Below are 52772 nucleotides of genomic sequence, written 5' to 3' on the forward strand. Positions count from 1 at the left end.
GGCACCCGCACCGACCCGTAGTCGGCGTTCGCCGGCCGGTTGAACTCATCGATGACCTGCTCAACCACGACACCCGTCAACCGGCGGATGTCGCCCTGATACCGCACCAGAAGGAAGTCAAAGAAATGCGCCAACGACCACGCCTTGTGCTGCACCGTCAACCGAGCCAGACCCGACCGGCGCGCCGCCGCCAGAAACCGATCCGCGTCACTCGGCTGCGCCGTCCACACCGGACGCCCCAGGAACCTCACGAACTCGAACAGCACCGACCGGTCCGAAGCCACCGTGGCGTCCGCGCAACCCGCGCCCACCGCCGCCAACAGGTACTGGTCGACCAACTCCTGCTCGAAGTCGTCCACCTCGGTCTGGGTCGCCAGGCGGCGCGGCGTATCCAACGACCGCACCACCGCCAGACCCATGGCTACCCCACATCGCCGATACCGACCATTGACCGTGAATACCGACGACGCTTCGGGATTCCTGACCAACAGTCAATCCCTGCTCACTCCAACGAGGGACCGGACTGGCCAGCCACAACAACATCGGACCGCATCAGCACAACTCAGGAACTTCGTGCAGTTCAGGTAGGTGACATCGACCTCGCCGACGAGGACTGAACGACCCGCAGCACATCACCCCTGAACACCAATCCCTCGAACACAAATCCTCTGAACACCCATCTCTGAAAAGCATTCGCTGACGGTTCGCACCACCAGCGCAGCCATACATCGAGGGCCGTGGCTCGCCGACACCGGCGGGCGCGGCCCTTTCGCTGCTATCGAGAGGCCACCTCGTGTCCACGCCTGCCGTGTCCGCGCCGTTCGAGTTCGAAACACCGTCTCCCCCGCCGTCTCCCCCGTCGACGCCCCCGCCGACGCCGGACCTGCATGGCCCGGCCGGGTGGCTGTCCGACACCGTCACCGCGGTCACGGCGTGGGCCGTGCAGCATCCCTGGTCCGCGCTCGCCGTCGCTGCCCTGGCCGGTGTCCTTTCCGCCGGCGGGTATGCCGGCTGGATGGCGCTGACCCGGCGCCGGCAGCAGTTGCTGGTCCGGCACGCGCAGGTCGTCCTCATCAGTCCCCCACCGGAGGTCGACCCGGCCGGCGCGGCCGTGTTCTGGACCACGATCGCCGGCGTCCTGCACACGGGGTGGCGGCACCGATGGCGGGAACACTGGCGGCACGGCCGCGACCACATCGCCGTGGAGTACCGGTGGGGCGGCCGGGCCCTGAGCATCGTGGTGTGGCTGCCGAGCACGGTGCGGATCGGTCCGGTCCGGGCCGCGGTCCACGGCGCGTGGCCGGGCGCTGGTGTCACGGTCCTCGACGCGGACCCACCGCTGCCTGCCGGCGACGCCGCGGTCGGCGGCGCCTTCGTCCCGGTCCTGCCGGCGTGGTTGCCGCTGCGCACCGAGCATGACAACGACCCGCTGCGCACGCTCATCGCTGCGGCGTCGGCGCTGCACAGCACGGAGTCGGCCTGTGTGCAGATCCTCGCCCGGCCGGCCACCGGCCGGCAGCTGCGACGGCTGCGGTCCGGGGTGCAGGCGCTGCGGTCCGGGACACCGCCGCACGGCGGGCTGCTGGACCCGGCGCGGTGGGTCCGTGCCGGGCTGGATCTGCTCCTGGAGGTTCTCGGCCCCGGCCGTGGCCGGGCCAGCCGGGCCGGCCGGACGCCGTCGCGGTCCGGGCCGGTGCCGGGCGGTGACCCGCAGCGGGACCGGGACGTGCGGGCCGCGGTCGACAAGCTGACCGGCACGCAGTGGGAGGTCGCGATCCGCTACGGCGTCGCCCGCACCAGCCGCACCGGCGGTGCCAGCAGTACTGGCAGTGCCGGCGGGTCTGGCAGTGACCTGGGCGGGATGCGGGCGCGGCTGCTCACCGTCACCGACGGGGTCGTGGCCGCGTTCGGCGTCTACACCGGCCGGAACCGGCTGCGCAGGGTGCCGATGCGGCAGCCGGCCGCGGTCCTGGCCGCGCGGGTGCTGCGACGCGGGTTCCTACTGTGCACCGCCGAGCTCGCGGCGATCGCCGCGCTGCCGCACGACATTGCCGTGCCCGGCCTGGACCGGGCCCGCGCCACACCCCGGCCCGCGCCGGTGAGCGTGCCGCCCGGTGGCCGCGGCACGAAGGTCCTCGGCAAGGCCGACGTCGGTGGGCACGCGGTCGCGGTCAACGTCGCAGACAGCCGGCAACACCTGCACGTGCTCGGTTCGACCGGGTCCGGGAAGAGCACCCTGCTGCTCAACATGATCCTGGACGACATCCACGCCCGCCGCGGCACGATCGTCATCGACCCCAAAGGTGACCTCGTCATCGACCTGCTCGACCGGATCCCGGCCAGGTTCGCTGACCGGCTCGTCATCATCGACCCGGATCAGCCGGCCGGCACGATCCTGAACCCCCTCGCCGGCGACGACCACGACCTGGTCGTGGACAACATCGTGAGCATCTTCGGTCGGATCTTCGCCAAGCACTGGGGTCCGCGGATCGATGACACGCTGCGGGTCGCGTGCCTGACCCTGCTGCGCAAGGCGAACGCCACGTTGACGTTGATCCCGCCGCTGCTCAACGACCGGCAGTTCCGGCACGCGTTCACCCAGGACCTGGATGACCCCGAAGGGTTGCGCGGCTACTGGGAATGGTTCGAGTCCACACCGCCGCCGCTGCGGGCCCAGGTGATCGGTCCGGTCCTGTCGCGGCTGCGGGCGTTTCTGCTGCGTGACTTCGTGCGTCGCACGCTCGGATCGCCGCGCTCGACGTTCGACATGCGTCGGATCTTGGACGGTGGGATTCTGTTGGCCCGGCTGCCGAAAGGGCAGATCGGTGAGGAGACGGCCCGGCTGATGGGGTCGTTCATCGTCGCCTCGGCGTGGCAGGCAGCGACCGGCCGGGTCCGGCTGCCCGAGGCGCAGCGACGTGACGCCGCCGCGTACATCGACGAGGCGCACAACTTCCTGAACCTGCCCGGCAGCGTCGGCGACATGCTCGCCGAGGCCCGCGGTTACCACTTCGGGCTCGTCCTGGCGCACCAGAACCTGGCGCAGATGCCTCGCGACACCCAACTGGCGATCTCCGCGAACGCCCGCAACAAGATCTTCTTCAGTTGCGCGCCGGAGGACGCGCACCAGCTGGCCCGGCACACCATGCCGGAACTCAACGAGCATGACCTGTCACACATGGACGCCTACCGGGCCGCGTGCCGGCTCGTCGTCGACGGCCGGGAAACCGCCGCGTTCACGCTGCGGACCAACCCGGCCCGTCCGGTCGTCGGTGAGACCACCGCGGTCCGTCAAGCCGCCGCAGCGACCGTCGGCGCACACCAGCGCACCGCACCCGCTGGCGCACACCGTCGGCGACGCGGCCAACCAGTGACCGACCTGGGCGCCGACGACGGCACCGGCCGCAGTGTCAATCGGGCCGCCGAGCGGCCTGCCGGGCGGGGCGCTGACCGCGCCGGGATCGCGCAGCTCGCCGGGATCGGCGGGCACGACAAACCAGCGCAGGCAGATCACGACCTCCCAGCCACCTGACGCCGAATCCACGGCAGCTCGACGCAGCACCGGCCGCTCCGATCACTGCTGGATCAACGCGTTCGGGGCCGGTCCGTGGCCCGGTCCGCGGCCCGGTCCGCGGGCCGGTCCGCGGGCCGGTCCGCGGGCCGGTCCGCGGGCCGGTCGCAGTCCCAGCCTGGACCCGGCCTCGTACTGCCGGGCCACGGCCGCCCCCGACCACCCAACATCGCAGGTAGGAGCCGTCATGTCCGCACGCCCCAAAACCCGACACCCCTCTCAAGGGGATACCTCCAAGCGGGGAAACGCCGATCCTGTCCCGCCGGCTGCCAGCAGCACCCGCAGCGCCCGGCCCGCGCCGAGCACGCTGATCGACATCTCCCACCGGCTGCAGCCACGCGACTACACGATCGCCACGCTGCTGGACGAACACACCACCCTCACCACCGACCAGATCACCGCCGCGCTGTTCGCCACGATCACCACCTGCCAGCACCGCCTCCATCAACTACGCGGTATGCGGTTCGTCGACCGGTTCCTGCGCAACCGGCCCGGCCAACCGAACCCCGCCTGCTGGGTCTCCGGCACACTGTCCGCGCGGTACGCCGCCCTCGCCCGCAACGAGCACCCACCCAACACCCGGCAACTGCAGGACCGGCAGGACCGCATCTACGCCAGCCCCACCCTGCTGCACCTGCTGGCCGTCAACGACTTCTTCGTCGCCCTGCTCAGCCACGCCCGCCAGCACCCGAACACGCGGCTGCGCCGCTGGTGGTCCGAGCGCGGCACCGCCGCAGCGTTCGGGCAACGCATCCACCCGGACGGGCACGGCGTGTGGGCCGACGGCGACACGGAGACGGGCTTCTTCCTCGAGATGGACCGCGGCACCGAGCCGGTCGGCCGGCTCGTCGAGAAGCTCGCCGCACAGGCCCGGCTACGGGCCGCCGGTGGGCCTACCTATCCAGTGCTGTTCGTCCTGCCAACCAGGGCCAGGGAACAGCACCTGCACCGCCGCCTCGCCGACCAGCCGGAACCGACGCTGCTCGTCGCGACCACCTCCCCGGAGGCGGCCCGTGATCCGGGACGGCTGCGCAGCCCACACGGCCCCGCCGGGCCGGTGTGGCGGGTCGCCGGCAACGGCCGGCACCGGCTGCGACTGGCCGACCTGCCCGGCGAGCACGGCGAACCCGGCCCGCTCAACCCGGCAGCCCCACAACCGCACGACGATCCGCTGCGGCTCCTCGACCTGACCTGACCTCATTTCGGCCCAGATGGCAGCGCCCGCGCCGCCCGGGATGAAGAGCCAGGTCGGTCCGTCGACGGAACCCGGACGCCGTTGGGTAGCCGGCAGCCACTCGACGAACCCCGTGAACCCAACCGGCCCCAACCAGACCCAATCAGACACAACCAGACCCAGGGGGACCCCAACGGGACCCAACAGCGGCGCCGGGCGCCACCGGCTCACCGCCGTCCCGGGCACCCAACAGCCCAGGTCATCAGGTATCAGCGACCCGGTCAGCGATGGGGGTCGGCTGTTGGGTGGCCTGGATACGGTCGGAGCTCACTTTTGTGAACGCTTGGCTGCTCCACCCTCGGGCCTGTCGCCCACGACCCGCGGTTGCACCGCCCACCCGCCTTCCGGCCGGTCGGCCTGCCCCGCCCGTCGGCGCCGAGCCCCTCACCGCGGCAGTACCGCACACCGCGCCAGCACCGTGCCAGCACCGTGCCAGCCCTAAGCCAGCACCCGTGCACCCACTGCCCGCCGTGGCCCACCCATCCCGCGCTCTGCGCTGGACGTCACTGCTTGCCGTCGCCGTCCGCGACCAGCCACTGCACGCCGCCTCCCGCCACGGAGGTTCCCTGCCGCGTCGACGACGCCGAGCCGATCACCCTCTGGAGGTATCCACCCATGGATCACAGCACGTACGTACTGACCGTCGTCTGCCTACCCCGCGACACCCCGACCCGGGAGTCCCGAGACCTCACCGAACACGCCATCGCCCGCCTCGCCGACGCCACCTGGGAACGGTGGACCGCCGCTCCTGCACCGCACTTCACGATCACCACCCGGCTGCGGCGCGGGAAGCTCCTCCAGCCCTGGCAGAACTCCGCTGCGGGCGGCCCCGTCAAGCTCCTCGCTCTGGACGCGATGCGCGTCGAGGCCCGCAACCGGTTCTGGCACCGGTGGAACGTCTGGAGCCAGGTCGTGGCCGGCACCCCGACAGCCCAACCGTTCTGGATGTTCCACAACCGTCATCTGCTCAACCCCCACAAGTACCCACTCGCCACCGCGCAGGAGCAATACCTTGCCCAGCCGCGGATCACCGCCATGCGGACCTACAACGCACTCCCGAACAAGATCATGGAGCTGCAGACCGGACACCTGGAGGCGTTCCAGGCCGGCGGCAACACCTACGCCCACCTCGGGTGGCTGACCGCCCTGCCCGGTACGGCGTTCGTCGATGTCGACGGCGCGTTCCAGTCCTCATCCGGCGACCGGCTCACCGAGCGGCTGCAATACCTGCAGGACACCAACCGTCACATCGACGCACTGCGTGCCGGCGACTACCTGGTGGCGCTGCTCGCCCGCTAACCCCACACCCTCACCAACAAACCCAACCGCAGGCGGACCGGATTTCCGGTCCGCCTGTTTCGTGGCTGCTGCACCCCGGACCCCGGACGCCGGACGCGTCGATCCGCGGACCGCGTCACCGCAACCAGCCATCCGCGCCGGTTGCCGCATCCGCCCTTGCTATCCCGCGATCCGGCCGCGCGGCCGGACACGAAAGGAGCTCCCATGCCCGACCTGCAACTGCTCGGCCGCACGTTGCGCCGGACACGGCCATGCGTAGCGCTGCTCATCCACGCCCTGGTACTGATCGCCCTGAGCACCGGCCCGGTGACACTACCGGCCGTTGTCTGCTGCGCCGGCAGCGCGCTCCTCGTCACCGCGCTCATCGTCGCGGAATCCCGGCTGGTCGAGGCTCTTGTCGAGCTGGATGAACTGTGTGAGGTGATCGGTGAGCTCCGCGCCGAACTCACCGAGTCCTCCACCGACCCGGTCACCGGCCTGCCGTTGCGCAGGATCGCCGAACAGCGACTCGCCGAAGCGCACACCGCCGGGGAGACGGTCACCATCGCGTTGATCGACGTCGACGACATGCACGGCGTCAACGAACACTATGGCCACGAGGGCGGCGACCTGTACCTCGCCGGTATCGCCTGGCTCCTCACCGACATCGCCGACCGCCACGGCATGACCGACCTGGTCTCCCGGATCGGTGGAGACGAGTTCGTCCTGATCAGCAGCCGGTCACCACACGCCGTCGCCGCAGCGCTCAGCACCGCACTGGCGAGCACCATCCGGCTCGGCGACGGCACGCTCCAGGCCAAATTCAGCGCCGGCATCCACCACACCAACCTGACGGGCGTCGAGCCGGGTACCGCACTCGGCTGCGCGGACCTCGCCATGTACTTCGCCAAACGGCACGGCGGTGGCGTCGCCGTGTACGACGCCAGCCGCGACGGCACCCCGTCGGCGAACACTGCCCAACCGCGGCGGCGGTCGCGAGACCGGTCACCGACACCTGCCACCCAACCGCCGACATCGACACCGCCCGTTCCCACGGTGTCGCCCACGCCGCCACTACCTGACGGATCCGGCCGGCACGCTCTCGCAGCCGCGACCGGCGAGCGCGGCCGCGTGACCATGGCCGCCCAGATGTCGGCTGCGCCGTCGTCGCCGTCCTGCTGGAGCTGCGGGACTCAGAGCCCGCTGGTGCCTGACGGCGTGCGCCGCTGTGCGCACTGCGGCGCCGGACTCGTCTTCGACGGCGTCGGCGGTTGGATCAGCCCGGCCGAGCAGCTCCACCGGCGTGCTGCCGAGGCCACCGCACGGCGGGTCGCGGTATCTGTACGGCTGGTCGCCGAGGCCGGGCCGACGCTCGCACTGTCGGCTCCAGCGGGCTGGTCGGTCACGGCAGCAGTCCCCGTCATCGACGGTGCGCTCCACAGCATCGCGGTGCACCCGCCGGTGGGCAGCGTCGACGCCACCGCCTACCTCATCCCGGACATCGAGCTCCACCATCACAGCAACGATCGGGCCGGCGACGCCGAGCACACCCGGCACCCCCTGCACCCTGACAGCACAGCCCGGACGGAGTGGACGGTCAGGGTCCACAACCGCGCCGAGGGCGTCGACTTTCCGCTCTACACCGACGGTGGCGCCCGCGCAGCACTGTTCCGCACCGCCGCCGACGCGTGCACCGCCGCGGTGCACGCGCTGCGGATCGAAATCGCGGCGGCACAACGCCGCTGACCGACCCGCAGCAGACCGCTTGTGCCGACATCTCGCCGGCCACGGCGGCCCACCTCAGCCCTGATCAGGCCGACAAAGCACAGCGATCACTTCCAGTGGCGATCCGCCCCGCCGACGCCCACGGCGTCCCGCACCGATCTGGCGCTGCCGCGCTCACGGCAAAGCCGGTGGGCTGATCCAGCCACACATCACGCCCCACGGCGTACCGGTTCAGCACCACACCCGGGACGCCGTCAGGGCGCCCGGGCCTCGCATACCCGGAAGGAGCACCACCGATGTCCACCACCGCACAGCCCGTCGACGTGAACGCGGCGTTCGCCGCCGAACGCGCCGAGCAGATCCAGGCCGCCGGCGCCAGGCAGGCCGACTTCGACGCCCGTGTCGCCGCCGGCAAGCTCATCCCCCTCGGCAACGGCCGGTTCCGGGTCAACGACCCCGGCAGCTGGGACAACGGGGAGACCCTGATCCAGCAGGGCGGGCAGATCCTGCCGCAGCACGGTCTGGACACCAGCCGTGGCCAGGTTGCCCTCTACAGCAGCGTCCCCGCCTGGCACCAGCTCGGCAACGTCGTGCCCGGCGGCACCAGCAACGTCGACCTGGTCCTCGAGCTCGGCGGCATCGACTTCGACGTGGCGCGCCGCCCGGTCGAGTACCGCAACACGTTCGACGGCCCGAACCGGGTCCTGGCGGAACAGTTCGTCACCGTCCGCGACGACACCGGCGCCGGGCTCGGCGTCGTGGGCAGCAAGTACGAGATCCTGCAGAACCGGGACGCGTTCGCGTTCCTGCAGGACCTCGTCGACCGGCACGACGTCGTGTGGGAGTCCGCCGGCGCGGTCCGCGACGGCCGCAAGACGTTCGTGTGCATGCGGCTGCCGAACACCGTCACCATCGACGCGGCCGGCGTCGCCGACGAGATCGTCCCGTTCATCGTGGCGCTCAACAGTCACGACGGGTCCAGCCTCTTCCAGGTCGTCGTCACCCCGTGGCGGCCGGTGTGCCGCAACACCGAACGGTTCGCCGTGCGGGACGCGCACACCCGGTGGGGTGTGCGGCACACCCGCAATGCGCTCGACCGCATCGAGGAGGCCCGCCGCACGCTCGGCCTGTCGGTCACGTACTTCGACGAGTTCGCCGCCGACGAGGAGGCCCTGGCCCGCACGGCGGTGACGTTGACGGAGTTCCGGCGCGTCATCGACGACCTGTGGCAGCCACCGGCCGACGACGCGTCGACCCGCACCCGCAACAGCCATCAGCGGCGGGTCGACGAACTCGTCGACCTGTACACCACGAACAGCGAACAGCTGGGCCGCACCGCCTACGCCGCTGAACGCGCCGTCACCGAGTACACCGACTGGCGGCAGGCGATCCGCCCGACCGGGTCGCTGCGCGGCAACAACCTCGCTGCCCGCGCCACGGCCGTGCTGGAAGGCGGCAACGACGAGCTCAAGAGCCGCGCCCACCGGCGGCTGCTGACCCTCGTCCGACGCTGACCCGCACGACGCCGTCGCAGTTCCGCGGGCCTGCCTGCCAGCCGCGGCTGCACCCGCATGACGGGCGTTGACCACCGTTCGACGACCGCTGCCGCTGGTATCTCGGGCACAGGCCTGCGCCTCCGCCTGTGCCCGGGTTACCGGTCCCGTCGTGCGCACGTCCGTCGGTCGTCGGGCGTTCACGGGTCTGCCCGGAGCACGGGGTCCACCGCTGGTGGTCGTCCGCGGGTCAGGGCGGCGACGGCACCTGCGCGGGTGCTGCACCGTGACGGCGCTGCGGTGACCGGACGCCGATGGCCGCACGAGGCGTCACCTCCGATCCGCCCACGCGGGCACCGACTCGGTTCCGGTCGCTGCCGGTCGCTGCCGGTCGGTGCCCGCGTGGAGCACTCCGGGTCATGTCGACGTGGCATGACCCGTCCTTGCATTTCCTCCAGGTGAAGGGAACCACCAGACATGTCCGACGAGACACGAGTGTCCGGCACGATCAGGATCACACCGCCGGTCCCGGCACACCGACTGGCCGGCAGCGAGTTCGTGCCCGGCCCGGCATACGACGACGAGTTGGCGGTGCGGCTGTGCATCAGCACCACGGACCGCCCCAGTAACGCTGACCGGGCGTTTCCCACTGAGGGGTACGGCGCGGTCCAGGCGGCGGCCGACGAGGACGGCCGGATGAAGGACGCGCACCAACTGGTGCCGCACCTCAACCGGTTGCTGACGCTCATCGGCCCGGGCCATGACTACGACGGGGTGATCTCCTGCGCCGGGCCGGACGGCGACGAGGACCTGTGGCGGGTCCGGATCGTCGACGGGGCCGCCATCGACGAGGACGCCGACGTCGTGTACCCGGCCGACTGGACAGCGCCAGCCGGTCCCGCCGTCACCTGCAACGCCGACGCTGCCCGTGCGTGGTTTCACGAACGGATGCTGGCCGGGGCGCGTGACGCCGACCCGGAACCGGCCGGCGACGGTCCACCGTTCGGTGCGGCGCACCAACCGTCGCACCTGCTCTGCCGGCTGCTGGCCGTCCTCGGCTCCGGCGCGGCGCCGCAAGTGTGGCGGTGTCAGCCGAACGTCGGCGTCGAGGTCGTGGAGACCATGAACCCGCTCGGTGTCCCGGACGGTGGCGCCGTCCTGGTCGTCACGGTCGCCGGGGTGCGGCTCGCCTCGAAGCGGCTCACCGCGCACGACCTCATCGGCTCCCACCGCTCCAGCGGCGACCTGACCGCTGACGGGCACGGCACAGGCGTCCACGACCTGGGCAGCGTGGCCGTCGCTGTCCTCGGCCGCGCGGCGGAGATCGCCGCTGCGGTCGTGCAACGGTACCGAACCGCGCAACTGGCGGTCCCGCCGTTCGCGCTCGAACAGGCGGCAGTCCTGCTCGACGCGCTCGGCGAGTTGCACAGGTCCACCGCCCAGCCGTGGACCGTCCACCGTGACCCACGGCACGGGCAGTCCCCGGGCAGTGCGCTGCGGTACCGCGGCGGATACGAACGCACGATGCGTCAGGCGGACCGGGTGCTGCGGCGGCTCATCGACCGTGAGGCAGCCCATCGGGGCGGGTTGTGCTGGCACAGCATCGCAGACTTCGACCGGCACGGGATGCCCGGCATCACCCAGGTCGCGGTCAGCAGCCGGTCCGACGACGACAGTGACGTCATCTGCTGGGTCGTTGACCGCGCCGGCGTCAGCCGGTGGCGGCTCACGCGGGTCGGCGTCGACGACGGGCGGTTCAATGCGGACGACGGCGTCGCATTCGGTGACACCTACTCGGACGCAGAAACCGCCCGGCAGGCCGCGGAACTGTTCGAGGCGACCAGCCCAACCGGACCAACCGACCTGGGCGACACCCCCGTCGACGGTGACCCGGCGAGGGGTGCGGACAGCATCGTGGATGACGCGTGACGAATCGCGTCCTGTCCGTCCTGCTCGCTGTCGTCCTCGGGTTCGCGTTGCTGTGTCTGGGTGGCCTCGCCGCCCTGGTCGGCGGCGTCAGTGGCGCGGCCGGCTGCGGCGGCGACCCCGGCGCCGGTCCACCCGTTGCGCCCGGCCGGTACAGCAGCGAACAGCTGCACCACGCCACCGTGATCGTGACCGTCGGGATACAGCGGGGCGTTCCCTTTCGGGGGCAGGTCATCGCGGTCGCCACCGCGATGCAGGAGTCCGGGCTGCGCAACCTCGTTGACCTCGGCGCGAACAATGATCACGATTCACTCGGTCTGTTCCAGCAACGCCCGAGTCAAGGCTGGGGCAGCCCGGCGCAGCTGCTCGACCCGGTATGGGCGGCGAGCCGCTTCTACGATGCGCTGCTGCGCGTCACCGGCTGGCAGCAGCTGCCGTTGACCGTTGCCGCGCAACGCGTGCAGCGCAGCGCCTACCCGGACGCGTACGCCAAATGGGAGCCGGCAGCAGCCGCGCTGGTCGCTGCCACGGTGCAGACGCTGACCGGGCAGCACCAGCCGGGCAGCGACAACCAGTCGTCCGCCACGGTGGCCAGCGGTACGTGGTGTGTTGCGACGGGATGGCAGCGACCCGTGACCGGCGGGATCGTGTCCGGGTTCCGCGCTGCGGGCCGACCGACACATGACGGCGTCGACATCGGCGCCGGCCGCGGCAGTCCGGTCCATGCCGCAGCAGCCGGGGTCGTCGTCACGGCACGCTGCAACGCCCACCGGGTCGACGGCGGCCCGTACTCGTGCGACATCGACGGTGACCCGGTCACCGTCCGCGGCTGCGGCTGGTACGTCGACATCGCACACCCGGACGGGCCGGTCACCCGCTACTGCCACCTGCTCCAGCGGCCGACGGTCGAGGCCGGGCAACCCGTCCTCGCCGGTCAGGTCATCGGGCTGGTCGGCAGCAGTGGGCACTCCTCAGGGCCGCATCTGCACCTCGAGGCACACACCGGCCAGCCGGCAACCTCGGGCAACGCGGTGGACCCGGTCGGGTTCTTCACCGCCCGCGGCGTCGACCTCGTTTCGCGGTAAACCCATCCTGCCCTGTCCGCAGCCGGGCTGACGACCGAGTCCTGCTCCAGCCACGCGCCATCGTCGGCTGAATCCCTGACCGCGGTGCATGACGCGCACGCGCTGCGCCGGCCCTGCTGCACGACCGCGCCACCACGCAACCACACCACAACCGTTGGAGGAAGATCATGACCACAGATCGCACCGACTGGCTCGTCCTGGCATCGCTGACGGAGCGCGGCGATCGAACGCTCGGCGACCTGGTACGCAGCATCGGCCCCGCTGAAACACTGTCCCGGATCGTCCACGACCGGCACATCAGCACGAATCTCGCGCAGAAGGCCCGCACCCGCCTCGCCGCCCTCGGCCGGCCGAGCGGGCAGCCGTTGTCCGGCATCGCCGAGGAGATGCTGGAGCACGCCGACCGGCTCGGCGCCAGGATCATCACCCCTGCCGACGAGGAATGGCCGTCTTCCCTCGACGATCTCGCGGGCATCACCGCAGACGGCAACCCCACGCTGCGGCACACCGATCCGCCGCTGTGCATGTGGCTGCGCGGACCGGCCCGTCTCGATGAAGCCCTACAGCGGTCGGTGTCGATCGTCGGGGCGCGTGCCATGACCAGCTACGGACAGTTCGTCGCGTCGGAGTTCGCGTTCGGGCTGGCGGAGCGCGGCTGGACGGTGGTGTCCGGCGGCGCGCTCGGCGTCGACGTCACCGCACACCGCAGTGCCCTCGCCGCCGGCGGCGTCACCTGCGCCGTGCTCGCCTGCGGCATCGACCAGCCACACCCGGTGTCCAACTCGGCGGTGTTCGAACGGATCGCCGAAGTGGGACTCCTGCTCACTGAGTGGCCGCCCGGCACCCGGCCGTACAAGCCCCGCTTCGAGGCCCGGAACCGGCTCATCGCGGCAGCGAACGGCACGGTCCTGGTCGAGGCCGGCGCCCGCAGCGGGGCGCGCAGCGCGCTCGGGTACGCCCGCCTACTGCACCGACCGGCGATGGTGGTTCCGGGCCCGATCACCTCGGCGCTGTCGGTCGGCTGCCACATCGAGCTGCGGCAGCCGCGCACCGTCCTGGTGACCTCGGTCGAGGAGATCGTCGAGGAGGTCGACGGCGTCAGTGAACCGGCGACGTCGACCCGGGGCACTGGACGGCCCGAGCACGCGGACAACACGCTGTAGACGCACGATCCGGTGCCGCCCGGCGGCCTCGACGGACCAGCAACCCGCCGGGCACGGGTGAACGGTCGCGCCGCCTCCGCCAACCTGGCTGCTGCTGCGGCAGCCGGGTTCGTCACCACGGGACCGGCAGGAATCGGCTGCGCAGCGGCCCGCAGCCGCCGGTCGGGCGACCAAGACCAGGTGGGCCGCGGACGCTGCAACACGCGCACCGCCGGCCTGCCACGGCCGCCTCGGACCCAACAGCCGTCCTGAACGGCGCACCGCTGCGCCCGCAACGGTGCCGCAGCGGATGCCGAGGAACCCGCACACGTCGGACTGCACGGCCGTGCGCCCTTGACAGCGCCCTCCAACGCCGCCCGACACAGGTGAGCCGCACGGCCCGAAACGGCCGACCGCCGGTCCTGGGCCAGGACCGACAGCGGCAACCACCAGCGGCCAGTCGAATGGTCGGTCGCCCAAGCACACGGTTGTCCGCGCCGCGGGCGGCCAGCTGCACAGCACATCAACCATCACATCGCGCCGGGCACTGCTGTGCCTGGCCAGGAAGGACACCGCATGACCACACCGAACAAAGCCAAGATCGTCCTCCGGTCGGAGATCGACGTCGTGGCCGCCATCCCGTTCCTGATCGGCTTCACCCCCATCAACAGCCTCGTCGTCCTGGGCCTCACCGGCAAACGCGTCGCGCTCGCCGTTCGGGTCGACCTCCCCGCGGCGGAGCAGCTGCCGCAAGCCGCGGTGGAATCCGTCGACGGGATCGCCGGCCGCATCGCCACGGATGCGGAAACGGCGTTGCTGGTCGGGTTCGGCGAACACGACCGGGTCGCGCCGATCATGGACGCCGCCCTGGCTGCCCTGCAGGTGCGGCTCGTGCCGGTGCGGCAGGCCCTGCGGCTCACCGGTGACCGGATCTTCTGCCACCTCGACGACGGTTGCATGCCGCTCACCGGCGTGCCGTTCGACCCCGACGCCAGTACCGCACCGGCCACGGCGGTCCTCGAGGGACTGGTGGCACTGGCCGACCGTGACGCGCTCGTCCAGCAGCTCGCGTCAGTGCAGGGCCAACACCGGCAGGCGATGGACGACGCGACCGGTCGGGCGATCACCCGCCTGCGGCGCAGAATCTCGGCAACGCACCGAGCCGCAGCGCCAACTGCGCACGACACCGCCGGACACGTCGAGTCGTCGATCATCCACCTCGGCGCCGCCGCAGTTCAGGAGGCACTGACCCTCGCCGCGGCAGGGCAGCAACTGCCGGACACCCACGCAGCGTGGATCACCGTACTCCTGGCGATCCTGCCCGTGCGTGACTACGCGTGGGAACACACCGACGACAGCGACAGCCACCTTCAGCTCTGGACGGACCTCACCCGCCGCGCCCGGACGGATCTCGTCGCCGGACCGGCCTGCCTGCTCGCCTACAGCGCCATGCTGCGCGGCAACGGCGCCCTGGCCGACATCGCCGTGCACCGGGCGCTGGACTCCAACCCCCGCTACTCGATGGCCCGGATCCTGCTGCAGGCGGTCCGCAGCGGCACACCGCCGCACGTCTTCCGCGACGCCGTCACGTCCGCTACGGCCGCTACGGCCGGTGACAGCGCTGGCAGCGATCCAGACCAGCGTGACGAGGCGATCAATACCCACGATGCGGACGGCGACGTCTGCACCGACTGATGCCTGCGAACTCCTGACTGAGACAAGGCGCATCGTGCCGCATCGCAGAAGCAACCAGCGGCGCGGTGCCGAGCGGCCCGACGGTGCCGGTCGTGTGTGAACCGTCGGCACGCGCTGATATCGGCGCTCTCACAGCGCCCGGACCGTCCTATGGCAGCGATCGTTCTGCACCGCCGCACGGTCATTGCTGCGACCGCAGGCCGTCGGGCGTCATTGTCGCAGCGAAATGGCACGCCGCGGGTCCGCTGTAGGCGGGCCACGCTCCGCTGTGCCAGGAGCACCATCCGGCGCCGGACACCTGCCGGCGCCGCCGCACCACACCAACCGGACGACCCTGCGGCGTGGTGCCGCCGGGTCGTGCCCCAACCCGAAGGAGCACGACATGAGCGACGCGCAACGACGGTGGGAGCTCGCATCCATTCCCGACCTGCTCGGCCGGGTGCCGCAGCTGCTCGGGTTCTACCCGAACGACAGCGGCGTCGTCGTCGGCGTCCGCGACGCGTACATCCGCATCGTCGCCTGGCTCGAACTGCCCACCACCACCGGGCCGCGGCAGGCGGCACCCCCGTCCGCGGACGAGACCGCCGCCGTGCTGCACCACATCGCGGCGCAATGCACCGCCGACGACGTCACCGACCTGGTCGTGCTCGGCTACGGCGAGCAGGCACCGGTCGTCGGCCTGTTCGACCTCGCCACCGCTGTCTTCACCGTCCGCGGACTCACGATCATGCAGCTCGTGCGGATCACCGGCGGACACTACGTCGAACACGACCCGCAGCACCCGAACGGCACCGGCGCCCCCGCACCGTTCGACCCGCACACCGGACCCGGCCCGGCGGCACCCGACGCACCCCGCCTGCCGGAACCGGACCGGGCGGCGCTGGCAGCTGCCGTGGCGCCGCAAAAGGACACCACGGCGGCGATGGAAGCGGCGCTCCTGGCGGCGATGGCGCGCTTCGCCACCGCCGACGACGACGCCGCGCCGGTCGGCCGAACCGCGGTCGAGGAGGCCGTCCGCGTCAGCGAACAAGGCTCCGTGCTCGACGACGACGACGCCGCGGAACTGCTCGTCCTGCTCCACGACGGGCAGGTCCGCGACCACGCGCTCCTGCGTACCGCCGGCGACGACCAGCGGCACCTGCAGCTGTGGCTGGACCTCACCCGCCGGGCAGCGCCCGGGTTTGTGGCGGCCCCCGCATGCCTCGCCGCCTTCGTGGCGTGGCAATCCCACCAGCCGACGCTCGCCCGGCTCGCCGTGGACCGCGCCCTGCACGAGGACCCGGGCAACCGTCTCGGCGTGCTCATCCACGCCGCGTTGAGCCTCGGCGCGCCGCCGGAGCTCGCCCGGCGGATCACCGCACGTCTGTGGGCGTCCGGAGAGCAGCAGTAACTGCGGACCGTCCACCCCCGTACCCGCCGAAGCGGCGGCCGCGATGCCACCTCGTGCTTCCGGGCAGGCTGGGACCGCAATCGTCCCAGCCTGTCCGCCGCCACGAGGCGGAGACAGGAGGACACCCTTGATGGCCACACACCACAGCACCACCGCGCCGCAACCCGACGTGCCGCCAGTGATGCGGCCTCATGCCGGCCCGAGCGGGCCCCGGCCACCGACTGCGCGGTGTCCGCTGCCCAGTCCCGCGCCGGGCAGGCGCCATCAACAACGCAGCGATCGCTGCCTGGCACCAGCGGCCGGCAGTTCCCCAAGGTGATCAACACACCGGACGCTGCGCTCGCCATCGCCTGAAGCATGCCTGCGCCGACCGTGGCACCTGGGCGGCCCGCACGCCAGCGTGCTCACAGAGCACAGCAGCGGTCTGCTCCGTGACCGCACCGCCGCTAACCTTGCTCACCAGCCTGGAGTCCCTGTGCGTCAGTCTGCCCACCCATCGACCCTCGACGTTTCACACGTCGTTCAGCGTGCCCTAGCCCCCCGGACCCTCGCAGCACCCATCCGCGAGGTCTCCACGTCCGCCGTACGCATACACACCGCCGGGAACACGACGACGGTCGCGGGGACGTCGACGTGAGCGTCGAAGCCATCACGTGGGCACTCACGTACGCCCCCGGCCTGCCGCCCGCGCTCGTCGCCGTCCTGGTCGGTCTCGCCGACCACGCCGACCCCGCCGGCCGCGGTGCCGCCGCCTCGCAACATCGGCTTGCCCACTACGCCCGAAAGTCGGAGCGCACCGTGCGCCGCGACCTCGTCGAGTTGGAGAAGATCGGCCTCATCCGCCGCGGCGATCAGCGTCGCGTCGCTTACCTGCCAGCCGACCGTCGTCCCGTCGTCTACGACCTCGCCGTCGAACTGCGCCGGGACGTTCCGGCCGACGTTGACGTCCACGCCGTACCCCGATCCGGACGCCCTGCCGGTATTCCACAGGTCAGCCACAACCCCGTGCACGACCGGCAGGACGTACACGACCGCCCGGTCGCTGACGTCCTCTCGCCGTTCACACCGCACGGACGCACACGTCCCGACGACCGGACGCCCACGTCCCCTCGGTCAGTCAACCGGGAGGACGCACACGTCCGCCGAACCCAATCGGAGGAGGAGGTACCTCCACCTCCTCCTTCCCACATCACGGCCACGCAACTCCTCGCCGAACTTCCCGATCCGTGGCGCATCGGCCGCCGCACCATCGAACAACTCACGCCTGCTGTCGCGGAGGCGCTCTCCACCGGCTGGACCGTCGACGCTCTGACCGCGCACCTCATCGCCAACGCCCACGGCGTGCGTTCCCATGCCGCTGTCCTCCGCACCCGGCTCCGCGACCTACCACCGCCGCTGACATCGGTCACGGTGGCCGCCCCGAGGGATGCTTGCCCGCAGCATCCGAACTGGTACGCCGACAACTGCGGTTCATGCCGGTCCGAGCGGCTCGGCGCAGCGTAGATGTCAGGCAACACGGTCGACACCGTCTACGCGGACGTTCGCGGCTTCGACAGCGGCGCAAAGATCAATGGACGCAAACGGCTCGTCGCCGTGGCCGCCGAAGGGGTTCTCCTCCCCGCCGTCAACATCGGCGACCGGCACAGCGCGGGAATACTTATCATCACCCTGGTCAACATCTGCAGCCAGCTCCAGCTGGATCTGGGCCGACGCCGGCTACCAGCGCAGAGCGTTCACCACTGGAATCTCGCCAACCTCGCCGCGAACCCTGCGGACACGGCTGAGGTGGTATCGGCCGGGACTGGCCCGGCGGCAGGACCGGGCGCCAGCCAGAAAGACCACCCGGTGGGCAGGAGGCGAAGGACCGTCAACCCGGCACCGCACCAGCGGATCAGGGCGGGACCGTCCCGTAGCAAGACAGTCTGCCGCATGAGCACGAAAGAACACTCAGCGGCAATGGTCACCGACATTGCCGCCCCGCCAGGTGAAGCGATGCGGTAGGCCACGACACCGGTACAAGACGGCAGCCGGCAGCGGTCGGGGTGCAGGGCTGCGCGCGGATGTCGTCACGCTGCTGCTCACGCTGATCGAAATTCCGGACGGCCCACCCGCATGCTCCCACAGAACGCGGGCGGGCCACTGTACAACCGTGACAGCACGATCATCGTACCGCCGTAACGATCGTGGCTTCACCGAAAGGCGTGGGGTGTATCGCGTGTCGGGGTCCGTCGACATCGTCCTCGCGAACGGTCGGGCGTTGCTGTGCGGGTCAGCGATCCACGACCGGTGCCCTGATCGACCAGTCAAAGGCGACGACGTGCCGTACGGCCCGAGCTACCGATCCCGCACTCGAAGATTCCGAATGCGCGAGACGCCGCCGCGGGCAGGCTTTGACCTTCCGATTCGGCGCTGGGGGCAACGCCACGCTCGGCGTCGCTGGCCAGGCTGGGCGTGAGGCCTGAGACCACGATCGGCTTGGCACGTTTCATGACGGCAGGCGTCTGGCCCGCGGGTTGTTGGCAAGACCTGAACGGACAAGGTCGCCGTTCAATGCCGCATCGAGACCCGGCTCCAGCCGGCACGAGCGAGAGCGAACGCTCCACGAACGGTCCACCGCGTGCGCAGATGCCGACCGACGCGAACCCTGGCCAGAAGCACGTGACCGTCGCCGCGCCGGACAATGACTGGAATGCGCCCGGCAGCGGCCAACACACGATTCGGAAAACGAAGCTTCCACAGCTGCTCGAGAAGTACTTCCGATTGGTCAACCCACAGCTGGGCGATCCGCCCGAGCCGCGCCCGCACATGCAGGAGTGCGGATCGCGACCCCACGCCAAGCGTGACGGTGACGTCGGCGATCACGCGATGCCGGCCTCGGCAAGCCCTAGCGACGGTCCATCGTTGAGCCAGGTTGCGACGTCCACGCGCCCGGGTCCGTGCCGTACCTGATCGGCGAACAGCGCCGCTAGGCCGGCCCGGTCGAGGACCGCAGAGGCCGGGCCGACGTCCGACGGACAACGCTGAGGGCGTCCGCGACGACCTGCGGCGCGAGACCATCGAACGTGGGACGGCTGACCGCCACCACGCTCCCGGCCGCGCCCGGCACGCAGGCCCCGACGAGGCGGACCGCCTCGTCATCGGTGAGATACTGCAGCACCGAGGACAAGATCACCCCGACCGGCCGCCGCAGATCCAGCACCGAGCCGGCGTCCGTGCCGACCTGGCAGATTCGCGACGCCGTGACCGCCGCAGGCTTCGACGGATGGCTCGACGCGGCGCTCGCCGGCACCGCCAAGGAGTACCGGCTGGCGTACCTGCGCCGACACGACCCGTCCGTCACCGCCCGCGACGCCCCCTCCCCCCGATCGGCTGCGGTCGCTGAGCGAGGTCGTCGGCGAGGGTCAGCGCATCGCGTACTGCGGTTTCGAACGGTGCGGCGTCTGATGGCGTCGTCACGATCGGCCGCCGGGGCGCATGCCTCGGATGGTGCCGGCCGGGTGGGGCCCGGGTGGCGTAATCATCGGCGTTTCTCCAGGGCGATGTCGAGTCGGGGATAACGGGGGTCGGCGTTGCGGCGGGCATCGCGGTCACCCCGCCGTTCGTGGTGGGCCGCGCTGTGGACGTCGCCGGTTTGGAGGGCGGCGGGATGCTGGCGCGGGTGTTCGAGGTGGGCGCTGGTCTGTTGGTGCAGACGTCGGGGGCACGTGCGAGTGTGGTCGGGCTGTAGGCGATGGCGGCGCTGATGCAGTACCGGCGGGCGTGGCGGTCCAGGCCGGTGAGCTGGTGGCGGGTGGCGGCGGCCTGGACGGTCGCGGCGACGACCGGCGGGGTGTCGTTCTTGGTCAGGAACAGGATGGTGGGCCGGGTGCCGCCGGTCGGGTCGGTCCAGGCGACGTCGATGGTGGTGCCGGTGTCCCGGAGGATCCGTACGTCACCGGCTGCCGGGTACGACGGCGACCACGAACTCCCGGCAGCGACCGGTACCCCGGCCGGTGGTGTGGCCTGCCGTGCGGTCGGTCGTGTGGTCGGCGGTGTGTCCGCGCCCGGGGTACGGGCAGGCAGGAACGTGGTGATGGCGAGCATCGTGGCGGCGGTCGCCGCCGCGACCGCCGGGCACACGACCGCGGCGACGAGCGCCCAGTAGGGCAGCGACCGGCGTCGTGCCCTCCGCCGGCGACGCGGAGACGGGCCGCGTAACGGCGATGCCGTGGCATGCCCAGACGGTGCGGCATCCGGTGCCCTCGCGCAGCCGCGGGGTTGGACGGTGCGGTCATCGAGGTGGCCGGCGAGTTCGACGACGAGGGGGTGGTGCTGGCCGAGGCCGGCAGCCGCTGCCGGTAGCAGCCTTGCCGCGAGCCGCGCGGCGGCGGTGTCCCCGCCGGCCTGCTTGCGCACCTGGACGAGTTGGATACCGACCCGCACGACGTCGGGGTGGCTGGTGCCGTACTCCTCGGCGAGGCGGGTGTACGCCTGGGTCAGGGCTGGTTCGGCCGTCGCCGGCCGCCCTTGGGCGGCGGTGACTGCGGCGGCGCCGGCTGTTGCCAGCAGCACCGGCCAGCGCATCCGTTCCGGCCCGCTCGTGCCGCGGTCGATGATGTCGCGGTAGCAGGCCGCTGCCTCGTCCAGCTGGTCCTGCGCGGTGAGCAGCCGCGCCTGGGTGATGGTGAGCATGGCGGACTGGTACGGGCCGAGACCCGGCCGCGCGGCGAGCTCGGCGACCACATCGGCGACGCGGTCGGGCTGGCCCAGGGCCAGCAGCGTGTCGGCGAGCATGCGGGTGGCGTCGACCGCGTCGACGTCCTGGACGGCGACGCCGTGCTCGAGCAGGGATCGGACCTCCACGAGCAGCTGATACGCGCCGGTGAAGTCGTAGGCGTCCAGCCGTGCACCGGCCTGGTCGACCAGCGCCGTCGGCGTTTCCGGCGCCGCATGCTTCGCACCGCCCGTCACGGTCCCGCCCGTTACGGTGTGCCGGGGGTGCGTCCGGGTTGGTTGTCCGGTCCTCACGGCACCTCCGGCGACCGCATGCCGACGCGCGGTCGGGCGGTGTGGGCGTGGCCTGTCTGCCGCAGCGGTTGGTTGCCGTCGGCGACGTTCGTCCGCGGCCCGCTGCTACGCCGTCGGCCGGCTGGAACGTTGGCCTCCCGTGCGTGGCCGGGCTCGATGGCACAGGCACTCGCCAGTGTCTGCGGCAGTGCGGTGGACTGGTTCGTGCCGGTCTCGCGGGTAGCGCACGCCGTCACGCCGCCCACGGTCGGGACGGCGAGGATCCTGGTGGCGATGCCGGAGCGGGCGCGCCGGCATCGGCCCAGCGAAGACGGGATCACTAAAAGGTTGCCTTTCATGTCGCCGGTACGACCAGCCGGGGATGGCGCGGCTACGGCAGCCGGGCGACGCCTGCGTAGCCGATCGCCTCGGAGGCCGTGGCGTGGGGCGAGGGATCGCTGTCGGGATGCCACTCCACGATCGGGACGAGGCCGGGGTCGAGTAGGTCGGCACCGTCGAAGAAGCGGGCGACTTCGTCGTGGGTTCGCGGACGGAACGGTCCGTGCCCGGCCGAGGGGTCGGTGAGGGCGGTCAGCCGTCGGCGGACGTCGGCGGGCAGCGGGTCGAACGTGGTGTGGGAGATGGCGAGGAAACTGCCGGCCGGCATCGCGGCAGCGAGTGCGGCGACCGCGTCGTACGGCTGGTCGTCGTCGGTGACGAAGTGCAGGACGGCGATAAGCAGCACCGCGATCGGCTGCGTGAAGTCCAGGGCCGCGCGGAGGTCCGGGCTGCCCAGGATCGCGGCAGGGTCGCGGAGGTCCGCTTCGATGTAGGCGGTGGCGCCGAGGGGGTGGCTGGTGTGCAGCGCCCGGGCATGGGTCATGACGACCGGATCGTTGTCGACGTAGACGACGCGGGCGTCCAGGGCGATGTCCTGGGCGATCTCATGGACGTTCGGAGAGGTGGGGATGCCGGTCCCGATGTCGAGGAACTGCCGGACGCCGGCCTGCGTGAGGTGCCGCACGACCCGTTCCAGGAGCCGCCGGTTCTCCACCGCGGCGGTGCGCAGGTGCGGAAACACCTCGATGAGCCGGCGCGCGGAGTCACGATCGGCCGCGAAGTTGTCCTTGCCGCCGAGCAGGAAATCGTAGCGGCGTGCCGGGTGCGCGACGCTGGTGTCGACCGGTCCCCGCCCTGCCGTGGTGTCCGACGGTCGGGGAGATGGCGACGGCCCGGGAATCGGCGGCGTCGTCGGCGGCGTCATCGTTGTGATCCTTGTGACAGGTCAGCAGGGTGGAAGAGCACGACGCCGGGCCGGACCGTGCACCCCGCCAACGGTGGCAGGTCCGTGCGGAGTGCCGCTGCCAGGAAGAGCGTGCCGGGCGGTGACGGGCATGCGCAGCGCGCCCGGCGCCGGATCAGCGTGGTGGTGCTCGACTGCAGCGCGGTCCGGCCGCCGACCTGGTAGCCGAGAATCTCGGCGGTGTCCGGGTCGATGTCGACGCTGATCGGGTCGCCGCCGCCGTCGGAGAACTCGAACTCGAAGACGCCGCTGTCGTGCCGCGGCGACTGTCCGGGGAACGTGACGCCGGGCAGCATCGCCAGGACCCGCACGACGGCGGCGCGTTGGGCGAGGTCGAGCGTGCGGACGCTGGCCAGGTCCAGCAGGACAGCGACGACGGCGGTCGGACCGCTACCGGCAGGGGCGACCGCGGCGACCACGTCGGCGAGGCGGACCGGGTCCGCCGGGATCGACTCGCCGACAGGACCGTATAGGCTCCCGGCCGCGTACTGCGTCACGGTCGGCACGGCGTCCGGGTCGGATCCGCGCTGTTGCCACAGCAGCCCCGATCCGTCCGGGTTGACCTGCCGAGACGATGTCGTCTCGATGACGCGGCGTCCTGGAGTGCGGTCCCAGCGGACCAACCGAATGCAGCTGGCAGCACCGGCCTGGTGGTCGCTGGCGGCCGGCTGGGCGTGCTGGGCGATCTCCAGCAGCCCGCCTTGGGGTGTGCCACCGGCCGGTGCCGTCAACGCGGACGGCGTCGTGCCGCGCCCGGCGGGCAGCGGCGGGGACCCTGCGCCGGTCGTCTGGTCGGCGGTGACGCCAGCCACCGCCACCAGCATCAAGCCGACGCCGGCCGCGGCGGCGAGGCGGGTCAGGGTGTTGGTCATGTGCGGGCCTCCCGGTTCCTGCGGGCCTGGATCAGTTCGACGATGTCAGCAAAGGCGACGGTGGGCTGCTCGGCAGTGAGGGTTTCGTCGCCGTGGTCGTCGTCGCAGGGGCTGTGGCAGTGCGCGGCGCGGTGTGCTTCGCGTCGCTCGCCGTAGGCGGTGAGCGCGGACTGCCATCGCTGCTCGCGAACGTCCGGATCGATCAGGTCCGGATCGATCAGGTCCGGATCGGTGGGATTCGGGCCGGCGTACCGTTCGAGGGCGTCGAACATGATCGAGACGGCGTCGTCGTGCTGGTGGCAGCCGCCGAGCAGGTACACAGCGCGGATGCCGGTGAGGAGCCGGTCGAAACGTTCCCGGTCACCGGCGGGTGGCTGCTCGTGCGGGACGGTCGACCAGGCGATGCGGGCGTGATGGACCGCGACGGCGCAGCGGCCGACGTTGAGCAGGTAGTCGGCGAGGTCGAGGCGGATCGCGGCCTGATCGAGGGGCCCGCAGTGATCCAGAGCGGCGGTGAGCAGTTGGGTGGCGAGGTCGATGGCGTCGTCGTGGCAGCCGTCCTCGTCCGCCCGGCGCGCGGCGGTCCGGCCGGTGGCGATCCACCGACCCGCCCGGTCAGGCCATCGTTGCCGATCGTTGGTGTACGCGTAGTACGCCCACGCCCGCGGCGATGGGCGCACGTCCGGCCCCGCCGCTGTGGCGACGGCATACATGGTGGCCACAGCGATCAGATCGTTGAGCGGTTCCACGGTCGCCGGGTCGAAACGGGCGAGGCAGACGCCGAGCAGCTGCGACACGTCGGCATATCGCTGCTCTGCGAACAACGCCAGCGCCGCCTCGCCCGCCTCCCGCACCCCGGCAAACACTCCCGTGCCTGCAGCGGGCACGTGGGCAGACAGGTCGGCAGATGCGCTGCCGGATGCGTCGGGTTCGCGCGATACAGCGACCAGGGTGATCAGGCATGACGGTTCGTCGCACCGTTCGCCGGTGTGGTGGGCGCGGGTGTGCGCCTGTCCCTGCTCGGCGAAGGAGCCGACCAGCCCGCGGATGTACTGCCGCTGTTGACGGTCCGGTAGCGCGTCGATGCGCAGCTGGCTGCCGTACGGTGCGGTCTCGTCGTGGCGGTGGCAGCCGCTGTGCATGAACGCCGCCTGCACCGCCAGCCCGATTCCCACGACGTCCGGCTGCGGGTGCCGCTGCTGCCAGGCGTCCACAGCGGCGCGGATCTCTTCCAGGCTCTCCTCACAGCGGCCTTCGCCGTACAGCACCTGAGCGAGTTTCGCGCGGCACACGCCGACCACGTCCAAGCCGTCACTGTCACCACGGGCGGCGGCGTGCCGGACGGCGTCACGCCACCCGGTCTCCTCCGCGTCGAGGTAGCCGTGCCGGCGCAGCACCTCGGCGTACAGGTCCGTCGCCGTCTCGATCTGCGACTCGTCGGTCAGCAGGGTCAGCCGGGCGCGGTGGGCGTACCGGGCCCACGCCAACGCCAGAGGACCTGCCTGCAGATCGGCTCCGGAGTCAGCCAAGCGATCGGCCAAGGGATCGGTGAGGGGGTTGGTCAGGCGGGCGTACCGGTCGGCGATGTCGGCGAGCGGGCCGTGGACAGGCGCGCCGGCCGGGTCGTGCCCGGCCAGCAGGCCCGCACACAACCGCAGCACGATCGCGGGATACTCGGCCTTCGCCTCCACCTCGACTGCTTCTGCGTCTGCATCGCCGTCTGCTGTGCCGTTCATTGGGGTGTGCGTGTCGGTGAGGCTGGTGGGCACCGCGCAGCCTGGGAGCGGGCATCGTTCGCCGCGGTGGAACTGCGCGGTGTGCGCGTGCTGGGCCGGGCCGACCTGTTCGGTGACGTCCAGCAACCCGGCGAACGGCAGCCCAGTGGGCAGGTCGGTGACCCGAAACCGGGCTGCGACATCGGCGGCTTCCTCATGCCGGTGGCAGACGTCCAGGATCACGAACGCGTATGCCATCGCCTCGTATGCGACCTGCGCCGGATGCGGCGGGCACAGCTGCGCCGCGGCGATCACTTCGGCCGCCGCCGCCGCGCACTGACCGGAGGTGTGCAGCGATGAGGCCAACGCACCCTGCGTCCGGACAACGGTGTCCAGGTCGCCACGCCGGCGGGCGTAGTGCACCACCTCCCGGCACGCGTCGTTGAACGCGTCCGTCGGGGCCGGAAGGGCGTTCAACGCGACGGCGAGGGTGTGCGCGGCCTCCTGCAGCATCGCCAGATCACCGTCGTGCAACTGCTGCGCCGCCCGGTGCGCGTACTCGGCCCACGCGATCGCGGACGGGACAACCGCGAGGTCGGCGTCAACGGCGTCGACGTACAGCACGGCGGCGTCGAACAACACCGCGTCTGGGCGGGTCGTCGCCGGGTCACGGTGACCGAGCACGCGCAGCAGCAACGCCCGTGCCTCATCAGCACGGCCCTCGTTGAGCAGCGCTGCGGCGCGTTTCACCGTCGTCCGGGGCGTCAACCGCGGCATCCGCATTCTCATCGCTCGGTCACCGCCTGACCCGTCGGCACGATCGTGCCGGCACACTGCACCCCTGCGGGTCGAACCGTCCGCGTGGCTGCGGTCAGGCTGACGTCGCGCCGCGTGTGGCGGTGACCGCATTCTCCATCGGTGGCGATCCGGCGTGCCCCACCGCGACCGATGGCGGGCCGTACGACATTGCGGGCGCGGGCTGGATCAGCAGCCGAACACCCGCGTGTCCGCCCAGGTTCCCGCCCATGTTGCTGCCTGGGTGCTTGGCTAGTGGGCACGGGCTGGCATCGGGTCACTGGGCGCCCCGATCATCGCCGGCAGCGGCTGTGGTGAGGGTGTGGTCGAGGCGGCGGGCGCAGACCGCCTGGTGCAGGATCTGGCTTGCGGCGAGCATGGCGAGGAACTCGCTGCGGGCGCCGCTCGCCGTGGCACTGCCGCCAGCGCTGGCGGCTTCGCCGAGATTCAAGTCGGCGGCGTCGATGACCTCGGCGGCGTCGTCGGTTCGGCCGCAGGCCAGTAGCATGCTCGCGACCTGGAACGTCAGCGGCTCCGACACCGGGTCGGTCGGGTCGTGGCGGGTGCTCCACTGCCGCCACGCGGCGGTGGCGCCGCGGATCGCTTCACCGCACCGGCCCGTGTCGTGCAGGTGCGCGGCGAGCGTGATCCGGGCTTCCGGGTGGGCGTCGACGTCACCACGGTCCAGATGCAGCTGGATCACGTCGCGCCGCAACGCGCGTGCCTTGCTGTGCTGGTTGCGGCTGGTCAGGACCAGCGCGAGGGTCTCGGTCGTCTCGATAGCGGTCGAATGGTCGATGCTGTGCAGGGTCCGGGCTGCCTGGTAGGCGTAGCGGGCCCACGCGACATCGTCCACAACCGGGCCGGACGCCCCGGAGGTTGCCACGGGTGCCGGGTCGGGTGCCGGGTCGACAGCGCGGGCGTACAGGAGGGTTGCTCTGATCAGCAGCGGATCGGGGCATACGGTGGCCGGGTCGACGCCGCTGAGCGGGCCGGCGAGCAGCGCGACGATGTAGGCGTCGTCGCCGTCGTGCTCGGGCAGGTCCTCGGCGATGCACGCCGCCGTCGCCCAGTCGATGGTGTCCACCGACGTCAGTGTCGGCGGACCGGCTACCGCAGGGTGGCCGGGCGGTGCGCCGCCCGCAGTGTCGCGGGTCGAACGTTGCTGCGTCATCGGTGACGGTCGCTTCCGGGAGGTGTGGTGGTTGGACGGTGACAGCGGCTGAGGTTGCTGAGGTGCCGCCAGACGCCGGTCGTGAGGTCGTGGAACGCTGGAACGGCGCACCGGCCGTCGCAGCCGCTGACGTCCAGCGGCAGCAGCGCAGCGGCGCCGGCAGGTGTGCCGGCAAGGGCGTGCAGCGCGCGGATGAAGGTGCCCTCGAACCCGGTGGCGTCGGGCGGCGGCGGCACGGCGGCGGCGTGGGACCGGTCGTCGGGTCCTTGCTGGTGGCGGCGTGCACGGTTCGGTCGGCCGTCGGCGTCGACGGGGACAGATGTCCGGGAGGCGCCGGGTCGGGTCATCGGCGTCATGGGGCACCGCTGCTGGTGATGGTGATGTGCTCGGCCGGGCATGGGGTGCCATGGGCGGTGCAGTGCTGGGCGAGGGCCGCCGTGGTCAGTGACGCGGTCGACGTGCAGGCTCGGATGTGGGCGCGGGGTTCACCGTCGGCGTCTGGTACGACGTGCACGGTGTGGGAGGCGACGCCGCGGTGCGCGTTGAGTGTCTGTTGCAGCGCGGCCACGCTGACCTTCGCCGTGTCCGCCGATCCGGCGCGGTAGTGCCGGGCCCGGTCCAGGCGGCGTAGCGTGAGCCGGCCGTTGCCGTCGATGGTGCCGATGTCGCCGCTGGTACGCCACTGCCCGGCCGGTGTGCACGGCTGATCGGCGCGGTGCGCGGTGGCGCCGCTGCTGCTGGACGCCTCGATCAGCCCAGCCACGCCAGGCGGCGTCGGTCGGCTGGCCGGGTCGACAGTCCGCAGCAGCACGCCGGGCAACGGGGTCAGCATGGCGGGGACCCGGCCGCCGGGGGTGCTGAGGGCGCCGTCATAGACCGGGGCGTGATACCAGGTGGAGACGGCTGCGCCGGTGTGCGCGGTGAGCGCGGCGAGGTAGCCGACGTTGATCGCTGGGACCGCCGCCGGCAGCACGATCCGGCGCACAGTGCCGGTGGCGACCTCCAGCCCGCCGGTCAGGTCGCCCTGCTGCTGGATCAGGGCCATCACCTGCCCGGCGGCGAGGATAGCCCAGTCGGCGCCGGTCCGTACGACGGTGTCCAGCCAGTCCTGCGGGCTGAACTCGGGCCGTAGCACGACCGTGCCGCCGAGCAGCAGCTGCCGCACCGCCGTGTCGAACACCGGCCCGGCGTACAGCGGCGCGCACAGCAGCGCGGTACCGCCGATGATGAGGCCGAGCGCGGCGGAGACCGGCGAACTCGTGGGTGGCAGCCCGCCGGCGACGGTAATCTGCCGGCCGCCGGGTTCGGTGTGCAGGTGCGCCCGCCACGGCTGGCACCAATGCCCGATCTCGTCGGTCTGCCGCAACAACGGTTCGAGCAGGGTCATGCGGGTGCCAGCTGGGACCGGCATCGGGATGCCGCCGGACAGCCACACCCCGAGGGCCGCGACGACCGTCGCCGCGCTCGGGTGGGCCGCGACCGGCACCACGAACCGGCCGCCGACCCGGTGCCCGGCCCTGGCTGCGTGCCCGGCCTGCCACAGCTCGGCATAGGTGATCGTGCGGTGCGCGTCGATGACCGCGGGCCGGTCGCCGTGGCCGACGGCGAGGTCACGCAGCCGGGTGAGGATGTCGGTGACGGTCGCCGAAGCGGTCGGCGCCACGAGCGCGGCGATGCTCATCATGCTCGTCACGATCGGTTCCCGGCACGGCTGGACGGCGGTGCGGCGTGCGCAGCAACAGCTGCCGATGCGGTGGACGAGTCCGGCGGGTGAACAGCTGGCCCGGCGGCGCGGCGACGGGCACCCCCGTGAGGGCGCATCGTCACGCCGGCCGAGGTGAGGTCGAGGTGGACGGTGCCGTAGCTGCAGCCGATCGCGGCAGCGACCTGACGGATCGACTGCAGGTCCTCGACGTAGCGGCGGATCATGTCGTCGCGGACGGCCGGTGCGCTCCACCGCCCTCTGCCCGGACTGTGCTGGTGCTGCTGCGACATTGGATCCCTCAGCGGACCATTCCGGCGGGCAACGGGCGGTAAGGCGTCGAGGGGCGAGCGTGGGATGGGTGCGGGGTGGGGTGGCCGCAGCCTCTGGGATGCGCAGGCCGTGGCCGCCCCGCGTGGATGGCGGCTGCCTTCGGCGGTGAAGGTCCACCGCCCCCCGTCCGATGGTCTGGGCTGCCGCTGCGGGCGTGCTCGAGCAGACCGCTTTGGCTCTGCTGCCGGCGCGCTCAGCCGTAGACCTACACGTGGCGCAGGAACGGGGGTTCCGCTGCCACGCTGCACGGCCTCGTTTGGGGCACCGCGTGCGGCGCTCATCCGCGCCTCGCCCGCACGAGCGACCGTGGCGGGCACTGCCCGGCGGTCATGACTTGGTCACCGCGGCGACCAGGTCAGCGCGCTGCGCTGCGGGCCGGTGCAATTGAAGCCGGAGGGTGAGGGCGACCGCAGCCGTGCCCTCAACGGTCGTTGCCGTCACCAGGCCCGGAAGCCCCAGCTTGACCAGCGAGGTCTGCAGGCCGACCGTATGCCGGTGAGCCCCGAGGGCGTAGCGGCGGAGGCTGTCGCGGTCGGTGAACGCGATCGGTGCCCCGCCGGATCCCGGTATCGGTCGGGTCGCGGCGGCGGCGAGCTGGTCGGCGACCGGGCCGAAGTGGGTGCTGTGCCGCCAGACGCGGCTGCGCCACGCGGCCAGGTACGCAGCGGGGTCACGGTCCGGGTCCGGGTGCCCGTCGCTGGTCAGCCGGACCGGGGCAAGCGCGGTCGCCAAGTCGACATCGTGCAGGACGAGCCGGCAATCGCGTCCGTGGCCAGAGCCCAAGGGCTGGCACATCCATCCGTTCCCGCGGTCCCGGACCAGGTTCTGGACAGGGCTCTGGACAGGGCTCTGGGCGGGGTCGACGTGGACGAGTTGCCCGGCTCGGAGGCTGTACAGCGTCGCGCCGACAGCAGCGGCGGGTGCACGGACGGCATCAACCTTGTCCAGAATCCGGGCAGGTGCGCGCAGGGTCAGCATGCGATCGCGTCCTCACGATGGTCGGCGTCAAGGGTTGGGGCAGACGAGGGCTGGTCAGGTGCGTGGTGGTCGGACTGGTGGCGACCGGTGGTGTTGCGGCGATCGGTCAGGTACTCACTGGCGAAGTGCTCGTAGACCTCGAGTCGTTTGCCGGGCATGCAGATGACATGCGTCCAGCCGTCGTCCGGCGGTGGCAGCGGCCAGCGCGCCCGCAGCTGCTCCGACGGCGCCGGCAGGACCACGGTGAACCCGAGCGGATGCCGCCAGGCAGGCACGTCCGCAGCCGTGAACAGCTCCACCAGCGCGGCCGCGTCACGCCGGCAGGCAGCGGCCCGTTCGCGCAGCCCGGTCATGCCGAAGCCGCGCAGGGCGGCGAGCATGAGCAGCGGGGTGTGTCCGGACCGTGACCCGGCGGGTGTCAGGTCCGGGGCGCCGGTGTAGGTGGGTGTCTCGTCCGCGGCCGGGCACCGGTCGGTGCGCAGCAGCACAGCGCCGCACGGCGTGGGGATGCCGAGGTATTTGTGGCCGGAGATGTTGCAGCTGTCGGCCAGGTCGAACCGTGGCCGGTCGGCTGGTTCCAGCATGGCGAGGGGGATGCCGGCCAGGGCCGCGTCGGCGTGCACCCACCGCCGGTCATCAGGGACGTCGGCGGCGTCGAGGGCGGCGTGGATGGCCGGGATGTTATCGACGGCCTCGACCATCGTGGTCCCAATAGTCGCCACCACCGCCACCGCCGCGCCGGCCGGGCGCTGCGCCACCAGTTCGGTGAGCGCGGCGACGTCCATCACCCCGTCCAGGCCCGCCGGAACCAGCTGCAGCCGCATGCACAGCTCATCGGCGACCTTCGCCACGCACATATGCGCCGCGGTCGAGGTGTAGACGACGACATGGCGGCGGAATCGGCGGCGGGCCTGCAGCAACGCGGCCCGGATCGCTGAGGTGCTGCCCGAGGTGACGAACCCGGTGACCAACTCCGGCGGACAGCCGAACAACGCCCCAAGCGCCCGGATGAGCTGCTGCTCCAGCGGTAACGAGTGCCCGGAGAACCCGGAGGTCGGTGCGAACGGGTGCCCGACGTTGTTCAAGGTGACGTCGAACAGGCGCTGCACCATCGAGACGTCGAAATCCACGGCGTTCGGGTAACCGATGTCGAACTCTGCCCCGGCCAGCCACCGCCGGTGGAGATCCCGGACGTCGGCGAGGGTCAAAGGTCCCGCAGTCATCAGCGCCACGCCGGCCACCCCCAGTAGATGGTCCGGGTCAGCTCGGCCAGGAAATGCCACACGTACGCGGTCGGGTCAGTCGGCCAGATGCTGTTCAGCGCAAGCTTGGACTCCCACGGCAGGAACGGTGGCCGGCCGTCTGGGTTGAGCGACGTGCTGGCCTGCCTGTCGATGCGGTGATACTCCTTGCCAGCGTGCCGCATGACCCTGATCCGGCCGCCGTCGGTGAGCTGGACCAGGACCTCGCTGGGGACGTCGTCGCCGGACATGATCCGGCCCCGCAGCCGCTTCCACGGACCGTAGACGCTGGTGTCCAACGTCGACAGCGCCACCCCGAGAAACTCCGGCTGTCGCCGCAGATCCTGCGGCGTCCATCCCTCATCGGCCTGGTTCGTCAACTGCGCCCGCACGTCGAACCTCGAGCCCTGCTGCCGCCAGCCGCGGTGCACAAGCATCGCCATCTCCTGCAGCACCGCTGCCGGGTCCGCGACCCGGTCGCTCAGATGCCACGTCCGGACGTCGGCGCGTAGCTCGAGCCGCAGCATGCCTTGGTATTCGAACGGCACGGCGAACAGCAGCACCACCAGCGTCGGGCTCACCGGCTTGTTGTGTCTCAGCTTCCACGCCGCCTCGGCATGGTTCGCGGTGATATCGGACAGGCGGCGGACCACCGCCCACCGCAGATCAGCCACCGCCGAACGCTCGTCGAAGTCGAGCTCCGCGTCCGGGCGGCGCGGCACCGTGTCGACCAGGTCCGGTGACGGAGGTCGCAGGTCGAACGGATGCCGCGGCCACGGCATCCCCACCAGCTGCGGCCCCGGCGGCCCTGGCGGCTCCTCCGCCTCCTGCACCGGCTCAGCCGACATCACCTGCCCGGACGCGGACTGGACGGGAGCGGTCGCTGCACCAGCTGAGGCGATCCCGCCAGGAACGGGTCCGGGGTACGCGGGCGGGGTCGCCGGGGCACCGTCGAAGTACGGCGGTCCCTCCCGGTGACCGGCCTGTGCGAGCCGCTGCCCGGTGCTGTCACGTTCGCCGCTATCGTCACCTCGGCCCATGACTGCGCCGTACTCGGTCCCGGCGTATTCAATCCCGGCGTATTCCGTCCCGGCGGGCTGCTGAGCTGGGCGCCCACCGTTGCGGGTTGCCGGGGCAAACCACGTGGTGTCGGCGCCAGTCGAGGCGGTGCCGCGGGCCACGCCAGACGTCGGCTGCTGATCGGTCGCGTCGGAATCGGCTGCGGGCCGGACCAGATACAGCGGACGCCGTGCCGGCTGCTGCGAGTAAGTCCCGTCATTGTCGGGATACGGTTGAGGTTGACTAGACACGGAAACCCACCTGCTGGTCTGGGACCATGACCTCGTCCGGGCGGCCCCTGCCGACTGCGGCGTACCGGTCCGGCCACAACCGCCGCACCCGACGCGCGTACCAGAACCCGGCCACGATCGTGACCAGCACCAGCACCGGGATCACCGCCTGCAACCCGACGCTGGTCACCCCGAGCAACGCCGCCTGGTTGACCACGATCACCGCCACCAGGGCGCTGCCGACGATCGCGCCCAGCACCGGACCAGCAGTCCGCACTATCAACGGATCGCGGCCAAGGCCGCCGCCCTTACGGAAATAGAACACGGTCGCGATCGATACACCGACCAGCGTCACCAGCACCCCGACCGCAGCACCGGACGACAACCAGATGAACATCCCGCCGATCGGATCGACCCGCAGCAGCGCACAGACCCCGATCACCGCCACCGCGATCCCGCTCTGCAACAGTGACGCCGGCGCCGTCGCCCCCGCCATCCGTCCCCCGATGCGACCGACGTCAGCCAGCCACGCCGGGATCACCCCCTCCCGGGCGATCGCGTGCACGTATCGGCCGATCACCTGATGAAACGAGAGTGCTGAGATGAAGAAGCTGGTCAGCATCAGCAGCTGCGCCAACGCCACCATCCCGCCGCCGTAACCCGCTGCGACGATCGTGAACGGGAACCCCGTGTGACCGGCGTTGCGGGCCTCCGCGACGATCTGGTCCGGGCCGGTCCACACCGGCAACGCCCACGCCATCGCGCAGTACAGCACCGGCAGCACCAGCAACGTCGCCACGGTCGCGTGGACCATCGTCTTGTCGGTCTTGCCCTCCTCCGCGTACGCCGCCCCGCTCTCCACCCCCACGAACGCAGCAACCGTCAGCGCGAACACACCACCGACCGTCGCCCGCTGATCCCACAACGCCCCGACCGTCATCGGCGCCGCACTGACCTGCCCGTCGTGCGGGTGGGTGAACGCGGCCAGGATCACCGCGCCGATCATCACCAGCTCGGCCACACCGACGACCGCGATGAACACCTTGCCGAGCGAGAAGTTCGCCAGCCCGAACACCGCCACCAAACCCCACGCGGCCAACGCCCAGCCCGTCCAATGCCCGACCCCGGTCAGCTCGGCCGTGGTCGCGCCGAACAGGCCGTACAACGAGATCTGAATCGCGTTCGTCGCCGCGAACATCAGCACCCCACCCGCAATCCCCCAGCTCGGGCCGAGACCCAACCCCAGGAACGCATACGCTGGCGCGGCATTGCCCTCCCTGTTCGTCATCGCCAGGTAGCCGACCATCAACAACGCCAGCGCCGCCCCGACGACCAAGAATGCGAGGGGCGTGCCGAGCACACCGGTCGTGGCGTACGTGTTGACGACACCACCGACCAGGACCGCCATCGGCGACGTCGCTCCGACCATGAACTGCAGGGCGTTGAAACTATTGATGTGTCTGCGGATCAAGCCTGCTGCCGGGCGCATACCCCATCACCCCCAGACATCCCGTACAGCGGAGCCGCCGTCGGGCAGCCCAGCGAGCTGCACCCCTGCCGATGCACGGCGAACACTGACCACGCCATCGGCGCCACCGTCACCGCAAGTGGCCGGACCGGACCCCGCCGCCAGAACCGACGCGTACGAGCGGCACGCCGCCACGCCCGCGACAGATCCGCCGTGAACTGCACGAAGTCGTGGCTGGTCGGGCCCGCGCCCACGGTGGGCCAGTCGATCCGCACCGCGTATCCCTCGCGATCAGGGTCCGGTTCGAACATCCGGCGCAGGAGGCCGACCCGTGAGTTCCTGAACAGCGGGTCCGTCGGTGACATCAGAAAACTCCCCATGACTACGTTCAAGACAGTCGACGACACGACCGACCAAATGCGTTTGTTCATCGGCCGTGCGCGGACAGATCAAGATCACTCCGACAACTAAGGTGAGATCCGCCGATCGCCGCCTCACCTGACAACGACGACCGGCGGAAGCCAAAGGAACTGGCAGGGCACGGCCGTGACCGGCACCGAACAACTGCCGCAGATTTGCAGCAGGGCGGACCTGCGAATAGTGCGACGGACGCGGCCGTACGCATCAGCACAACCTCTTCCGAATCGGTTTGAACCTTCGAAGGGGCGGTGGCGTGCCGGCCTGTCCGGCTGGCGACTGCCCCACCACTGTTGAGCGCGGGGTCATCGGCGGGCGCCCGCGCGAGCGCACAGGCGGCGACGCCGGCCTGGCGCTCGGACGCCGATCGATGCGTTCGGCCGCCACCCGGGCGCCGCCGAGGTGCGTTGCTCATGCTTGGCCGGCACGCAACGGCGGGACCGCACGTCCCACGCAGCACGGCAGGAGATCCCGGCCTGGACGGCCCGCACCGAGCGCAGGCGCAGACCGTGGACCGGCCAGTCCCGGCTGCCGTGATGGCGGGCCTGTCCACCGCATGCCTCCCGTGCTGTGTCTGCGGCGGCGTCCCGGGTGGGACGCCACAACGTGCTGGCGCGACCGCCTCGGGCCGCTTGCTGAACCGCTCGGCCCGTGGCCTGGCCCGCGACGACCGCGCACCGATGCCGAGACCGTCGATGTCGTGCTCGGGCAGCGCCTGTCGCTCGTCGGAGCGCCCGACGGGTTGGATCGGCACCCAACGAGCCCGGCTAACTTGGTCGCCACGCGACGCTCGCGGCGGCCAATCCATCCAGAAGTCAGACCCGAGACGGCCGCGGACCGAGATCGCCCGCTGACGCTCGCTGACATCTATTTGCTCGGCGTGGCAGGCGGGACGCCAGAGGTCAACGTGGTACAAGCAGCGGCGCGCGCGCTTGTACCACGGGTGCGTGCCGCATGCGCTGCGCCTTGACGGTGGCTGGAGCGTCGGCGTCATGGCTGTTCGCGAGGTCGGCGGCCGGCACACAAGCCCACGAGCATCGCGGCGATCAGCGGTCCGGTCGAGCCGGTTGGTGAGGCTCCAACTCGAGATTCGCCCGGCGCAGGTCCCGGCAACGATGCCGCCCAGCCCTCCATGACGTTTCGTCGGCGCTGTCAGGACGGTGCTGGCCGCCATATTCCGTACGGCATGCAGTTGCCCGCCCGCGCCGAGCGCCGTGTCGGCGGCACGCGCAAACGCTTCGGTGGCCCGCCGATATCCGTTCTCGACCAGATTGACCAGCGACCGGGAGTACATGATCTGCTTCGCCAGCGCCGCTTGTGACAGCCCGCGGGTCAACCGCCACGTTCGCAGCGCCGCAGCGAACGTGGCCGCCCGCGGCTCGGGCGTCGTCGTAGACGGCGCACCGTGCGTGCTGACGCATCCCGTCGTGCTCACCGCATCCACTCCTCACGGCCATGAACCGCGGCCCGACCCACCGGCGGTCGGCCGAGCGTCGCGCGGAACATGGACGACCGTATGTACGGCGGTGGATGGGTGCAGGCACGGTGAGGGAGGGACACTGTCAGTGCCCCTCTGCCGCCTACGGGCTGGTTACGGTGTCAGACCGGCTGCTTCGAGCAAGGGGTCGAGGTCGGCGCGGATTGATGGCGTGCCATGTGCGCCGAGCTGCCGCAGTGTCTCGCGGGCGATCGGGTTGTAGCGCAGTTCGGCCCGCGAATCGTGCAGGACGCGGCCCATCATGTGCACGGCAGCGACGGGGTTGTCGCGGCGGGCGTAGCAGCGGGCGGCGTCGATGTGGAAGGTGAGACGGCGTTCAACCGACGCGGCGTTACGGGCGTCGGTGCGTTCGATGAGGTCGAGGGCTTCGCGGGTGCGGCCCAATTCGATCGCGGTGGAGATGCGATGCAGGGCCACGTTCGTCGGCCCGAACACCATCCGGTGATGGTTCGTCTCACCGGTGCGGGCGGCGATCGTTGCTGCGGTGTCGAGCAGGTTCCAGGCGTCACGGGCGTCGTCCTCGCGGGCGGCCTCAGTGGCCCCGAGCAGGTGCAGGCCACCGAAGACAGCGAGCCGCGCCGGGGTGGGAGTATCGCCGAGCTGGGCGTCGAGGTGGGTGATCGCGGTGCGGACGACGCTGCGCGCCTGCTCGGTCTTGCCCTGCGCGGAAAGGATCATGGCGAGGTTCCACGCCGCCGCGCCGGCGAGGTCGGGATCGTCCGCGTCGAGCGCGCAGGTGACGGCCCGGTCAGCGACGACCCAGGACAGGTCGTACTCGCCGACCCGCTTGGTCCAGGTCCTCGCGAGTTGGTACGCGGTGCTGGCCATCGCCAGCGCGTCCCGGCGCTGCTCGCCAGCGGACGTGTTGACCTGCGCCTGGGCGAGGCGGATGACTTCGGTGAGGTACTGCCCGACCGCGTCGTAGCGGAAGCTCGACGGTTCCTGCCAGGTGCCCCAGGCCCGGCCGACGAGGCGTCGCAGTCGCTCCAAGCCCACCGGTTCGGTGCCGTGGCCGCGTTCGAGGACGGCGGTGCGGACCGCATCGGCCGCCGGATGGCCGCGCCGGCCGTCCGGCAGCATCGACATCGGCACCCCGGTCAGGTCCCGCAGGTCGGCGACGCGCAGGACCTGCGCGAACAGCACCAGCTGCGCGAAGCGGGTCACGGTCCGGGCTCCGGACTCGATCTTCTTCATCATCGACAGCGAGATGCCGGCCAGTCCGGCGAGTTCCTCCTGGGTGAGGCCACGGCGCATGCGGTGTTGGGCAATGCGCTGGCCGATCGCCCACTCGTCGATCTCCATACCGTCACCCCATCGCACACGTCCGGCCCGGCTGTACCCCTATAAGGTCGGCGCGGCCTGGCAGACTCAAAGGATGATCGCTTCTCGGTCCGACCGTCGGCTGATCCTCTGGGATATCGACCATACGCTCATCGAGACCCGTGGAGTGGGCGGCGAACTATATGCGAACGCTTTTGAGACCGCTACCGGCACTCCGATGGTGCGCAAGGCCGACGTCACTGGGCAGACGGAGCTGTCGATCCTCACCGCGACCCTGCGCCTACACGGCATCGCCGAGGACGAACCCCACCTCGCCCGGTACACGGCGGTGCTGCCGGCCGAATACCACCGGCACCGGGCCGAGCTGGCCCGGCGCGGCCGAGTCCTGCCCGGCGCCCAGCAAATCCTCGCCGCGCTCGCCCGCCGGCCGGAACTGGTGCAGTCGGTGCTGACCGGCAACCTCCGCGAGGTCGCCCGGATCAAGCTCGAGGTGTTCGACCTCGACCGCTACGTCGACCTCGACGCCGGCGCCTACGGCGACGACGACACCGACCGGCCCAAGCTTGTCGCCATCGCCCAGCGCCGTGCGTCGGCGAAGTACAGCACGGCCTTCGACGGAGACAACACCGTCGTGATCGGCGACAGCAGCCACGACATCAACACCGGCCTGCACGGTGGCGCCCACGCCGTCGGCGTCGCCTCAGGCGGCGAGTCCGTCGAGCAGCTGCTCGCCGCTGGTGCCGTCGCCGCGTGGCCGGACCTCACCGACACCGCCGCAATCGACGCATTCCTGCTGTCCTCACCGGTATGACGCAGCCGCGCCACTCGACGAACGTCAGCCACATGCCAGGCCCGGCCGACGTACCCGACGGCACCGGCTTCGAGGCACTGATCTTCGACTGGGACGGAACCCTCGTGGACTCCCGCGAGGTCTGCTACCTCGGGCTGTTCTGACCTCCGCGTAAAAGACACCAGGCCGTTGAACGTCGATGCGAGGCGCTGCGGGCCGGTGTACGGATGTGCCACGACGGACCACAGACGCAGGGTGGACCTGATCGCCAGGACGCATCGGACCTACCGTCCACTGAGTCGGCAGCGGCGGTCCCCCCTCCTCCATCGGGGGTTGGTACAAAAGCCGGTCAGCAGCGATGTACCCAACGTGAATGGGTCAGCGGTTCACGGACGCGAATATGTTGCGGGGACGACTGAGGCGGGTGCGCTCCGGCATTAACGGTCGCATCCTGGCGAGAGGAGTCCGAGATGCAGGGCAATCGGCCGGGCCTGTCCCTGACCGGCGGGCTGGCGCAGCAGCCGGTGGAGGGTGCGGGCCGGTTCGAGCTCGACGTGCGCATCGTCGAGTCCGGTGAGCTGGATCGGGTGCTGCTGGCCAGCACCGACGACGGTTGCGACACCCAGAAGCAAGGCGACTGCTGAGACCGGGGCTCGCCCGGACCGGGCCCACCGGGCCCGGCGAGCCCCGTGGCATCGCGGTGGTAGGTGTCCATCATCGAGTTCGGGGAGTCGGGTATGCGCCGGCTGTGGTATCAGCCCCGCGATACTGCGCTTCTGCGGGCCAGCACGCATCTGCCGGATGCCGGTGGTGGCGAGTGGTGGCCTGCTGCGGGGGACGAGGATCGGCTCGAGGTATGGGTCGGCTGGCTGGGCAAGGTCTGGCAGGACCGTCGGATCGTGGAGTCGGTCGCCGTGTCGAGTCCAGTGCTCGCCGAGCAGATCACGGCGGCGATTGACGGCGGCGGAAAGGGCGACGTGGCGCGGGTGCGGCGGCTCGCGGTGTCGCTGGGCCGGTACCTGGCACGTATGCGCGGGCGGGCGACGCCGTTCGGGTTGTTCGCCGGTGTCACCCCGCTCGGCTTCGCCGCCACGGGGTCGCTCGTGGGGTCCGAGGCGCACCGGACATGGGTGCGGGCCGACGCCGCTTGGCTAGCCGAGGTGGTGTCCCGGCTGGAGGCGTGCCCGCAGCTGCTGGCGCGGCTGAGGGTGGTGGGCAATGATCTGGCGGAGATCCGCGGCGGTCGCGTGACCATCCCGGGGACGCGGGCGGTCCAGGCACGGGCTGGTGCGGGCCGCCATGAGGTGTCGGTGGCGTACAGCGCGGCGGTCCGGGACGTGCTGGGGGCCGCGACCGCTCCGGTTGTCGTCGCCGACCTGGTCAGCGCCCTGTTTCCGGACGATGCCGCGGCAGCCTCGGCGATGCTGCAGCAGTTGGTGGCGCACGGCGTGCTGATCACCAACCTCCGCCCGCCGTCGACGACCGTTGACGGCCTGACCCATGTCCTCGACCAGCTCGCCACCGTGGACGCCGATGGTGTCGACGAGGTTGCGGCCTTGATGTCGGCGCTGCGCGAGGCCCGCGCCGCCGTCCGGACACTGCAGCAGACGCATTGGCTCGACGGTGCCGGCCGGCATGCGGTTGCTGCGCGGCTGCGGCGGATCGCCGAGGTGCCGCAGCCGCTGATGACGGACGTGCGGCTGGACTGCACGGCGACGCTGCCGCATCGGGTGGCGACCGAAGCGGCAGCTGCTGCCAGCATACTGGTGCGGCTGGCGCCGCACCCCGACGGCGACCCTGCGTGGCGCGCGTACCGGCAGCGGTTTCTGGACCGCTATGGGCTCGGTGCGGTGGTGCCGCTGCTCGACATGGTCGACCCGGTCCGCGGCATCGGGCTCCCTGACCACTTCGCCCAGCCCGCACACTCGGCTCCGACGGTTCGGTCGGGGCGGCTCGCCGGGCTGGCGGGGCTGACGGTGCGGAATGAGCGTCTGCTGGTGCTGGCTCAGCAGGCCGCCCTCGACGGTGCTGGCGAGCTGGTGCTCGACGAGACGGCGATCGACGCGGTCACCGGAGACGGACCGGCGCCTCGGCCGGTGCCGCATCTTGATCTGTGCTTCGACCTGCGGGCGGCGTCGCTGCCGGATGTTGTGGCGGGCCGGTTCGCGCTCGGGGTCACCGGGATCGGCCGGACCGCCCTGGCCACCGGCGGCCGGTTCCTCGACATCGTCCACGAGGCCCCCGTCGCCGTGGGGTTGCCTGCTGCCGTCTGGGGCGCCGAACCGGTGCAGCTGTCGTTTCCTGCGCTGGACGCGCGCGGCGGCAACGTGCTGCGGGCGCCACAACTGCTGCCGCGGGTGCTGCCGGTCGGTGAACACCGCGAACGTGACACCGATATAGACCTGCGTGACGTTGCGGTCACCGGCGATCCGGACCGGTTGTGCCTGCTGTCGCTGTCCCGCCGGCGGGTGATCGAGCCAGTGATGGCCAACGCCGCCGCCCGACACGCCATGGCGCCGCTGGTGCGGCTGCTGGCCGAACTGCCCACGGCATGGTGCACGCCGATGTCGCTGCTGGACTGGGGCGCTGCCGACGTGCTGCCGTTCCGGCCGCGGCTGCGCTACGGCCGGAGCATCCTCTCCCCGGCCCGGTGGCGGATCAGCCCGGCCGATCTGCCCGGCCCGGCCGCCCCCGGACCGGTCTGGGAGAAGGCGCTCGAGCGGCTGCGCGAGCGGCTGCGGCTGCCGGCCTGGGTGTACGTGGGGACGGGAGACCAGCGGCTGCGGCTGCACCTGGACGAGCCGATGGACCGGGCGCTGCTGCGCGGCCACCTCCACCGCACCTCCGACCAGCCCGTGCTCGCGGAGGCACCCACTCCCAGCGATCACCGCTGGTTCGGCGGCCGGGCCCACGAGATCCTCCTGCCCCTGGCCACGACGCTGCCACCGGCGCCACCACCAGTCGTGCTCCGCGGGCGTGCTGACCTGTATCCGATCCGTCCGGTGCAGGACGTCCTCCCGGGCGGCCCGATCTTGTCCGCGAAGCTCTACGGCCCCGTGGAGCTGGCCGGCACGATCCTCACCGAGCACCTGCCGCGGCTGCTCGCCGCCTGGCCGGCCCCACCCCCGTGGTGGTTCATCCAGTACGAGGACCCGGCACCGCATCTGCGGCTACGGCTGCACGACGTCGAGTACGGGCTGGCCGCCGAGCGGGTCGGTGCGTGGGCGGCCGACCTGCGCCGGCTGGGTCTTGTCGCCGATCTGGCGCTGGTCACCTACCGCCCGGAGACCGGCCGGTTCGGCACCGACGAAGCGATGGCCGCCGCCGAAGCGTTCTTCGCCGCCGACTCCGCCGCTGCCGTCGCCGAACTGGCCGCGGGCCGTCGGCTCGACGACTCGTACCGGCATGCGCTGACCGCCGCCAGCCTCGTCGACCTCGCCGCCGCAGTCACCGGGGACCATGCTGCCGGATTGCGGTGGCTGCTGGATCATCCACACCTCGCCGCAGCGCGGGACCGCACCGACCGTACCGCCCTTGCGCACACCTTGACCCTCACCGATCCGGACACCGGCCCGACAGCGCTTGCCACGCTCGCCGGCGGCGCCGACATCTTCGAGACGTGGCAGGCTCGGCGGGACGCCGCCGCGGCCTACGCCGCACACCTGGACCGCCCCGCCACACACGTGACCTCCGCGACGGTCTTGACGGCGCTCCTGCACCTGCACCATGTCCGCGTCCACGGCATCACCCCGGCACTGGAGGCCCGGACCCACCGCCTGGCCCGCGCCGCGGCACTCGCCCGCACCGCCCGAACCGGCGACGCCAGCCGCAGCAGGACGGCGTCATGACCGCACCGACGGTCGACACGGGCGCGCGCGACCGCGCAGCGGCGGCGTGCGAGCGCCTCAGCGTCGCACTGGCCGCACCGGCCAGACCGGTCACCGACGACGATGCGCAGGGCCGGCGGTGGCACGGCCAGTCACTGTACCGGGGTGCAGCGGGCACCGCCGTCCTGCACGGCGTCCGCGCGCAGACCGGCGACGGTCCCCCATCACGGGTTCGCACCTGGCTGACGGAGGCGACCCGTGAGGACGTCAGCGCCGCATCCACCGCCGGGCTGTGGTTCGGCGCACCCGCAGTCGGGTTCGCGATTGCCACCGCCGTGCCGGGGCTGTGCCCGGCGACCCTGCAGCAGCTCGACACCGCCGTCGCGCGTCTCGTCGGCGCCCGGCTGGACGCCGCCGAGGCCCGCATCGCGGCTGGTCGACGCCCGGCTCTCGCCGAGTTCGACCTCGTCCGCGGACTGACCGGTCTCGGCGCCTATCTCCTGCATCGCACCCAACCCGACGACCAGGCCGACCGACAACTCGGCAGCCCGGACCCTGGTGCGGACGGTGAACTCACTCGGCGGGTCATCGCCTACCTGGTCCGGCTCACCGAACCGCTGCCGCGAGCCGTCGACGAGTTCGGGGCAGACGTGCCGGGCTGGTGGAGCGGCGCGGTCCCGTCCGGAGAGACAGCGCACCGCTATCCGGGCGGCCACATCGATCTCGGCATCGCCCACGGCATCAGCGGACCGCTCGCCTTCCTCGCGCTGGCGCTGCGTCGCGGGCTCACGGTCCCAGGCCAGGCCAAGGCGATCGACCGGATCTGCCGCTTCCTGGACCGCTGGCGCCAGAACGGCCCAGCCGGGGCGTGGTGGCCCGAACGCATCGGCCGCAACGAACTGCGCCACGGCCGCCCCCGGCAGACAGGGCCGGCGCGACCGTCCTGGTGCTACGGCACCCCAGGCATCGCGCGCGCCTGCCAGCTCGCCGCGATCGCCCTCGGCGATACCGCCCGCCAGCACGCGGCCGAACGCGCTCTCGCCGACTGCCTCAACGACCCCGGACAGCTTCGCCAGATCCTCGATCCGCGGCTGTGCCACGGCTGGGCTGGCCTCGCTGCCACCGCCTGGTACGCCACGCACGACGCCGCCACCGACCGCATCGCCGCCCACCTCCCACGCCTGCTCGAACAGCTCACCGCGCTCGCCGAGCAGCTCACCGCCCGGGACCGGCCCGGCCAGGACGGGCTGATCGACGGCGACGCAGGCATCGCCCTCACCTTGCACATCATGACCAACACGGCGCCGGCTAGCTGGCCGGCGTGCCTGCTGCTGACCTGACCACTACCGCCCGAGTTGACCACCCGCGTCCAGTGCCCGAATCCACCGACCCGACCACCGACCGATGGGACACCGCATCGTGACAGGACACACCAACGCCAACGGCTGGCGGCAGCTCAACCTCACCTTCGGCACCTGGCAAACCGCCGAACGCGACGCCGCCGACCAGCTCGGACCGCTGCTGCGCGGCGGCGAGCACGACGGCGTGCTGGACCGGTGGTGGTTCGTCCGGAAGGGCCCGGCGTGGCGGCTGCGGCTGCAGCCGGCACCGAGCGCCGACACCGGCCGTGTCGCGGAGCTCATCCGGCACCTCACCGACGTCGCCGCCGTCACCGGCCTGCGCGACTGGGCCGAGGTCGTCTACGAACCGGAGGTTCACCGCTTCGGTGGCGCCGCCGCGATGGACCTGGCCCACACCCTGTTCCACGCCGACAGCCGGCACCTGCTCGGGTACCTCGCGGGTGCCGACCGCGACCACCGCGTCGATCACCGCCGCGAACTCGGTCTGGTGCTGGCCACCCGGCTCATGCGCGCTGCCGGGCAGGACTGGTACGAGCAGGGCGATATCTGGGTCGCCGTCGCCGACCACCGCGCCGCCGCATCCGGCGACCACGCCGACGAACCGGTCCCGGCCCAGCTCGCCGCGGTGCGGCAGCTCATCCTGGCCACCGTCGACACCGACACCAGCCCGCTGTGTGCCGCGCCTGGCTGGCCGGCCGCGTTCGAGCAGGCAGGCGCCGCGCTGGCCGACCTCGCCCAGCGTGGCGGGCTCACCCGCGGCATCCGCGCGATCCTCACCGACCACGTGCTGTTTCTGTTCAACCGGCACGGTGTCGCCGCAGCTGACCAGCACACCCTCGCCGCCGCCGCCCGCCACGTCGTCTTTCAGCGTGAACCGGCCGTTGACCGGCCCGCCACGGCCGCCGGCGCCGCTACAGTCGCCCCGGTGACCACCGACGCCACCGCCGCCGCTGCAGGTGCAGGTGCAATCGAACCCGCCGAGCCCGCCGACGCCGCGGCGAGCGGTGGAGGGGTCGACGACGCTGGGCTGCGGGCGGCGCTCGCCGATGACATCCGCGGCCGCGGCACGTTCCGCACCCCGGCGGTCGAGGCAGCGTTCCGGACGGTCCGGCGGCATCTGTTCCTGCCCGACGTCCCGCTCGAGGTCGCCTACGGCACCAATCCGATCGTCACGAAACGCGACACCGACGGCGCGTCGCTGTCCTCGGCGTCCAAGCCGAACCTCGTCGCCGCGATGCTCGAACAGCTCCAGGCCCAGCCCGAACAGCGGGTGCTGGAGATCGGCGCCGCGACGGGCATCAACGCCGCACTGCTCGCCGAACTCGTCGGACCGACCGGCACCGTTGTCACGATCGAACTCGACGAGGACCTCGCCGCCGGAGCCCGCGCCGCGCTCGACCGCGCCGGCTACCCCCACGTCACCGTCATCTGCGGCGACGGCACCCTCGGCCACCCACCCGCGGCCCCTTACCAGCGGATCATCGTCACCGCCGAAGCGTCCGACATCACCGCCGCCTGGTGGGACCAGCTCGCACCCGACGGACGCATCGTCGCCCCGGTCCGCCTGCACGGCAGCGGCCTCACCCGCTCCCTCGGATTCGCCCTCGACGACCACGGCGTCCTGACCAGCACCCACGCCGAAGTCTGCGGGTTCGTCCCCATGCGCGGCACGATCACCACCGCCAACAGCCACGTCCCGCTCGCCGACGGCGTCGCCCTGCGCACCGACCCCGACGACCAGCCCGACCACCCGTCCCTCAGCTACGCCCTCAACCATCCCGCGCACGCCCACCGCACCGGCATCCAGGTCCACGACGACCAACCCACCCAGCATCTCGACCTGTGGCTGCTCACCCACGCCACCCATCCGTTCGCGCGGCTGTCGGTCACCGCCACCGCCCGCACCCTCGGCCTCGCCGACCCCGCCCGCCGCTGGGCCGGCGCCGGCATCTACCGCGGCGGCACCATCGCCTACATCACCGCCCACCCCGTCACCGACACCCTCGACGAACTCGGCGTCACCGCCCACGGCCCCGACGCCGAAAAGCTCGCCGCCGACCTCACCGACCTGCTGCACCAATGGGACCAGCACCGGCCCGCCCAGCCGACCGTCACCGCCCACCGGCGCACCAACACCGACCATGCATCCGTGCCAGCGCCAGGCGTGGGCGAGATCGTCCGACCGGACACCCGGTTCAGCGTCCGCTGGTAACCCCGTCCAACCGCATCGCCGGGCCGCCAGCCCAACACACCGGCGGCGGCCCGACGAACTGCGACTGATCGAGCTGGCTACCTCGATCCCTGGTCTGTCCGCGGTCGGCGCCGCGGCGATCCTCGCCGAGACCGGCGACCCGAACCGGTTCGCCAGTGCCCGGGCGTTGGTCAAGCACGCCGGCCTGGCCCCGCGGGAGAAGCTGTCCGGCACGTTCAAAGGCCGCACCAAACTGACCGGGCAGGGACGCCCCGGGCTCCGGCTGGCCGCGTGGCGAGCCGTGTGGGGCGCGCAACGCGCCAACCCGGTCTACGCCGCCCGGTTCACCCACCTGACCACCCGGGAGCAGAACAAGCTCACCGTCACCCAAGCCCAGGCCGTGATCGCCGCAGCGATCCTGCGCCAGCTGCACGCCGTCATCACCACCGGCCGAGCCTGGGACCCGGTCATCGCCACCCACGGCGCCGAGCCCCGCACGGTGATGCCCGCCGCTGCCTGACCTCTGCAGACAGCCCGTCACGCTGGGTCGGGGCGAGCCCCACGCGGCATTGAGGAACCACGGTTACCTCGACGCTCATCATGGGCAGCCCCGCCCGTCGTCTCACCAACCCGATTACACGCTGCCGGGACCAACCCCATTACCGCTATGCCGGGACAGACGACGGACGAGGCACCGACCAAAGGCTTGACGCAGAACGTCTTACGCTGATGAGCGGATACGTGATCAGGGGAAACCTGTCTGCGCTTCGGTCAGTGTCCTCTCATAGAGTCGCGGTGTGGATCAGACGGATTTCGACGTGCGTCCGTACTTCACGCGGGCGGCTGACGGCCCGCTTCGCGTCGATTCCTCGTCCTGGTCCCTGGCTTGCCACGCGTACGGCGCGGCGGATGACATGCTGGATCTCCCGCCGCGCGGTCAGCGCGGGGTCCTCGTCGACCTCGACGTGACCACCCGGCGGGAGCCACAGCCCGGCGTTGACGTGGTCGACGAGCAGGATCCGTCCGTCGGCGGCGACCGGCACCACGTAGGACACCAGGTGCTGCGACGGGGACGCTGGTTTGACCCGGCGGAACACATTGTCCGTGCTCGCCAGCCAGGCCAGCGCTGACGCGCGATGCTCGGCGCCGAGCTCGTCGAGCGGTGAGAACCGGGACACCAGGTCATGGACCACCGCTACAGACTCACGCATCCGGAAATGTTGCCACGAGCGCCGCGGCGTTGTAGAACCGGCGCGCGTTGATTGCGGCATGAGCGCGCACTTGATCTGGTGTTCGGTGGGGGTCGGTAGGGTCACGGCGTGGTGACGAGGCTTGAGGCTGTGTACTGCGACGGGTGGGATGCCGGGGTGGTGAACCCGTTGCCGGTAACCGTTGCGCGTGAACGTGACGCGGCGGGTGAGCCGTATACCGTCGTGCTGTTGTTGCAGGGTCGGTTGCATGCGGTGATGGATCTGTCCTGGAGCGATGAATACTGCCGGGTTTCGCGGTTCGACGCCGCCCAGCGGCCACTGTCTCGGCACGTGTTTCGCGGCACTGGGGTAGGTGACCTGTTCCTGCGGGAGATCCGGACATGGGACGGTCCGCCCGATGTCGGCCGCTATGAGTACCTGCACGTTGCCGCCAGGACGTTGACGACCTTCGATGTGACTGGGCGGCGGACAGACGTCATCGAACCACGCGGCGATTTGGGCGCCAGGCAGGAGTCGACGTCAGCGCAGGCACCGCCTCGGCTGCCTGTAGCCGAGTTCGGGCGCTGACACCGGCTGCTCAGCCTCGCTGGAGACGCGCCCGTGGAGTTCGTCGACGTCGTCCGGCACCAGCTTGCGGTGTCTAGGGGTGGCCGCCCGCCGTGGCGGCCACCTCGTCCATTCGCACCCCACGGCATCGGAGAGCTGTTCAGACCTGACGCCGTCGTCGAAGTCGAGGACCGGCGATTGGGGTTGTCGGTCCACACAGCCGGGCCGCTGCACCTGACCTCGGGTCGGTTGGTCGCTGCGGATCCGTCGTCACTGGACTTCGATGCCGTGCCGTTCACCGTGCTCGTGCCGCCGGGGTCGTACCCAGTCTCGGTCAGCCTCGCCACCTTCGTCGACGACCCGCGCCACAGCCGGGTCTGTGCGGTACGTCTCGACGTCACGCACCAGCCCGTCATACGGTGGGAAATGGCCCTACGCGACGGCCAAGAACCGCTCGAACTCGGCTATGGTGAGTTCTTCGGCTTCGGAGTCGACGCCGGCATGGCCTGCTTCGTTGATGCGGACGCTGCCGGTCGGATGCAAGACGTTTGGCGCACGCTCGCCGGCCTGGTCGAACCGCGATACCGCACAATCGATTCCGGAGCGATGGTCGCGTGGTCCAGCGGTTGGGGTGATGGCGCCTACCCAACCTGGATCGGCTACGACGCCACCGGTAGCGTGGCCTGCTTCGTCGCCGACATGCTGCTGTTCCCGACCGGCGATGACGCGCAAGACGACGAGGAAGACGAGGACTGAGGCGAGTCCGTCGAGACGATCGGTCGGCGCGGACAGCGTTGCACCCAGTGCGGTCCAGCCCGCCATCCACCAGTCCACGGCGGGTGTGTCAACGGCACAGTTGGGGTGCGCGCTCATCGGCAGATGTGCGTGAGTCGTGTCCATCGTGAGCCTGCTGGCCAACATCGTGCTGTTCCGAGACGGCGACCTGCCCAGCCGCACCGTCAACGGTGACGCCGCAGCGTTCGACCGCGAGCTGGTCCGAGCCGAGCACCAAGACCTCGGCATGAACGGCCGACTCCTGGCCAGAGCCCTGTTCCAGATCAACGAGCGGTTCGGGATCCCCTCCCAAGCGGACCTGACCGCGTTCCTCGCCGACATCGGCGCGGACCCGTCGCTGGCGAACGCCCTTGCCACCGCGCTGCAGTTGTACTGGATCGGCGAGTACGACGCCTCCTACCACCTCGTCGTGCCCAAGGTGGAGGCCGCCGCGCGAGCGCTGCTGCTGGAGCTGAACGAACCGGTGTATCGCACCGCGATCGGCGATGCCTCCGGACACTTCCCGGGGCTTGGCACCCTCCTGCCGTACCTGCTCGCCAACGACTTCGACCCCGACTGGGAGCGTTTCCTGCGCACGTTCCTGCTCAACGACGGCGTCAACATCCGCAACCTCATCGCCCAGCCTGACCTCCCGGCTGCCGAGCTGCTCCCGTTCACCGGCCGACTGGCGGCCAGGAAGCGGACACCGTCCTCCAGCGCCGCGAACGGCTCCACGCGCCCGTCGGCGGTGACCCGCTCGGGCTCGCCGGGCTTCGTGGCCTGCAGGACGGACACGACACCGTCGGTCGGGTCCTGCGAACTCGGCGACAACCGGCGGCCGAGCAGCGAGTTGACGAACGTCGACTTGCCGGATGACACCTGACCGATCACGGTGACCGTGACCGGCGCGGCGGCCCGTGCCCTGAGCCGGCTGGGCCAGGCCGGGTCCTTGAGCACTGGGCGCCTGTCCGGGTCGGGCCGGCGTCGAGCGCGAGCTACCGCACGTCCTGGCTCAGCGTCTCCGGCCTGACGAGCGACGGGTCGTCGCGCAGCCAGGCCCCCATCGAGGCGAGACCGGAAGGATCGGATGCCGGCATGGCTGCCACCTCTTCAGGACGGGCGGTTTCGGTTGGTGATTCCACGCGGCACGGGGCGGGAAACCTTCCGCACCGCCATGCCACGCGACGGTGCGGCCCGGCGTGGTGCTGGCCACGACGCCCCGGAGCCGAGATCGACTGTCGGGAATCGGCCGGACGGCGGCACGCACCGGCGGGCATTCGTACCCTGCCGGGCATGAAGAAGATCTTGGCGGTCGAGCATCTGCGCAACCTGGTCATGATGGTCTTCGGCGTGTTCCCGCTCGCCGGCATCGTGTGCTGGCTCATGCTGATCGGCACGGACGGCGAAACCGACACGTCGTTCCGGATCGAGATCGGCGTCATCGTCGCGGCCGGGATCTTGATCGCGGGGGGCGCCGCGCTCGTCCTGATGGCGGTCATGTACCAGCCGCGGCGGTACCTCGACGACATGGCTAGGCTGACCCGTGGCGAATGCTGGGCCCACTGGACCTACGACGAGCAACAGTGGCGTACCGCCGACACGATCGAGGCCGCGCGGCGGCGACGCGGGAACCTCAGCGCCCACCTCATGATCGGCCTCGGCGCCGTGATCGCCGTCATCGGCCTGGTGTGGGACGACCCGGCCGCGGCCACGTTCGGCTGGATCGGCGGGTTCTGCGTCGTGGTCGGCCTGGCCGTCGTCGCGGCCGCGCCGCTGGGCGGGTCGGGGCTGCCGGCCCGCCGCGAGCGCACCGGCGAGCTGCGGATCAGCGCGATCGGCGTGCTGCGCCGACCGGGCCGCTACGCGGCCTTCGCCCCGACCGGCCCGTTGACCGCGGTCACGCTGGTGGCGGGCCCGCCGATGCGGGTGGTGTTCACGACGACGACCAGCGGCAGCGACGGCGCCACGCAGCAGCACCAGCTGGCCGACCTCCTGGTGCCGGTCGGGCGGGAGGAGGAGGCCAGGGCACTTGTGCAGCGCTTCAACGCCGAGGTCGTCGCACGCTGAGGCTCCGGGGAGGACCGGGCGGACCGGACACGCGACGAGACCGTTCCGGCCGTCACGGGCCCACGCTGACCACCGTCACCTTGCCAGGCCCGTCACGTCCGATACATCTTCCGCCCACTGCCGAGGAAACCGGCGGGAGAGCGGGCCTGACACTCATTCGGCGGCCGTTGATCCCGGCAAGCCGCCGCACTCAGCCGCTCCCGGCAATCGGGGTGATCGCGCGGGTACGCCCGGTAGCTCACCCCACGAACGGCGGCGGGGTGAAGCGTTGCACCCACCGGAAGACGGTGACGTGGTCGACCTCGACACCACGCTCGAGCAACAGCTCGTCGACATCGCGATAGGACAGGTTGTACCGCAGGTAGAGCCGGACGGCGACCACGATGACGTCGGGCGGGAACCGGCGAACGCCGACCGTGATGCCAGGACCGGACGCCGACGGTTCGAGGCTTCACCGTCCAAGCCCGCCCGAACGGCGTACGCAGCGTGACGGCAACCGATCGAGTGCAGCGCTCGATCGGCGGCATGACAGCGCGGTGCCGTCCGCTACGCCGACGGTGGCGTACGGGCCGCTAACGCGCGGTTCAGTCCTCGGCGCATTCGCCTGGATGCACCGGCGAGTCGGCCGAGCGGGCGGATCTCGTCCGATCGCAGCTCGGGTCGCTCGGCGAGGGTCAGGGCTGCGGCATATGGCCGGGCGCCGGCACGTAACAGTTCCGTCACCCGGTCGAGCACCGCAGGCAGCACCGGACGGTCGGCGCCGGCGTGACGGGCGACGAGCAGGAGTACCGCGTTGGAGTCCCAGTCGGTGTACTCGCCCTCGAGCAGACGCCGTAGATGTGGCGCCGCCGCCCGCTGATGCCGGGCAACGGCAAGCCGAACGAAGGAGTACGGGCTGCCCGCCAGCACGGCCAGCCCGCTGTCGTCCAACCGCAGATCATCAAGGACCCGCAAGTAGTCTGCCGGTGATCGGGCGGCAGGCAGCAGGTCGTCAAGGTCCACCCTTGTATCCTGCCGAACTGCCGACACGTCCCGACCGGACGCGCCCAAGGTGGGAAGCACGCTCCTCGGCACGGCCGCACGCCGGCGTCCAGCGCTTCACCACCTTGGTTGGCGAGCGGATCGCGGCATGTCCGGATACGTGATCAAGCATCGCGGTTCACAACGCATGATCGTTGCGACGACCGCGAGTACGACGACCCACGTGCCGGCACGGCCTCGCGCGGCCGGATCGTGCGGTTGTTCTCGGCAAGTGCCCGGGCCTCGATGGTCTGCGCCCGCCTGCTAGATGTCGCCCTGGCGGCCCTCACCACCGCCGCGAGCAGCACACGGGGACTTCGTCGCGACGTGGCTGACTGGCGCCAGGACGATCCTTACGTCTTGGCGCGGCGCTCGAATCCCAGGCCGGTGCGGTAGAAATGGTCGGGCAGCCGGTCGGCGATCCACACCCCGACCGCTGCCACCCCGACGCCGATCAGCAGCTTCCATGATCCCCAGCCGGCAAGGACGAGGATGCCGCCCATCAGGATGGAGAAGAGCCTCACCGCGGTGACCTGATGGGCCCGCAACTTGACGTCTTCTTCCAGATCGCGGAGGCTTGCCGAACTCCGGAGGATCCGTCGCCGGAGTTGCCAGTAGGCCGGCGATCCGGGGTGCAGCGACGCCAGTCGCGCCCGGTCCTGCTCGATGTGCTGCCGCAGCTCAAGGATCGCTCGGCTGTCTGACCCGGGGTCGGGCACGCCGTCCTACCTCCACGAATGTCGCCCTGCATGCAGCTTCATTTTCGCACGGCAATGCGCTCACCGCCCACCACGACGATCGAATCCACGGCGGTCTACACGACGGTGACGCGGTCGCGGACCGATGACGATCTTCAACTCGCCGACGTCCGGCGTAACCGAGCCTGGCCAGCCCGACCGAAGTGAGGTACACCACCCGCTCGCACGCATGCTCATCCCACTCGCTCATCGGCAGATGAGTGCACCGGCTCCGCCGCAGAACCGGGCGGCGTAGCCGGCGAGGCGGCGCCACCGCCGGGCAACACCGGGCGGGGCACCCGGCCCCCAACCTGACGCAGGCCCGGCCACCGAGATCGAACCGCGTCTGCCGCCCCACCCAGATGGGTCTTCAACAGCCCCGAAATCCACAACCGGTCAGATGCCACCCACCGGCCGTCACCCGCCGGATCCCTTTTCGGAAACGGTGGACCAAGCGGCACAGACCCGCGCCGACCAGCACGGACCGGCCTGGACCCTTCCGAAACAGCCGATCACTTCCGGAACACTTCAGGTCCACAGTGGACAAACGAAGAGAGGCGGTTGATCTACGTTTCCGCAGGTCAACCGCCTCTTTATCTTGCGCGCCCGAAGGGACTCGAACCCCTAACCTTCTGATCCGGTGCGCCGTGAGGCGCT

At 71.2% G+C, this 52772-nt stretch carries 41 protein-coding genes and 4 pseudogenes; 22 read left to right on the top strand and 23 right to left on the bottom strand.

Translation table 11 applies throughout. The features are described from left to right. A pseudogene (locus ACFPIJ_RS55785) lies at positions 1-419 on the bottom strand (tyrosine-type recombinase/integrase); the annotation flags it as partial. A 374-nt stretch (positions 420-793) separates the two neighbouring features. Here ACFPIJ_RS55785 and ACFPIJ_RS55790 point away from each other — a divergent pair. From ACFPIJ_RS55790 to ACFPIJ_RS55840, 11 genes and pseudogenes are all read left to right on the top strand, one after another. Continuing rightward, positions 794-3532: a type IV secretory system conjugative DNA transfer family protein gene (locus ACFPIJ_RS55790; RefSeq protein ID WP_380127709.1), complete on the top strand. Its 2739-nt coding sequence runs from the start codon at positions 794-796 to the stop codon at positions 3530-3532. 226 nt (positions 3533-3758) lie between these two features. Then, positions 3759-4766: a replication-relaxation family protein gene (locus ACFPIJ_RS55795; RefSeq protein ID WP_380127710.1), complete on the top strand. Its 1008-nt coding sequence runs from the start codon at positions 3759-3761 to the stop codon at positions 4764-4766. A gap of 654 nt (positions 4767-5420) precedes the next feature. Then, positions 5421-6104, top strand: coding sequence for a hypothetical protein (locus ACFPIJ_RS55800; RefSeq protein WP_380127711.1), 684 nt, complete (start codon positions 5421-5423; stop codon positions 6102-6104). Between the two features lie 204 nt (positions 6105-6308). Next, complete coding sequence (locus ACFPIJ_RS55805) at positions 6309-7829, top strand: GGDEF domain-containing protein (protein WP_380127712.1); 1521 nt, start codon at positions 6309-6311, stop codon at positions 7827-7829. Between the two features lie 275 nt (positions 7830-8104). Beyond that, entirely contained in the window at positions 8105-9322 is a 1218-nt protein-coding gene (locus tag ACFPIJ_RS55810) for a DUF932 domain-containing protein (RefSeq protein WP_380127713.1), read from the top strand. 456 nt (positions 9323-9778) lie between these two features. After that, positions 9779-11230, top strand: a complete 1452-nt coding sequence (locus ACFPIJ_RS55815; protein WP_380127714.1) for a DUF6205 family protein — start codon at positions 9779-9781, stop codon at positions 11228-11230. Next, positions 11227-12312 (top strand): M23 family metallopeptidase, encoded by a 1086-nt coding sequence (locus ACFPIJ_RS55820; protein ID WP_380127715.1) that lies wholly within the window; start codon positions 11227-11229, stop codon positions 12310-12312. Before ACFPIJ_RS55815 ends, ACFPIJ_RS55820 begins: the two co-directional genes overlap by 4 nt. Before the next feature lie 167 nt (positions 12313-12479). Further along, complete coding sequence (locus tag ACFPIJ_RS55825; protein ID WP_380127716.1) at positions 12480-13475, top strand: DNA-processing protein DprA; 996 nt, start codon at positions 12480-12482, stop codon at positions 13473-13475. 555 nt (positions 13476-14030) lie between these two features. Further along, positions 14031-15149 carry a DUF4192 domain-containing protein gene (locus ACFPIJ_RS55830; RefSeq protein WP_380127717.1) on the top strand — a complete coding sequence of 373 codons (1119 nt, stop codon included), beginning with the start codon at positions 14031-14033 and terminating at the stop codon, positions 15147-15149. 382 nt (positions 15150-15531) lie between these two features. Continuing rightward, positions 15532-16539, top strand: a complete 1008-nt coding sequence (locus tag ACFPIJ_RS55835; RefSeq protein WP_380127718.1) for a DUF4192 domain-containing protein — start codon at positions 15532-15534, stop codon at positions 16537-16539. A 633-nt stretch (positions 16540-17172) separates the two neighbouring features. Next, positions 17173-17319 (top strand): annotated as a pseudogene (locus ACFPIJ_RS55840) (hypothetical protein); the annotation flags it as partial. Positions 17320-17652: 333 nt separating this feature from the next. On the opposite strand, the gene ACFPIJ_RS55845 reads toward ACFPIJ_RS55840, so the two are convergent. Beyond that, positions 17653-17892: a hypothetical protein gene (locus ACFPIJ_RS55845; protein ID WP_380127748.1), complete on the bottom strand. Its 240-nt coding sequence runs from the start codon at positions 17890-17892 to the stop codon at positions 17653-17655. 150 nt (positions 17893-18042) lie between these two features. On the opposite strand from ACFPIJ_RS55845, the gene ACFPIJ_RS55850 reads away from it, so the two are divergent. Further along, a complete protein-coding gene (locus ACFPIJ_RS55850) occupies positions 18043-18540 on the top strand; it encodes a hypothetical protein (RefSeq protein WP_380127719.1) in 498 nt (165 codons plus the stop codon). 546 nt (positions 18541-19086) lie between these two features. Here ACFPIJ_RS55850 and ACFPIJ_RS55855 read toward each other — a convergent pair. The 16 genes from ACFPIJ_RS55855 to ACFPIJ_RS55930 all read right to left on the bottom strand — a co-directional run bounded on the left by ACFPIJ_RS55855 (position 19087) and on the right by ACFPIJ_RS55930 (position 37612). After that, on the bottom strand, positions 19087-19401 hold the full coding sequence (locus ACFPIJ_RS55855) for a hypothetical protein (protein ID WP_380127720.1): 315 nt from the start codon (positions 19399-19401) through the stop codon (positions 19087-19089). 103 nt (positions 19402-19504) lie between these two features. Further along, complete coding sequence (locus tag ACFPIJ_RS55860) at positions 19505-19828, bottom strand: class I SAM-dependent methyltransferase (protein WP_380127721.1); 324 nt, start codon at positions 19826-19828, stop codon at positions 19505-19507. 47 nt (positions 19829-19875) lie between these two features. Continuing rightward, the gene (locus ACFPIJ_RS55865; RefSeq protein ID WP_380127722.1) at positions 19876-21489 is read right to left on the bottom strand and encodes a tetratricopeptide repeat protein; all 1614 of its coding nucleotides are present in this window, start codon (positions 21487-21489) and stop codon (positions 19876-19878) included. A 427-nt stretch (positions 21490-21916) separates the two neighbouring features. Further along, a complete protein-coding gene (locus ACFPIJ_RS55870) occupies positions 21917-22789 on the bottom strand; it encodes an SAM-dependent methyltransferase (RefSeq protein ID WP_380127723.1) in 873 nt (290 codons plus the stop codon). Next, entirely contained in the window at positions 22786-23700 is a 915-nt protein-coding gene (locus ACFPIJ_RS55875) for a hypothetical protein (RefSeq protein ID WP_380127724.1), read from the bottom strand. Before ACFPIJ_RS55875 ends, ACFPIJ_RS55870 begins: the two co-directional genes overlap by 4 nt. Then, complete coding sequence (locus ACFPIJ_RS55880) at positions 23697-26204, bottom strand: hypothetical protein (protein ID WP_380127725.1); 2508 nt, start codon at positions 26202-26204, stop codon at positions 23697-23699. Before ACFPIJ_RS55880 ends, ACFPIJ_RS55875 begins: the two co-directional genes overlap by 4 nt. 283 nt (positions 26205-26487) lie before the next feature. Beyond that, positions 26488-27297 (bottom strand): hypothetical protein, encoded by an 810-nt coding sequence (locus tag ACFPIJ_RS55885; RefSeq protein ID WP_380127726.1) that lies wholly within the window; start codon positions 27295-27297, stop codon positions 26488-26490. Positions 27298-27380: 83 nt separating this feature from the next. Then, positions 27381-27731, bottom strand: a complete 351-nt coding sequence (locus ACFPIJ_RS55890) for a hypothetical protein (protein WP_380127727.1) — start codon at positions 27729-27731, stop codon at positions 27381-27383. A gap of 5 nt (positions 27732-27736) precedes the next feature. Next, entirely contained in the window at positions 27737-29068 is a 1332-nt protein-coding gene (locus tag ACFPIJ_RS55895) for a class I adenylate-forming enzyme family protein (protein ID WP_380127728.1), read from the bottom strand. Positions 29069-29073: 5 nt separating this feature from the next. Then, positions 29074-29700 (bottom strand): helix-turn-helix domain-containing protein, encoded by a 627-nt coding sequence (locus ACFPIJ_RS55900; protein WP_380127729.1) that lies wholly within the window; start codon positions 29698-29700, stop codon positions 29074-29076. Between the two features lie 46 nt (positions 29701-29746). Then, complete coding sequence (locus ACFPIJ_RS55905; RefSeq protein WP_380127730.1) at positions 29747-30151, bottom strand: hypothetical protein; 405 nt, start codon at positions 30149-30151, stop codon at positions 29747-29749. A gap of 239 nt (positions 30152-30390) precedes the next feature. Continuing rightward, positions 30391-31620 carry a pyridoxal-dependent decarboxylase gene (locus ACFPIJ_RS55910; protein ID WP_380127731.1) on the bottom strand — a complete coding sequence of 410 codons (1230 nt, stop codon included), beginning with the start codon at positions 31618-31620 and terminating at the stop codon, positions 30391-30393. Then, complete coding sequence (locus ACFPIJ_RS55915) at positions 31620-32678, bottom strand: hypothetical protein (protein ID WP_380127732.1); 1059 nt, start codon at positions 32676-32678, stop codon at positions 31620-31622. The genes ACFPIJ_RS55910 and ACFPIJ_RS55915 overlap by 1 nt, the downstream gene beginning before the upstream one ends. 262 nt (positions 32679-32940) lie before the next feature. Next, the gene (locus ACFPIJ_RS55920) at positions 32941-34398 is read right to left on the bottom strand and encodes an APC family permease (protein WP_380127733.1); all 1458 of its coding nucleotides are present in this window, start codon (positions 34396-34398) and stop codon (positions 32941-32943) included. Between the two features lie 424 nt (positions 34399-34822). After that, on the bottom strand, positions 34823-36256 hold the full coding sequence (locus tag ACFPIJ_RS55925; RefSeq protein WP_380127734.1) for a helix-turn-helix domain-containing protein: 1434 nt from the start codon (positions 36254-36256) through the stop codon (positions 34823-34825). A gap of 147 nt (positions 36257-36403) precedes the next feature. Further along, positions 36404-37612 (bottom strand): helix-turn-helix domain-containing protein, encoded by a 1209-nt coding sequence (locus ACFPIJ_RS55930; protein ID WP_380127735.1) that lies wholly within the window; start codon positions 37610-37612, stop codon positions 36404-36406. 73 nt (positions 37613-37685) lie between these two features. On the opposite strand from ACFPIJ_RS55930, the gene ACFPIJ_RS55935 reads away from it, so the two are divergent. The 7 genes and pseudogenes from ACFPIJ_RS55935 to ACFPIJ_RS55965 all read left to right on the top strand — a co-directional run bounded on the left by ACFPIJ_RS55935 (position 37686) and on the right by ACFPIJ_RS55965 (position 46280). Continuing rightward, on the top strand, positions 37686-38402 hold the full coding sequence (locus ACFPIJ_RS55935) for an HAD family hydrolase (protein WP_380127736.1): 717 nt from the start codon (positions 37686-37688) through the stop codon (positions 38400-38402). Between the two features lie 32 nt (positions 38403-38434). Further along, positions 38435-38539 (top strand): annotated as a pseudogene (locus tag ACFPIJ_RS55940) (HAD family phosphatase); the annotation flags it as partial. Between the two features lie 312 nt (positions 38540-38851). After that, positions 38852-39025 (top strand): FxLD family lanthipeptide, encoded by a 174-nt coding sequence (locus tag ACFPIJ_RS55945; protein ID WP_223099626.1) that lies wholly within the window; start codon positions 38852-38854, stop codon positions 39023-39025. Between the two features lie 63 nt (positions 39026-39088). Then, positions 39089-42229, top strand: a complete 3141-nt coding sequence (locus ACFPIJ_RS55950; protein WP_380127737.1) for a lantibiotic dehydratase — start codon at positions 39089-39091, stop codon at positions 42227-42229. After that, positions 42226-43548 carry a lanthionine synthetase C family protein gene (locus ACFPIJ_RS55955; protein ID WP_380127738.1) on the top strand — a complete coding sequence of 441 codons (1323 nt, stop codon included), beginning with the start codon at positions 42226-42228 and terminating at the stop codon, positions 43546-43548. The genes ACFPIJ_RS55950 and ACFPIJ_RS55955 overlap by 4 nt, the downstream gene beginning before the upstream one ends. 64 nt (positions 43549-43612) lie before the next feature. Further along, positions 43613-45781, top strand: a complete 2169-nt coding sequence (gene fxlM, locus ACFPIJ_RS55960) for a methyltransferase, FxLD system (protein ID WP_380127739.1) — start codon at positions 43613-43615, stop codon at positions 45779-45781. Next, entirely contained in the window at positions 45711-46280 is a 570-nt protein-coding gene (locus ACFPIJ_RS55965) for a transposase (RefSeq protein WP_380127740.1), read from the top strand. Before fxlM ends, ACFPIJ_RS55965 begins: the two co-directional genes overlap by 71 nt. Positions 46281-46542: 262 nt before the next feature. Here the strand turns inward: ACFPIJ_RS55965 and ACFPIJ_RS55970 are convergent, their stop codons facing one another. Further along, positions 46543-46971 carry an NUDIX domain-containing protein gene (locus ACFPIJ_RS55970; RefSeq protein WP_380127741.1) on the bottom strand — a complete coding sequence of 143 codons (429 nt, stop codon included), beginning with the start codon at positions 46969-46971 and terminating at the stop codon, positions 46543-46545. 108 nt (positions 46972-47079) lie between these two features. On the opposite strand from ACFPIJ_RS55970, the gene ACFPIJ_RS55975 reads away from it, so the two are divergent. Further along, positions 47080-47538 carry a hypothetical protein gene (locus ACFPIJ_RS55975; RefSeq protein ID WP_380127742.1) on the top strand — a complete coding sequence of 153 codons (459 nt, stop codon included), beginning with the start codon at positions 47080-47082 and terminating at the stop codon, positions 47536-47538. A gap of 33 nt (positions 47539-47571) precedes the next feature. Continuing rightward, positions 47572-48273: a DUF4241 domain-containing protein gene (locus ACFPIJ_RS55980; RefSeq protein WP_380127743.1), complete on the top strand. Its 702-nt coding sequence runs from the start codon at positions 47572-47574 to the stop codon at positions 48271-48273. Between the two features lie 435 nt (positions 48274-48708). Here ACFPIJ_RS55980 and ACFPIJ_RS55985 read toward each other — a convergent pair whose 3' ends face one another. After that, positions 48709-49248: a dynamin family protein gene (locus ACFPIJ_RS55985; protein ID WP_380127744.1), complete on the bottom strand. Its 540-nt coding sequence runs from the start codon at positions 49246-49248 to the stop codon at positions 48709-48711. Positions 49249-49584: 336 nt separating this feature from the next. Between ACFPIJ_RS55985 and ACFPIJ_RS55990 the strand changes: the two genes are divergently transcribed. After that, a complete protein-coding gene (locus ACFPIJ_RS55990; protein WP_380127745.1) occupies positions 49585-50358 on the top strand; it encodes a hypothetical protein in 774 nt (257 codons plus the stop codon). Positions 50359-50614: 256 nt separating this feature from the next. Here the strand turns inward: ACFPIJ_RS55990 and ACFPIJ_RS55995 are convergent. The 3 genes and pseudogenes from ACFPIJ_RS55995 to ACFPIJ_RS56005 all read right to left on the bottom strand — a co-directional run. Continuing rightward, positions 50615-50779 (bottom strand): annotated as a pseudogene (locus ACFPIJ_RS55995) (IS6 family transposase); the annotation flags it as partial. Between the two features lie 125 nt (positions 50780-50904). Next, on the bottom strand, positions 50905-51360 hold the full coding sequence (locus ACFPIJ_RS56000; protein WP_380127746.1) for a hypothetical protein: 456 nt from the start codon (positions 51358-51360) through the stop codon (positions 50905-50907). A gap of 371 nt (positions 51361-51731) precedes the next feature. Next, positions 51732-52097, bottom strand: a complete 366-nt coding sequence (locus ACFPIJ_RS56005; RefSeq protein WP_380127747.1) for a hypothetical protein — start codon at positions 52095-52097, stop codon at positions 51732-51734. Positions 52098-52772 lie beyond the last annotated feature (675 nt).

The organism is Dactylosporangium cerinum (genome assembly GCF_042653625.1).
In the GTDB taxonomy this organism is placed as follows: domain Bacteria; phylum Actinomycetota; class Actinomycetes; order Mycobacteriales; family Micromonosporaceae; genus Dactylosporangium; species Dactylosporangium cerinum.

Excerpts from the sequence above, each read along its gene's own strand:
- ACFPIJ_RS55795 (WP_380127710.1), top strand. The coding sequence starts at position 3,759 with ATGTCCGCACGCCCCAAAACCCGACACCCCTCTCAAGGGGATACCTCC.
- ACFPIJ_RS55800 (WP_380127711.1), top strand. The coding sequence starts at position 5,421 with ATGGATCACAGCACGTACGTACTGACCGTCGTCTGCCTACCCCGCGAC.
- ACFPIJ_RS55805 (WP_380127712.1), top strand. The coding sequence starts at position 6,309 with ATGCCCGACCTGCAACTGCTCGGCCGCACGTTGCGCCGGACACGGCCA.
- ACFPIJ_RS55810 (WP_380127713.1), top strand. The coding sequence starts at position 8,105 with ATGTCCACCACCGCACAGCCCGTCGACGTGAACGCGGCGTTCGCCGCC.
- ACFPIJ_RS55815 (WP_380127714.1), top strand. The coding sequence starts at position 9,779 with ATGTCCGACGAGACACGAGTGTCCGGCACGATCAGGATCACACCGCCG.
- ACFPIJ_RS55825 (WP_380127716.1), top strand. The coding sequence starts at position 12,480 with ATGACCACAGATCGCACCGACTGGCTCGTCCTGGCATCGCTGACGGAG.
- ACFPIJ_RS55830 (WP_380127717.1), top strand. The coding sequence starts at position 14,031 with ATGACCACACCGAACAAAGCCAAGATCGTCCTCCGGTCGGAGATCGAC.
- ACFPIJ_RS55835 (WP_380127718.1), top strand. The coding sequence starts at position 15,532 with ATGAGCGACGCGCAACGACGGTGGGAGCTCGCATCCATTCCCGACCTG.
- ACFPIJ_RS55845 (WP_380127748.1), bottom strand. The coding sequence starts at position 17,892 with ATGGGAACGCACGCCGTGGGCGTTGGCGATGAGGTGCGCGGTCAGAGC.
- ACFPIJ_RS55850 (WP_380127719.1), top strand. The coding sequence starts at position 18,043 with ATGTCAGGCAACACGGTCGACACCGTCTACGCGGACGTTCGCGGCTTC.
- ACFPIJ_RS55870 (WP_380127723.1), bottom strand. The coding sequence starts at position 22,789 with ATGACGCCGCCGACGACGCCGCCGATTCCCGGGCCGTCGCCATCTCCC.
- ACFPIJ_RS55875 (WP_380127724.1), bottom strand. The coding sequence starts at position 23,700 with ATGACCAACACCCTGACCCGCCTCGCCGCCGCGGCCGGCGTCGGCTTG.
- ACFPIJ_RS55880 (WP_380127725.1), bottom strand. The coding sequence starts at position 26,204 with ATGAGAATGCGGATGCCGCGGTTGACGCCCCGGACGACGGTGAAACGC.
- ACFPIJ_RS55890 (WP_380127727.1), bottom strand. The coding sequence starts at position 27,731 with ATGACCCGACCCGGCGCCTCCCGGACATCTGTCCCCGTCGACGCCGAC.
- ACFPIJ_RS55895 (WP_380127728.1), bottom strand. The coding sequence starts at position 29,068 with ATGATGAGCATCGCCGCGCTCGTGGCGCCGACCGCTTCGGCGACCGTC.
- ACFPIJ_RS55900 (WP_380127729.1), bottom strand. The coding sequence starts at position 29,700 with ATGAGCGCCGCACGCGGTGCCCCAAACGAGGCCGTGCAGCGTGGCAGC.
- ACFPIJ_RS55910 (WP_380127731.1), bottom strand. The coding sequence starts at position 31,620 with ATGACTGCGGGACCTTTGACCCTCGCCGACGTCCGGGATCTCCACCGG.
- ACFPIJ_RS55915 (WP_380127732.1), bottom strand. The coding sequence starts at position 32,678 with ATGGGCCGAGGTGACGATAGCGGCGAACGTGACAGCACCGGGCAGCGG.
- ACFPIJ_RS55930 (WP_380127735.1), bottom strand. The coding sequence starts at position 37,612 with ATGGAGATCGACGAGTGGGCGATCGGCCAGCGCATTGCCCAACACCGC.
- ACFPIJ_RS55935 (WP_380127736.1), top strand. The coding sequence starts at position 37,686 with ATGATCGCTTCTCGGTCCGACCGTCGGCTGATCCTCTGGGATATCGAC.
- ACFPIJ_RS55945 (WP_223099626.1), top strand. The coding sequence starts at position 38,852 with ATGCAGGGCAATCGGCCGGGCCTGTCCCTGACCGGCGGGCTGGCGCAG.
- ACFPIJ_RS55955 (WP_380127738.1), top strand. The coding sequence starts at position 42,226 with ATGACCGCACCGACGGTCGACACGGGCGCGCGCGACCGCGCAGCGGCG.
- fxlM (WP_380127739.1), top strand. The coding sequence starts at position 43,613 with ATGGGACACCGCATCGTGACAGGACACACCAACGCCAACGGCTGGCGG.
- ACFPIJ_RS55965 (WP_380127740.1), top strand. The coding sequence starts at position 45,711 with ATGCATCCGTGCCAGCGCCAGGCGTGGGCGAGATCGTCCGACCGGACA.
- ACFPIJ_RS55970 (WP_380127741.1), bottom strand. The coding sequence starts at position 46,971 with ATGCGTGAGTCTGTAGCGGTGGTCCATGACCTGGTGTCCCGGTTCTCA.
- ACFPIJ_RS55990 (WP_380127745.1), top strand. The coding sequence starts at position 49,585 with ATGAAGAAGATCTTGGCGGTCGAGCATCTGCGCAACCTGGTCATGATG.